This window comes from Pseudonocardia alaniniphila (assembly GCF_022524485.1).
Classification (GTDB): domain Bacteria; phylum Actinomycetota; class Actinomycetes; order Mycobacteriales; family Pseudonocardiaceae; genus Pseudonocardia; species Pseudonocardia alaniniphila.
Genome location: NZ_JAKXMK010000037.1, coordinates 57,672 through 114,118, shown reverse-complemented (window position 1 = coordinate 114,118; position 56,447 = coordinate 57,672). Strand labels below are relative to the sequence as shown.

Below are 56,447 nucleotides of genomic sequence, written 5' to 3'. Positions count from 1 at the left end.
GACCGTCCGCGCCGAGCGAGGGGCCGCCCGGGACGGTCCATCAGCGGTTCCTCGACCCTGCGGCCTCGAGAGCCCCACCCGGCCGGCCGCCCTCTGGCGGTCCCCGTCCCGCGGGCGAGGGCCGCAGCACAGGTGGTTGCGGCGACGCGCGCCGGGACCTGGACGGCCCGGGGGTGAAGGCCTGGTAGAACTGTCCGGCGGCGCGCGAGGGAGAGATGGGGCCTGTGGCGGATTCATTTGTTCACCTGCATGTGCACACCGAGTACTCGATGCTCGACGGCGCAGCGAAGGTAAATGCGCTGTTCGGCGAGGCCGAGCGGCTCGGCATGCCGGCGGTGGCGATGACCGATCATGGAAACATGTACGGGTCCGCGGAATTCTATCGCCGCGCGACGAAGAGCAGCGTCAAACCGATCATCGGTATCGAGGCGTATCTCGCACCGGCCAGCCGCCACATCAAGAAACCCATATTCTGGGGTCAGGCGTCGCAGCGCGGTTCCGACGAGTTCGGCGAGGGTGGCGACGTCTCGGGCGCGGGCGCGTACACGCACATGACGATGCTGGCTCGCAACGCCACGGGCCTGCGCAACCTGTTCAAGCTCTCCAGCCTTGCTTCGTTCGAGGGTTACTACCGCAAGCCGCGCATGGACCGCGAACTCGTCGCGGAACACGCCGAGGGGATCATCGCGACCACGGGCTGCCCGTCCGGGGAGGTACAGACCAGGCTGCGTCTCGGCCAGGAGGAAGCAGCGCTACAGGCGGCGAGCGACTACCGCGACATCTTCGGGGCCGAGAACTTCTTCCTCGAGCTCATGGACCACGGCCTCCCGATCGAGCGCTCCGTTCGTGAGGGTCTCCTCGGGGTCGCGAAGAAACTCAACCTGCCGCCGCTCGCCACGAATGACTCGCATTACGTCACACAGGATCAGGCCGAAGCGCATTCCGCTCTGCTGTGCGTGCAGTCGGGCAAGACCCTCGATGATCCGAACCGATTCAAGTTCGACGGCGACGGCTACTATCTCAAGAGCGCGGCGGACATGCGCGAATACTGGGACAAAGAAGTCCCTGGCGCGGCCGACAGTACGCTGCTGATCGCTGAACGCGTCGAATCGTACGCCGAGGTCTATGCCGAGATCGACCGGATGCCGAGATTCCCTCTTCAGCCCGGGGAGACGGAAGACGATCTGCTGCGCGCGGAGGTCGAGAAGTACACGCCGTCGCGGTTCCCTGACGGGTTGACCGCGGAGTACAAGGAACGTATCGAGATCGAACTGCGCGTGATCTCGAAGATGGGGTTCCCGGGCTACTTCCTGGTGGTCGGCGACCTGGTTCGCTGGGCCAAGTCACAGAAGATCGCCGTGGGACCGGGCCGCGGTTCGGCCACGGGCTCACTGGTCGCCTACATCCTGCACATCACCGACCTGGACCCGATCGAGCACAAGCTCATCTTCGAGCGATTCCTCAACCCGGAGCGGGTCAGCCCGCCCGACATCGACCTGGACTTCGACGAACGTCGGCGCGGTGAGGTGATGCGCTACACCGTCGACAAGTGGGGCGAGGAGAACGTCGCCCAGGTCATCACCTTCGGCACGATCAAGACCAAGGCCGCGCTCAAGGACTCCGCCCGAGTTCTGCACGGGCAACCCGGTTTCGCCATCGCCGACCGGATCTCGAAGGCACTGCCGCCGCCGATCGCGGCGAAGGACATCCCGCTGTCCGGCATCTTCGACCCGAGCCACGAGCGTTACGCCGAAGCCGCGGAGGTCCGAACCCTCTCCGAGACCGACCCCGAGGTCGGCAGGATCATGGGCACAGCACGCGGGCTGGAAGGCCTGGTCCGCAACGCCGGGGTGCACGCCTGCGCGGTGATCCTCTCCTCGGAGCCGCTGCTGGATGTCATCCCGCTGTGGAAGCGCGACGACGGATCGGTCATCACCGGATGGGACTTCCCATCGTGTGAGGACATCGGCCTGCTGAAGATGGACTTCCTCGGGCTGCGCACCCTCACCGTCGTCGACGACGCGGTGAAAGCGGTCGCCGCGAACCACGGCACCGAAATCGACCTGCCGACGCTCAAGCTGGACGACAAGAAGACCTACGAGCTCCTCTCCCGCGGTGACACGCTCGGGGTGTTCCAGCTCGACGGCGGTGGGATGCGGACGCTTCTCAAGGCCATGGCACCCACGCACTTCGGTGACATCGCCGCGGCGCTCGCGCTGTACCGGCCAGGCCCGATGGCCGCGAACGCGCACATGGACTACGCGGAGCGCTCGAACGGCCGGCAGAAGATCACCCCGATCCACCCGGAGCTCCAGGACGCGCTCGACCCGATCCTCGGCGAGACCTATCACCTGCTGGTCTACCAGGAGCAGGTGATGGCCATCGCCCAGCAGCTCGCCGGGTACAGCCTCGGCCAGGCCGACCTGCTGCGCCGCGCGATGGGCAAGAAGAAGAAGGAGATCATCGAGAAGGAGTTCGAGGGGTTCCGCGCCGGCATGACCGGCAAGAGCTTCTCGGAGGAGGCGTGCCAGACGCTCTGGGACGTCATGCTGCCCTTCGCCGGATACGCCTTCAACAAGTCCCACACCGCCGGCTACGGCCTGGTCGCGTACTGGACGGCCTATCTGAAGGCCAACTACCCGGTCGAGTTCATGGCCGCCCAGCTGACGTCGATCGGCGACAACAAGGACAAGTCGGCCGTCTACCTCGCCGAGTGCCGCCGGATGGGCATCAAGGTCCTCCCCCCGGACGTCAACGACTCCGACCTGTGGTTCTCCGCGGTCGGCGGCGACATCCGCTTCGGGCTCGGAGCGGTCCGCAACGTCGGCGCCAACGTCGTCGAAGCCATCATCGAGACCCGCAAGAACAAGGGCCGGTTCACCTCCTTCACCGACTTCCTCGAGAAGGTCAGCCTGGTCTGCTGCAACAAGCGCACCATCGAGTCGCTGATCAAAGCAGGAGCGTTCGACTCGTTCGGCCAGCCCCGCAAGTCGCTGCTCATGGTCCACGAGGACGCCGTCGACGCCGTCACCAACCTCAAGCGGCACGAGGAGCGCGGCCAGTTCGACCTCTTCGGCGGTATGGGTGACGAACCGGCGCCCGCCGAGCACTCACCGCTCGCGCACCTGAAGATCGACGACGAAGAGTGGCCGCGAAAGCAGATGCTCGCCTACGAGCGCGAGATGCTCGGGCTCTACGTCTCCGCGCATCCCCTCGACGGCACCGAACGGATCCTGCGCAAGCACGCCCCCCGGCCCATCGCCTCGATCCTCGACGACCCGCCCAAGGAGGGCGAGGTCGCGATCGCGGGCATGATCGTCTCCGTCGATCGCCGGGTGAACAAGAAGGGCGAGCCCTGGGCGATCGTCACGATCGAAGATCTCGACGCCGCCATCGAGGTGCTGTTCTTCCCGAAGTCGTACCTCGCGATGCACGAGGACCTCGTCGCCGACTCGGCCGTCGCGGTCAAGGGACGGGTGAACATCCGCGACGAGCAGCGCATGTCGATCTTCGCGTCGGGGATCATCACCCTCGACGTGGCCGCGGCGCAGGCGGGCATGGGAGAGCCACCGCTCGTGCTCAAGGCCGACGCGTTGAAGCTGGACCACGCGGTGGTGTCAGAGCTGAAGTCGGCACTCGTCGCACACGCAGGCAGCACTCCCCTCACGCTGGTGCTGTGTTACCGGAACCGGGAGACGCCACTGGCGATCGACGGATTCTCGGTGACGGTCTCCTCCGCCCTGCTGGGGGAGCTCAAACACATCCCGGGGATCGCGGTCGCGTCCTAGTGTCACCGGAGATCGAGGTCGACGCTGCCGGCGGGCGCTGCTGCCATCGCTGCGACGAGCCCTTGATGCTCGTCGCGCGCACATCGCATCCGCTGACACTCGCTGATGGCTCCCAGGTCGAGGGAACCCGCAGCGTGGGGCTCTGCGCCGGATGCGATCGCGACACCCCGGACGCACAAGGCTTGCTCGCCTTCTTCGCCGTCCACGAAACCGTCACCGACGAGACCGTGACCTCGGTGGCCGCGCTCCTCGCGGAGTGGGTCGACCGCGTCGCCGAGCACTCGATCCTGTGCGAGCAGGACGCCGGCGACGAGGTCGACACCTGACTCACGACGTGATCGTGTTCCGTGCCTCCGACGGGCCGTAGAGCGCGGCGATGTCCTGGGACTCGGCCCACCGGCTGTACGTGGGTCCCTGCGGCCAGCCTTCAGGCGAGTCCTGCCACACCTCCTGCCGTCCGTAGGGCAACAGATCGATCAACGCGAAGCTGTAGCTGAGCTGTTCGGTGCCACGACCGTTGGTGTGCCAGGTGCGATAAACAGTATCGCCGTCGCGGAGGAACACGTTGACAGCGAAATGGCCACCCGGAGGTGCGCCGACATCGGCGCCGAATGCACTGTTCGCCGTCGAATACCAGGTCATGGTGTTCCCGACCAGCCGCTTGTAGGCAAGTGCCTCGTCGATCGGGCCTTGGGTGACGATGACGAACCGGGCGTCGTAGTTGTTCAAGATGTCCAACCGAGCGTACTGCGAGGTCAACCCGGTGCAGCCCGAGCACTGCCATTTCTCACCCGGGAACCACATGTGGTTGTAGACGATCAGCTGCGACGCCGCGCCGAAGATCTCCGCCAGCCGGACCGGCCCGTCCTCCCCCTCCAGGGTGTAGTCCGGCATCGTGACCATCGGCATACGGCGGCGCTGCGCGGCGATCGCGTCGAGCTCGCGGGTCGCTGCCTTCTCCCGGGCGCGCAGCAAGTCGAGTTCGCGCTGCCACGTGTCGGCGTCGACGACCGGTGGTAATGCGTTGCTGGTCATGAGCTCCCTCACTGATCACGTCGTCTTCTCGGCTCGAGCTATGCCGGTACAGACCGTGCCCGCACGACGAACTCATCGGCCACTGCGTCAGGCGACCGACCAGATCCGGCGCGTCACGGCCCGACCCACCTTCCAGTACTGGAGTTGACGATCCAGAATCGGGGAGTTAGAAATGGAGCGAACGATCCAGTCATGACCGGAGGTAGGCAGTGGACGAGCTGTGAACGCCTACCGCTCACCATCCGTCGCGACCGTGATGCAGGCTGAATCCGGAGCCAGGAGCCGGCAGAGATCGGTGAGAGCCCGCACCAGCGAATCGTTCACGTACTCGCCGACCGCGCGCTCATCACGCCCGGGCGCTCCCCTTCGTCGCGCACCCGCGCTGCCCCGACGGCGGCCAGATCTGGAAGCTCCCTCGAAGGAGAAGTCATGACCCTGCTCAAGCCCGGCGACAAGTTCCCCTCACTGTCGGTGGAAGTCGCCGGTGGCGGCACGCTCCGGCTGCCCGACGCACTGAGCGGCCGCTACGGCGTCGTCCTCTTCTACCGCGGCTCCTGGTGCCGGTACTGCAACGCCCAGCTACGCGCCTTCGAACGCGCCCACGACAGTCTCGCCGAGGTCGACGCCGACGTCGTCGCGCTCTCGGTCGACGACGAGGCGACCACTCGCGCCCTCATCGACAAGCACCGGCTTCGTTTCCCGATCGGCCACAGCGCGGACGCTCACGCGATCGCCACGGCAACCGGGGCGTTCGTCAACGAGGAGCGCGGCCACCTCGAGTCCACCGGCTTCGTGCTCGACGAGACCGGCGCCGTCGTGGTCAGCGTCTATTCCAGCAACGCCATCGGACGGCTGGTCCCCGAGGACGTCGTCGGGCTTCTCCGCTATCGGCGGGAGCACGCAGGACGGCTGTGAGCCTCGGCCCGGCGGGACGGGCGATGTGCCGACCGCTTCCGTGCGCGTGCCGGGTCCAACCCCACATCCGACCAGCGTCGCGAGGACATTCGAGAGAGGACATCACACCACGTGGCCACCGTTGTCGCGTTCGACGTCAACGAGACCCTGCTCGACCTTCGAGCGCTCGACCCGCACTTCGAGCAACTGTTCGGGTCTGCGGCACTCCGCGCGCAGTGGTTCGCCCAGATGCTGCAGCTGTCCTTCGTCGGCGGCCTGACCGATCAGTACGTCGACTTCAGCACTGCACAACGGGCGGCCATGCGGATGCTGGCCCAGCGGCAGGGTGTCGCGGTCTCCGACGAGGACGTGCTGACGATGGTGGGCAGGATGGAGTCGCTGCCACCGCATCCCGAAGTGCCCGCGGCGCTGGCGAAGCTGCAGCCGTCCGGCCTGACCGCGGTCGCGCTGGTGAACTCCGTCGAGTCCGTCGGTGAGGCGCAGCTGACCAGTGCCGGCATCCGGGACTACTTCACGGCCGTGGTGTCCGCCGACAGCGTGCGCCGACTCAAGCCCGCCCGAGAGCCCTACAACGCCGTCGCGCGCCGGTTCGGCGTGCCGAACTCCGACGTGTGGCTCGTAGCCGCGCACTCCTGGGACATCTCCGGCGCGCTGGCCGCGCACTGCCGGGCAGCGTTCGTGGCGCGGCCCGGCATGGTCATGAGCCCGATCGGCGCGCAGCCGCAGATCGTCGGCAAGGACATCGCTGCGGTGGTGGACGAGATCCTCGCCGCCGAGGGTCGACCGGCATCGGAATAAGCCCGCCGTCCAGCACGAATGCGGCGAACAACGCCGCCATGGCCCTGCCGCACGGGCCACGGTCGAGCGAGTTGACGAACGCCGAGCCCGCCGACAGGGCTGACTCCAGCAGCGGGAACGAACGCACCGAGAGCGGGCTGGACGTCGGGCTTCAGTCGCGTGCGTCGTCCATCTCGTAGACGTCGGGGACGCCGCCGGCGGCGGTGTCGTGTTCCTCATCCGTACATATCCGGCGGTAGGGCCGGTTCCGCACCCGCAGCACGACAGTTGCCGGCAGCGCCGATCTTGACGTGGTCGTCGCGCTCGCTGCCGTCGCCGGCGACCACCCGGGGCCTTGACTAGGGAGGTCCCCGGCGCGAAGCGGGCCTGTCGGCGCGAAGGTGGCCGGGTGAGCCGAGAACCGGCTCCTGCACCCGAGCATCAGCAGCCGATGGGATGGAGAGTGGCATGACCCAGACGTTCGAGGATCGCAAGCTGATCGTCGTCGGGGGAAGCAGCGGAATGGGCCGGCAAACCGCGGCCGATGTCGTGGCCGGCGGCGGCAGCGCGGTCATCGTCGGCCGCGATCCGGAGCGGGTCGACGAGACCGTGACGACGCTATCGGCCACCGGCAAGGCCTGGGGTATCACCGCCGACCTCTCCGACCGGAACCAGGTCGCCCACGTGCAGCAGCGGCTCACCGACGAGCACGCTGACGCCACTCTCCTCGTCAACGCCGCCGGCATCTTCGTCCCCACGACGTTCCTCGACCACGACGGCGCCGCCTACGACTCCTACCTGGAACTGCTCCGCGCCACCTTCTTCCTCACGCAGACCGTGGTCCGTGGCATGGTCACGGCCGGCAGCAGCGGGTCGATCGTGAACATCGGCAGCATGTGGGCCCACCAGGCGATCGGTGCCACGCCGTCCAGCGCGTACTCGACGGCCAAGGCCGGCCTGCACGCCCTCACCCACAACCTGGCCATCGAGCTCGCCGGGCACAACATCCGCGTCAACGCCGTCGCACCCGCCGTGGTGGCCACACCCATCTACGAAAGCTTCGTCCCACCGGAGAAGATCGACGAAACGCTCCGGAGCTTCAACGGCTTCCACCCGCTCGGCCGCGTCGGGACCGCGCAGGACATCGCGTCGGCAATCACCTACCTGCTCTCCGACGATTCCAGCTGGGTCACCGGCACCATCCTCAACGTCGACGGCGGCGTCATGGCGGGACGCAACTGAGACCCCGCACACCGCGAGACCAGGCAGAAATGAACGCCACATCAATCCGGGAGATTCTGTGACACATCCGATCGCATGGGATCAGGTGATCCGAGCCGACGTGTTGCGCGCGATACAGGAGTACAACGCACTGGGACCGGTGCGCTTCTTCTCCGAACATGGTTTCGCCCCGGCCACGACGTACGAATTGATCTGGGACGACCGCAGCTACCCGCCGAAAGCGATCCTCGGCACCGCTTACGAGTTCGCGACGGGCAAGCGCCTCGCCTCCGGGGACTTCGAGGGCGGGAAGGTCGGTGCCGTCAAGGTGCTCGGGAAGCTGGGATTCACCGTCCAGCACGTTCGACGTCCAGCAGATCGAAGGTGAGCCATGGCGCACAAGGCCACTCCCCTGATGCGAGTGCGATCCGGAGACCACTCATGACGCCGCCAACACGAGGCTTCCTCGGCAGGCGGCCAACCGACGTCGACCCGGCCCGGATCCCGCCCGGGCAACACGTCACCGCAGGATTCCCGGTGCTCTCGGCGGGCCCGACACCGCACACGCCGCTGGACACGTGGACGTTCACCATCCGTGGCGCCGTGTCCCGGCCGGTGTCCTGGACGTGGGACGAGCTGTGCGCGCTGCCGAGCCGAACCGTCACAAGAGACATCCACTGCGTGACCAAGTGGTCGAAGCTCGACACGACGTGGACGGGAGTCTCGCTGGACACGGTGCTCGCCGCAGTGACCACGCGCGCACGTCACGCGCTGGCGTTCTGCGACGGCGGCTACACGACGAACCTCCCGATCGCGGACCTGACCGGCGGCAAGGCGTGGATCGCCTACAGCTTCGACAGCGCGCCGCTCGACCCGCAGCACGGCGGGCCGGCGCGGCTGCTGGTCCCGCATCTGTACTTCTGGAAGAGCGCCAAGTGGGTGCGCGGTCTCGAGCTGCTCGATGACGACGTGCCCGGCTTCTGGGAGCGCTACGGCTACCACAACTACGGAGACCCATGGAGAGAAGAGCGCTACTCCGGCGACTGACCTGGCAGACGGGCACCGTGGTCGAGCTCGTGACCGAGAACGCCCACACCCGGACCATCGCGCTGGACGTCCCCGGCTGGGTCGGACACCACGCGGGTCAGCACGTCGACGTGCGGCTGACCGCCGAGGACGGCTACCAGGCACAGCGCAGCTACTCGATCGCCTCCGCACCGGAGGAGGCACGTGTCGACCTCACCGTCGAACGGCTGCCCGACGGCGAAGTCTCGCCCTACCTCGTCGACGAACTGCGCAAGGGTGACGCTCTGGAGCTGCGCGGACCGATCGGCGGCTACTTCGTATGGCGGGAGCCGCTCGGTGGGCCGCTGCTGCTGATCGCAGGCGGGTCCGGGATCGTTCCGATACAGGCGATGCTGCGCCATCACCGGGCGATCTACAGCACGGTACCGATCCGGCTGGTGTATTCCGCCCGCAACCCCGGCGAATTCATCTATCGCAGTGAACTCATGATGTTCGCGGCCTCCGACGAGATCGACGTCAACCTCACGTTCACTCGCGAACAACCACCGGGATGGAACGGCTACGGCCGGCGGATCGACAGGGCGATGCTGATGGAAGCCGGCTGGAGCCCGGACGAGCGTCCGCTGGTCTACATCTGCGGGCCCACGGCATTCGTCGAGACTGCATCCGAGCTGTTGGTCGCCATCGGGCACGAACCGGGGCGCATTCGCACCGAACGCTTCGGCGGGACCGGACAGAGCTCATGAGCGCATATGACGGCAACGCGATCGCCGGCCTGATGCACACCGCGTTCGGACAGGACATGACCGCCGCATCGGGCACGTGCGCCGGCTGCGGCATACCCAGTTGGCTCGGGCAGGCGCCGGTGTACCGCGGAGCCGGGGTCCTCCTACGCTGCCCACACTGTGATGCCGTGATGCTGGTGATCATCGAGAACGGCGACGTACTGGCCGTCGACGTCCACGGGCTGGCGGAGCTCAGGCACACGACCACGTAGCACCGCGCGGCGTATCTCCGTCGGGGCTGTCGGCGGTGGTGTCGAGCACGAGATGCAGTTCGTTGCGCGAGGTGATGGCCAACTTCACGAAGACCTTGTGGAGGTGGTACTCCACCGTGCGGCGACTGACGAACAGGCGAGCACCGATCTCGGGATTGGTGAGCCCGTCGCGTGCCAAGCACGCGATCAGGGATTCCTGGGGAGTGAGGAGGCGGGAGTCCATGCTCGCCTTCTCACCGGTGGCCGCGAGCTCGCCGCGGGCGCGGCCGGCGAAGCCCTCGGCGCCGATGGTGGCGAACAGCTCCCGGGCTGCTCGCAACGGCTTGCGGGCGTCGGCGCGCCTGTTCCGGCTGCGCAGCCACTCGCCGTAGAGCAGCTGGACACGGCCGAGATGAAGTCGAACATCGGTCCGGGAGAGCCGGGTGATCGCTTCCTCGTACAGCGGCTCGGCGTCCGGTGCGTCAGCGAGCAGAGCTCGCGACGCCGCTCGGATCCCGGCTCCCCAGTCGGTGGCTGCCGCGGCGGTCCTGTCGGTGAGCCGCCCGAGGGCGTGGGCCGCGACGTCGGCTCGCCCGCATCGCACGGCCGCTTCGATCAGCTCCACCAGCACCCAACCGGACAGACCGAGCTGGTCGGACTCGGCAACGTCCTGCGCCGCGGCCAGGGCCTGCTCGTAGTCGCCAACGCTGTTGTACAGGACCGTCTCGGCGAGGCGCGTTCCCGTCAGCGCGAGGCCGTCGCCGCGACGCCGGGCGTCATGACGGGCCTCCGGTAGTCGATCGACGAGGATGCTGTGCCGGCCCTGCCAGGCGGCCAGCAGCAGGGACGGGTAAGCCAACGGCGCCGCGCCCGCGGCCACGGCACGCATGTCGGCCTCGGCGAGGGCGGCTCGAACGTTGTCGAACCGCCCCCGGTACAGATCGACGAGGGCCTGCTGCGCAAGCACGTGGGCAGGGGTCGACAGGTCGGTCTGGGCAGCAGCGTCGTGGTGCGCCTGTCGAGAGGAGAGCGATATCCATGCCCGCTCGTCCCACAGATCGGCGGCCACGCAGCCTGCGAGCCACGACCAGTCGCCGGTCACGGAGCCGTGGGTTCCGCCGCTGAACGCGGTGACCGCCCTGCGGAGAGGGACGACGGCGGCGGACCGTCCGTCGAGCACCCTCGTCGCCAGGGCGCCCACGAGCAGGTCGATCGCATCGGCTGAACCGGCAGCCGTGGCGGAGCGGGCGGCCAGCGCCACGTCACGGAGACTCGGCATGTCGGTGAGGTGACCGGAGACCATCGCGGCCGCCAGCACCTCGAGATACGCCGCCCCCGCCAGCGCCGGCAAGTGCCCCTCGACGCGCCGCGCAGCGTCGAGCAGCGGCCTCAGCGCGGTGTTGTCGCGGTGCACAGCGAACGCGATCCGGGCGCGCTGCAGCGCGGCCCAAGCTCGCCGCGCTTCGTCGAGGGGCCCGATCTCTGCGATCGTGAGCAGCCGCCGCGCGGCATCCTGGCCACCGGCGGCGTGTTGAGCAGCGGCGGCAGTCAGCGCGCGCCGCGCCCGGCACGCCGGGTCGGCGGTCAACAGCGTCGCTCTCTCCAGAAATGCGGCGAGTGCCGCGATGCCGCCTCGGGCCTGCGCGGTCGGGGCATACCGCTCCAGGCGGTCGGCGAGCCGATCGTCCGGCCCGCTCGTGGACAGGGCCAGATGCCACGCCCGGCGGTCGCCGTCCGCCTCGCCGTCGGTGGCGTCGGCCAGCGCCCGGTGGATCGCGCGGAGCTCGGCCGGCGCCGCGGCCGCGTAGACATCCGCGCGCAGCCGTGCGCACCCGAACACGATTCGCGGCCCGAAAACCAGCAGCCGCTGGGCCTCGAGCGCCTCGGCGGCGTCGGGTCCGATGCCGAGCGCTGCGGCCACACGCCACACGACGGTCGGGTCACCGGTGGGATCGGCCGCGGCCGCCAGCAGCAGACGCCGTGCCTCGCCGGGGAGGTGCCGCGCGCGCTGGACACAGTCGTGATCGACATCGGAGTGCCCGGGCCGCGGGGGAATCGTGTACCCGCCGGCCAGCTCGACCGCGCTGACACCGTCGAACGCCTCGATCAACTCTCGCGCATTGCCCCCCGTCTCGATCAGGACCCGCACGGTGACCGCGGCGTCGATCTTCCCCGGCGCAGCCGCGGCCAGTAGCGCTCGCGCATCCGCCAACGGCAACGTCTCGAGGTGCATCTCGGGCAGACCCTCGAGCTCGGTCCGGCTCCGGCCGTGGTCCGCGAACAAGATCACGAGGGCGCCACGCTCGACGCGCCGGGCCACGAACGCCAGGGTCAGCAGCGAGGCATGGTCGAGCCAGTGTGTGTCGTCGACGATGCAGCACACCGGCTGGGCCTCGGCGGCGTTGGTGAGCAGGTTCAACGTGGCGAGGCTGACGAGAAAGTGGTCCGGCGGCCCACCGGTCGTGAGCCCGACCGCAGTGGCGAGCGCCGCGCGCTGGCAGGGGGCCAGCACGTCCAGGTCGTCCAACAGCGGGGCGCACAACAGGTGCAACCCGGCGTATGGCAGCTCACGCTCTGCGGCAATACCGCGTAGCCGCATTATCCGGAAACCGTCAGCACGTCGGGCGGCATAATCCAGCATGGCGGTCTTTCCCGTGCCGCTGTCACCGACCACCCGCAAGGCAGCAGCGCGCCCGGTCGCCGCGTCCCGCAGAAGCTGTTCCAGACGCGCGCACTCGACCGTTCGCCCGGACAGCCACGACGAGTCGCCATCGGTGCCCGGCCGACGGTCACAGTTGCTCGGCGAAGTTGCCATGCCCGTACCGTGCCGCGGTAGAAGGCCATCGCCGCCAGCGTTCGGCACGGGTCCGCGGGAGCCGCGGTCCACCCGGGTCGATTGATGCCCAATCGTCGGAAAAGTCCCGTAGCTCCCGACATGACCGATGGACGACCATGCGTCGGTGCGATGGGCGAACCGCCGCGCGGCCGACGATCATTTCTCGATTCGTAAGAGGCTCCGTTCCCTCGAGCGTGGAACGCTCAATGGCAACAGGAATGGAGGGTGCGCTCCAATGCATGAGTCCACCCGGGCCTACCGGCGCGCGACGGGGGAACGAGCAGTCATGGGCGTCATCGCCGGGCTGGTCGCCGGTGGTGTCGTCGGGGCCGTGATGGCATCACAGCACATGCCCACCGGGTGGTGGGGAGGGGTTGCCTGGGCCGGCTACGCGGTCTACGCCGCCGCCGTCGGGGCAGTGCTCGCAGCGGCCGTCGGTGGCAGTCGTTTCCGAGCGCCGGTGGCCGTGACGGCATGCGGCGGCGTGCTCGTCGGGTGTGTGGGCTGGCTGTTGTATTCACTCACGCTCGTACCCCTCGTCGACGGACGGACGCCGACCTGGTCAGCCGCGGCGACCGCCGCGAGCTACCCGCAGCTCGTCGCCGATCTGCTACACGGCGGTCTCACGGGCGCCCTGGTGGTGGTGCTCCTCTCGGCGCGAGCCCGGCACGGCGGGAGGATGTCGGATGCGCCGCAGCGCAAGCTGACACGGATCGTGATCGTCGGTGGTGGCTTCGGCGGAGTCAGTGCCGGGCGAGCGTTCGAGCGGCTCGCCGTGCGGGGTGCACCGGTCGACGTGACGCTCGTCAGCGACTCCAACTACCTGTTGTTCACGCCGATGCTCGCCGAGGTCGCCTCCGGCGCGTTGGAGGCGAGGCACATCAGCGCGCCGGTGCGGGCCTCCGTTGCCCACACACGGTTCCGGCACGCCCGGGTCGAGCAGGTGGACACGGTCGCCCGCTGCGTTCACCTTGCCGAGGACGTGGACCCGATCCCGTACGACCATTTGCTGCTCGCCGTCGGCACCGTGCCCCACACGTTCGGGCTGCCGGGGATCGAGGAGCACGCGTGGACCCTCAAGAACCTGTCCGACGCGACGAGGTTGCGTGACCACGTGATCGCGCTTCTGGAGCGGAGCGAGCAGGAGCGCGATGCCGGCGAGCGGCGACGAATCCTCACGTTCGTCGTGGCCGGCGCGGGGTTCGCCGGCACGGAGACCATCGCCGAGCTCTACGACCTGGTGTACGGGGTGATCCAGTTCTACCCCGCGATCGGGATGGAGGACGCCCGATTCGTGCTCGTGCACCCCGGCGAGCGGGTCCTGCCCGAGTTCGGGTCCGAACTCGGCACGTACGCGCTGGAACGGCTGAAGGCCAGGGGAATCGAGTTCTACCCGGGTACGCGGGTGGCCGAGGCGACCGAAGACAGCGTGCGGCTGATGGACGGCGAGTGGATCCCGACGATGACGTTCGTCTGGACGGCGGGCAACCGGCCGGCCCCCCTCGTTGCGGATCTGCCCATCGCGGGAGGTCGACCACTGCCCACGGATCCGCAGATGCGAGTGGCGGGCCTCGACCGGGTGTGGGCGGTCGGCGACTGCGCGCGGATCCCGGACCCCGCCGCGGACGGCCGGCACTACCCGCCGACCGCCCAGCACGCGATCCGCCAGGGCAAAGTGGTCGCCGACAACATCGTGGCGACGATCGCCGGCAGGCAGCCGAAGGCCTTCGAGTTTCGCACCATCGGTGTGCTGGTGGCGTTGGGGCACCGCACGGCAGCGGGTGAGGTGCGCGGGTTCCGGTTCTCCGGGCTGACCGCGTGGTTCCTGTGGCGGGGCGTCTACCTCGCGAAGCTGCCCGGCGCCGAGAAGCGGATCCGGGTGCTGTTCGACTGGCTGCTCGACCTGGCCTTCCCGCGTGACATCGTGCTCACCGAACCGTCCAGGTCGGCCGGCGCCGTGAAGAGCCGGCGATGACGATCACCGCCGGTGCCAAGCAGGTCTCGCATACCCGGGCCGTGATCTCGGGCGGCGTCGCCGGTGTCGCCGGTGGTCTGATCTTCGGCGCATCCATGGCGGAGTTCGGAGCGCTGCCCACGATCGCCTCGATCGTGCACACCGACTCCGCGGTGGCGGGCTTCGTCGTGCACATGCTGTTCGCAGTGGTCATCGGAGCCGCGTTCGGGCTGCTCGTCGTCCGGCTCCGGATCCGCGTGCGGGAGATGCTGTTCTGGGGAATGGTCTACGGCACGATCTGGTGGTTCCTCGGAGCCCAGACGCTGCTGCCACTACTGCGGGGAATGCCCGTGGACTGGAGCGTCGGCGCGGCGGCCGCCCTGCTCCCGAGTCTGGTCGGCCACCTCTTCTACGGCGCGACGGTGGCCGCAGTCTTCGTCCTCATGCAGCGCGAAGGCGGCGTGACATGGCAGGCACCCTCGGCCGGCGCGGTGGGGCGGGGCGCCCTCGCAGGTGCGGCATCCGCCGCGGTGTGGGGCCAGGTGCCGGGTTCTCGGGACGGCTTCCCGCTGTGGCTGATCATCGGGCTCGCCGTCGGCGCCTGCTACCCGCTGATCTTCTCGGACCTTCCGGAGCGAACCGGGCCTGCGCTGACCCGCGGCACCGTCTACGGCTTCGGCGCCTGGGTGGTCGTGGACCTGACGCTGGAACCACTGGTCCGCGGCGCCGGCCTCGCCTGGTCCCGCACGGACGCGGCGTCCCTGGCAGGGCACCTGCCCGCCTACCTGCTCCTCGGTGCCGGCACCGCGGCCGGGTACACGTGGCTGGGTCAATGGATGCGCGGCCTGTTCCTCGACGACGTACGCAAGATCGAGGTCGAGCCGCCCGGTGCACGCGGCCCCCGGGCGACGGCCTACGGCGCGCTGGCCGGGTTGGTCGGAGGCGCGCTGTTCACCGTGGTGCTGACTCTCGTGGGCGCACTGCCGAGGGTGGCGAGGATCGTCGGTGCACACTCGTCCTCGGTCGGGCTCGTCGTCCATTTCGTCGTCGCAGCGGTGATCGGCGTGTCCTACGCAGTGCTGTTCCGTCGGCTGAGCTTCGACATCCTGTCCGGCGTCGGATGGGGCGTGTCATACGGCTTCTTCTGGTGGGTACTGGGCGACCTCACCCTCCTACCGCTGCTGAGCGGTGGGGCGCTGCATTGGGACGCAGGCGACCTGGCAACGGAGTTTCCGTCCCTCGTCGGGCATCTCGCGTACGGGGCCGCCCTGGGGGCCGTGTACTACCTGCTGGAGGCTGGGATCAACCCGTGGTGGCTGACCCGCAGCGACATCGAGGCGGCCCGCGTGGCGGCGCGCCGCGAGCAGGTGCTCGGCGGCGCGCCCGCCATGTGGGTGCTCATCGTCATGATCGCGCTCACCCTGCCGGTCCTGCTCGACGGTACGTTGCCGGCACCGTAATCGATTGGACCCGGTCACCCCACTCACCACACCGACCGGGGAAACCAGCCCGTCAGCTCTCCGTAACACTTTCAGGGACGGCGACAGAAATTATCCGCGTGCAGGCCCCGTTGGACAGTTCGAGTCGATCACCAATCACCCTGAAAGGAACCGATTCCATCATGGCTACCACGCTTTCGATCACGCCCATCGATCAGCGGATCAGCGTCATCGGATCCACAATCCTCCGCTACGGACTCGCCGTGGTGATCGCGTGGATCGGCGCCCTGAAATACACCAGCAACGAGGCAACGGCAATCATGCCACTCATCGCTCATAGCCCGTACCAGAGCTGGCTCTACGACATCCTCGACACCCAGACGCTCTCCGGAGCGCTCGGGACCGTCGAGATCGTGGCCGCGGTGCTGATCGCACTGCGCCCCTGGCTTCCTCGGGCTTCCGCGGTCGGCAGCGCCGTGGCGGTTCTGCTGTTCCTCGCCACCCTGAGCTTCCTGTTCAGCACCCCAGGGATCGATGCGCCGGCGCTGTCCATGACCGGTCAATTCCTCATCAAGGACCTGGTTCTGCTCGGCGCTTCCGTGTGGACCCTCGGCGAGGCCATCATGGCCGCGCGACACCGCACCGCCTGATCACGACGAGCCGTCGCACTTCTCTCGGAACTCCGAAATGACAAGTCAACGCCCGATCAGGCGGTTGCAGGACCGGGGCTGGTGAGATTCGAGAGCCAAGGCGACGACGTAGACGCCGCAGGTGATGTCGATTTCCGGGCAAGTCCGTTGCCGCGTTCGGCGCCGAAGTTGTACAGCAACGCCGTCACGGGCGGCACGTCCGAGGTAGCCGCCCGACAGATCCTCGTCGCGGCTCCGGCGAAGGTGCCGGGCCGGGTCGAGGACCCCTCGGCCTCGGCCCGGCGGGAAAGCGCCGCGGCCACTGGCAGCATCGCCGCTGGCGCGGCGGCGGCGCGGCCGGGAACAACGACGTGCGAACGCACCTATCCGCCGGCTATGTCGGCAACAGGGTAAAGGATGGGGGGAAGGCCACTGGGCCCTCCGACTACACCCTGAGGAAGCCCTCGCCAGACGGGCGCCTGATGGTCACGAGCGAAAGCGTTGACCCATGTATGGCGACGTGCCAGCATTCTGGAGGTGAATCCACATTCGAACAGTACAAATATTCCCACTGTCGTTCTGGTCCACGGGGCGTGGGCCGATGGGTCGAGCTGGAGTCGAGTTATTCATGATCTTCAGCAATCCGGAGTCGCGGTCACCGCAGCACCCATCCCGTTGACCTCGCTCGACGACGACGTGAACGCGGTTACGCGAGCCATCGACCGAACCGAAGGACCCGTCGTCCTTGCCGACCACGCCTACGCGGGCGGTGTCATCGGCGCAACGAGTCACCCGCGCGTTCAGGCACTGGTCTACGTCGCCGCCTTGGCTCCCGACGAGGGCGAAACCGTCGCCGACGTCTTCTACCGCGACCCCTCGCATCCGCAGGCACCAGAGCTCAAACCCGACGGCGACGGCTGGATCTGGCTTCCCACCAGCGCCTTTGCGGCGGCATTCGCACAGCATGCAACTGCCGAAGAACATGCCGTGCTGGCCGCGGTCCAGCGCCCCATCGCCGTCGCGTGCATCCAGGAGCCGGTTCCAAGACCCCGGTGGAAAGACGTGCCCACATGGTTCCTCATCGCCGATGACGACCGAATGATCAACCCCGACACCCAGAGGTTCATGGCCGAACGCAGTAACGCCAGCACCCGTATCCACAAGGTCGACCACGCACCACTGATCACCCGGCCGGACGTCGTCACCGAGATCCTCTCCGAGGCTGCCCAGAGCCTCGGGCACTGACGCGCCACCCGCAACGATCGTCCACAACCACGGCGCGAAGCAGCAGGCCCGACAGCCCCCTCGCCAACTACCGCCGAGCTCGATGAAAGACGATGCCGAGACCATGGCTCGCAAGGACCCCGACCTTCACCAGCGTTTCATCGCCGGCGTCGAGACGGACCGAATCCGCGGCTGCTGGGAGGCTTCCGAGGACGCCGGCAAGACATGGCGCAAGGACTTCGACCTCACCTTCGAGCGGACCTGAGCCAGCAAGGTGCGTGCCCCCGGGCCGCAACGACGGCAACCGCGACATCGGCCTACAGCTGCAACGCGTCGGCAACCGACTCCCGCACCGCGAAACCACACCCGAAGCCTCGCCGACAACCTGCCGCTGCCCGGCATTGCCACCGCGGCGACGCGCCAAGTCGGCGAAACCGGAGACCGAGCCGCCGCCGACCCGCCCGCCTCCCGGCCGACGTTGACGTCAGCCGCTGTACGACGGGGCGCGAGCCTCCACGGAGCGTCCCGCCGATCACGTCCTGGATGGCGACCCCATCCGCACGATGGTCGATATCGTGGAAGACCTGCCGGTCAGGGTCAGGGTGCGCGACCCCGGTCGACCTGAACGGCCTGCGCCGCTCGTCGCGTCGGACAGTCATCCCCGAAGGGCCAACCGTCCACGTCCGGCCGGCCGAGCCGCGGCGCCGCACCGAGGACGAGCCGCGCGTCCTCCGTGCAGTCGTACTCACAGACAAGAGTCCGTGTCGAAGCCCGCACGTCAACCTGCATGGCCCAGAAGTAACGAGGCCGGTACTCTCCGCATAACGCGAGGGGGCGCCTGCTATGAGGCTGAGAAGGTCGGCGCGGGCAACCGTTGCCGGACTGTTCTTGCTGGCTTGCATCGTGCTATTCGGAGTCGTCGCTTGCGGCGCTGCACCTTCATATCCGGCAGACCCCGATGCACGGCCGAGGTCGGATAGTCACGCACTGAGTGAATTCGTTGAGCAGTGCCAACAGAATGTCGACAGCTGGCAGAGAGGCCAGGCGCTCTATCCCGAGAAACTCAGTGTCGAGCTGGACGAATCTGTCAGCTATATCGCTGGAATTGATGTCAGCGGCGGATCTCAGCTTCGCGAGCGCCTCCCCGACGACGTGTCGTATTCCGACGTCCCGCTGGAGGTGCGATGCGGCCTCGGCGCACGGCTCGTGAGCACCACCAGCGCTGCAGAAGTCGACAAGAGCGACTGGCTGTTGCAGGAGTTCGATGAGACAGGCAAGCTTCAGTGGGCGTGGACGGTCACTGGGAAGAAGCCCGGCGACCACACCCTGAGGCTCGAGCTCCGGCCTGCAGTCGCGGTTGTTGGTGGCGGCTATGTCCTACCGGCAGGCGATTCACCCGCGTCCCAGGTAGTCATGCTCGAAACAGACCTCCAGGTCACCTCGACGTTCCTGCAGAACGTCTACCTGTGGTGGGACACCAACTGGGACAAGATCGCTCTGATCGCGGCGGGACTTGGGGGCGCGGTGCTTGCGGTGCGACGTTTCCTGAAGAACTTGCGCGATGGGTCCGAGGACACCTCCGCGCAGGACGGTTGAGACGCACATCTCGGTTCGCCTCAACTCATCGAAGTGAGCGGCGATCATCTCCGCGGTCACGCGGTCTGCGGCGAGCCGGCCTCGTCCAGTATTCGGGTTTGCCGGCGCCGGGTGAGGATCTGATAGCACAGGCATATCACCAGGAGCCCGAGCAGCACGGCGGACGCTCCGTACGTGCCGATGCCGAGGCCGCCCTGGTCCTGCGCTTTGCTCAGGGTGTTGCCGGCGTTGGCGCCGAGCGGGCGGGTGAGCACGTAGGCGACCCAGAAGATCAGGGTGCCGGAGATCGGCGTGAGGTAGTGGGCGCCGAGCAGTACCAGCAGCGCAGCGCTGATGATGACCGTGCTGGTGATGTACCCGGCACCAAGGCCGCTGTTGTCGTGGGCCAGGTAGTCGCCGGTCGAGGTGCCGAGGGTGTTGGAGATGAGGGTGGCGATCCAGTAGAGCGACTCATCCTTGCGGGACTCGATTCGCTCAACCTGCATCGTGTCGCCGACGAACCGCCACACCACCAGCACCACGACCAGGGCGGCGATCAGGATGAGCGCACCTGTGCCGTAACCGAGTCCGAGGGTGTCGTTGATGTAGTCGGAGATCTCGGTGCCGACCAGGCTGGTGGCCAGAATCACCGCCCAGAACAGGACCGGGTGGAAGGTGCGCACCCGCAGCTGGAGTGCCAGCACGATCACGAGGAAGCCGACGAAGATGCCGATGCCGGCCAGGTAGCCCAGGTCGAGGGTCTGTCCGATGACGTCGCCGCCGGTCTCACCGAGCGTGGTGGCCAGGATCTTCATCACCCAGAACAGGGCGGTGATGAGCGGCAGTTTCGCCACGAACGACTCCGGTTGACACACGTTGATACCCACGTATTACTCCCATGCTCACCCGTTCTCATTTTTTCGCCCACACGGAACATGACGGCACGGCGTGTTCACTCACCACGTCAGCGGGTCGGACAAGCGGTGGCCGAAGGAACTCGCCTCGCAAATGACGTCCGGAATCAGTGCGGGCCTGACCCGACTGCGATATCGAAGCTAGTGGCCCGACGTTAGGAGCGGGCAAGGCAACGGTATCGGCAGGCTAGATCCAGCACAATTACCCACCCGGCGGCCTGCGCCAGAAGTCACGACTATCGGCCCGGCCAAACGCGGGTAAGCACTGGGCAAGCAATTCGGTCGAGTTGCCGAGACGCCCGGTCCTGCGATTGCCGTGGTTAGGCTCGCTGTATGGCACGACTGCTTGTGGTGGAGGACGACGAGATGATCGGCCGGGCACTCCAGAGGAGCCTGACCGCGCACGCCCATGAGGTCAGCTTGATGCCGACCGGGAAAGGGGCGCTGCGCGAAGCCGGGCGGAGCAGCTTCGATCTCGTCCTGCTCGACCTGGGCCTACCGGACCTGGACGGCCTCGCGGTCTGCAGGGAACTGCGCACCGCGCAGGCCGACACCGTCATCGTCATGCTGACCGCGCGTGATGAGGAGATGGACGTGATCATCGGCCTCGAAGCCGGTGCCGACGACTACCTGACCAAACCCGTGCGGCTCGCCGAACTGCACGCCCGTATCCGCGCGCACCTGCGCCGCGGGGAGTCGATCGCGCACGCCGAAGTCAGCGGCCCGACCCGGCTGGGTGATCTCGTCGTCGACGCCGCCGGGCGCCGCGTCACCCTCGCCGGTCGCGACCTGCCGCTGCGCGCCAAGGAATTCGAGCTGCTCGCCAGGCTCACGGCCCAGCCGGGTGTCGCGGTGAGTCGGGACACGCTGATGTCCGACGTCTGGGACGAACATTGGGTGGGCTCCACCAAGACGCTCGACGTGCACATGGCGGCGCTGCGCCGCCACCTGTCCACTGCGCCCGAGGCCGCGAACGTCCCGATGATCGTGACGCTGCGCGGACACGGGTACCGGCTCGACGCGCCGCCCACGTCCTGATCCGGGAACGGCTCTGATTTTGCCGACTGCTTGCCTGCTTGGAGGGCGACCTGAACCTGCAGGCCAGTAGCGTCTCGTCAGTGCAGGTCATCGAGCTGTGCGCGATTGCGGCACCCACAACGGCGCAGCACGGCGAGTCCTCTCACCAGACCGGGGCGTGACGTGTCCGATCGAGCGGCCTACCTGCGCGCTGCCCTGCATATCGTGTTGTTCGCGGCTGCAGCCGCCGTGCTGCTGGTCGCCGCGCTGCACTCCGTCGACCCGCTGAGTCCTCACTGACCGGGTCCCGCAGGCCATATGCGCCACCCGAACACCCCCGGAGGCCGAACGCCCGTGCGGAAGCGGATCATCGTCCTCACCATCGCCGCAGCAGTACTCGCGATCGCGCTGTTCGGGTTGCCCCTGGCCGGGGTCGTCGTCAGCTACCTCGCCGACGATGAGCAGAGCGAGCTGGACCAGGTCGCCACCGTCGCCGCCCTCACCGTCGCCGTGGATCTCGCCCGCGGCAACGCTCCTCATCTACCGACCTCGTCGGAACAGGCGGACGTCGCTCTCTACGACCGATCCGGCCACCGCATCCTCGGCACCGGGCCCGCCGTCGCCGACAAGTCGGTCTCCGAAGCCCTCGCCGGCACGGGCGCTGACAACGACGACGGCACCGTAGCCATCCAGGTGATCGGCGACGACCCGCGCGCCGGAGCGATCCGGGTGTACAGCTCACCCGGCGAGGTCTACGGGCAGGTCGCGCTGGTGTGGGGAGCCATGCTCGCTCTCGCCGCGACCGCGGTGGCCACGGTGCGGGTGGTGGCGCATCGCCAGGCGGGACGTCTCGCAGGCCCGCTCGAACAGCTCTCCGAGGCCGCCCGCCGCCTGGGCGACGGGGACTTCACCGCACGCGCACCCCGCGTGGGCATTCAGGAGATCGACTCCGTCGGCGAGGACCTGGACACCACCGCCGACCGGCTCGGCAACCTCGTCGCGCGCGAACGCGCCTTCACCACCGACGCCTCACACCAGCTCCGCACCCCGCTCGCCGGGCTCCGGCTCACCCTCGAGTCCGCGCTCGACGACCCGCGCCAGGACTCCCGTGTCGCGATGACCGACGCCGTGAACGCGGCCGAGGGGCTCCAGCGCACGATCGAAGACCTTCTGGCGCTCGCCCGCGACACCAGGACCGACCGCGCCGAGCTCGACCCGGACCAGCTCCTCACCGACCTCGACCGGCACTGGCGGCCTGCGCTGGTCAACGCGGGCCGGGACATGCGGGTGAACGTCGAGCCGCAGGTACCGGTCGCCGCAGCGTCGGCCGCAGCGGTCCGCCAGGTTCTCACTGTGTTGATCGACAACGCCATGCGCCACGGCGACGGCGTGGTCTCGGTCGCCGTCCGCGACGCGGGTGGCGCGGTTGCCATCGACGTCTCCGACCAGGGCACGGGCATCGCGGTTCCGATCACCGAGCTGTTCGAGCGCTGCTCCGGCCGGGCGAGCGGGCACGGCATCGGGCTGGCGCTCGCCCGCAGCCTCGCCGAGGCCGAGGGCGGACGGCTCGCGCTCACCCAGCCCGCACCCCCGACCTTCACCCTCCTGCTACCCACCGCCGACCGCGATCCCGGAGCCCCGCAGTCCGCAGCCGAGCCGTCCTACCGCTGATCCGGCTCGTCACTCAGGCAGGGCGGGACGCGCTCCGCCTGCGTGCCTGCGCTCGGCGAGGACCAGCGACGTGACACAGACGGCGAGCCATGCCCCGCCCAGCAAGTAGCCGCTCAGGACGTCGGTCAGCCAGTGCACCCCGAGGTAGAGCCTGCTCACCCCGATCAGCAGCACGCCTGCCACCGCGGCTCCCACGACAGCAGCGCGCCGAGCCACGCCGGACACGAGCAGCACCACGACCGCCGCCAGCATCCCGAGCACCACCGCCGACCCGAGCGAGTGGCCGGACGGAAGAGCATAGGAACCGGTCACGACGAGCTGGTCGGCCACCGGCGGCCGGGCACGCGCGTACAAGACCTTGAACCAGTTGCCCAGTGCCTCCGAGCCACCCATCGCGACCACGACGATCAGCGCGTGGGCCCAGCGCCCCCACCACAGCAGCAGCCCCGCGGCAACCGCCGTGAGCACCGCCATTCCTTCCGAGCCGCCTGCCGAGCTGACGACCTCCATCAGCGTGCTGAGTGCTCCCGTCCGATGGGTCAGAAACCAGGAGTGCAGCGGTACGTCGAGCCTGGACACCTCGGATGCGTCCTCCACGGCGTCAACGACGGCGGCGTAGACGGCAAGCATGGCAACGGCGGCTCCACTTCCGAAGAGCACGGGCGCCAGGAGCCCACGCCGGGTCAACCATCCGTCCGTCCGCCGGCGGCCCGTCACCATGAACGCCGCGGCGATCACCCACAGCACGACGAGCACACCCGCAGCCGCAAGGCCGGGGTCAGCGGCCCACATGTCCGATCACCTCCAGGCGGAACGTGTCGTCGAGAGGTCGGCGGCATGAAAAGGAATGGTTCCGACGCTAGATCGGCGGTGGTTATCAGCGGCTTCGGCGCAGAGCAATGCAAGGCCAAAAGATCGGAGTGGACCTCTTGTGCTCCCGCGCCGACCCTGCGATGTCCGGCCCCCTTCATCCCGGCGGGACTCCCGATGAACACTGCTCCGGACCAACAAGATCTCACCGCTCGACGAATAGGCCCGTCACCGGGCGGAAGGCCGTGAGTCGTCCGTCCTGTCCTCAGCGTTCGTCACCCCGCACACCCGCTGCACCTTCTGTTCCCGGCCGCGGCGGGCCAGGCGCGCCACCACCCGGAGCGATCGGCGGGGTAGCTCGAGCAGGGTGACCAGGGAGCGGTAGAGGCCGCCCGGAACGCTGAGCGTCCGCTGCTTTCGCAGGTCGCTCAGGCAGCGGTCGACGACATCGGCCGGTTCCAACCACAGCGGTGATCTCGACGAACCCACCGGCCGTCCCGCTCGGAGGTGCCTGCCTGTGCGCATCCGGCCCGGACAGATCGCGATAGCCCGCACGCCCGTGCCGGGCAGCGATGCGGCGATGGAGTCGGTGAAGCTCAGCACCCACGCCTTGCTCGCGCTGTAGGCCGAGCCGGGTGCACCCAGGTAACCGGCGAAGCTGCCGACGTTGATGACGACACCGTGGCGGCGTCGAAGCATGCCGGGCAGCGCCGCACGTGTCAGCTGCAGCACCGCGGTGATGTTGAGATCGACCTCGGCCTGAAGATCCGCGGGAGACGCCTCGTCGAACAAGTCGTGAGTGCCTATGCCGGCGTTGTTGACGAGGATGTCCACCGGTTCGCCCATCGTGCCGTCGAGCCGCTGCTCGACGATCGCGCGCTCGGCAGGCACGGCGAGGTCGGCGGGCAGGACCTCCACCTCCACACCGTGCTCGACGCGGAGCCGCGTGGCCACCGCATTCAGCCGCTCCCGGTCCCGCGCGACGAGAACGAGGTTGTGACCCTGGGACGCCAGATGTTGTGCGAAGGCGGCGCCGAGTCCGGTGTTCCCACCCGTGACAATTGCAGTAGACATAACCGGGAACGCTATTGAGAACTCCTGAAACGACACTGAGAAACTGAAAACAAGCTGAAGATCAGGCGGCACACCCACAGAAATATGTCGAGACACCCACTCTCTCGGGAACGGTTAACCCTATCGAGCAGAAAATTCCGCTCGCCGGTCACGCCTCGGCAGGTCGACGGGCTACGCCGGTCGTGCCGCGATCACTTCCAGTGTGAGCACTTCGGAACCATAGTGTTGTCAGAGCCCACGCCCCAACAGCACTATGGCTCCACAATGCTGCGTCTGCCGGTTACGGCGAGCGCCGCAAGCTCGCGGCGGACGTCACATCCCGCATGGGCAACGACCCTACTGACGGGACCCCACTCTGCGACGCGGTCCGGTTGCAGATCGGCGATGTCGGCTCCTGCGGCGGAAGCGCAGTTCGATCCGATCGCGCCGACTCCACCGCCCTGCCGGTGGTCACATCAGACGATCTTGTGCTCGAGGAGGCTGCGCGCGCAGTCCACGACGACGTCCGCCGCCGGGCGTGGCTGCCAACCCAGGATCCGGTGGGCCTTCTCCGTCCTGTGCCGGTTGCGACGGCCGAGGCCCGGCATGATCGGTCGCAGCGACCGGTCCACCACCGCCGCGAGCCGGACGGCGACGTCGGGAAGCTGGCGGGTCGGCACCCCGGCCGCGGCGTCGCCGAGCCTGGCCCGCAACGCCGCGGCGATCTCCCGCATCCACATGAACTCGCCGGTCCCGAGGAACCGCTCGCCTGCCGCCGCGGGGGCGATCATGGCCCGTAGGTGGAGGGTGGCGACGTCACGGACGTCGACCACCTCCAGCCCGATCCGGGGCACTCCGGGCATGCGCCCCTGCAGGAGCCGTTTCACGATTCGGTGAAATGATCGCCACCCGCGCACCCGACGACGCGTTCGTCGCCTGGTTCGAGACCCTTGCCCACTACATCCGGCTCAAGCACGGCCTCGGAGAGGCCCTCCACAACGCAGCGATCCAGGACGCGATCAACGAGACCTATGCCCGGTCATCGCCGCGGTCGCCAAGCTCCTGGACGCCTGCGTCGCCGCCGGCACCGTGCGAGCCGGCTTCGACCCCGCCGACGTCCTGCTGATCATGGGCTTCCTGTGGCGCGCCGGCCCGGACAAGGACGGCGAGGAACAAGGCCGACGGCTCATCCGGATCGTCTTCGACGGCCTCCGCGGCCACGATCCGGCCTGAGACCCGCGACAGCACACCCCAGCTCCTACGGAGCCGACAGCCGGCGCTGGTGACACGTTCACCGACCTGCGCTCCGTTAACGTCGGGCCATGCCGATCGCCACGTACAGCCTCACCGCGCTCGACTGCCCGGACCCACGCGCGCTCGCCGAGTTCTACAGCCGGATCACCGGATGGCCGATCACCCCGCAGAAGCACACCCACTGGGCCCAGCTGGACGCGGGAGGCACCGGAGCAACGCTCGCGTTCCAGTTGATCGAGGAGGGCGAATACCGCCCGCCCGAGTGGCCCGGCCAGGATCACCCGCAGCGCGCCCATTTCGACTTCGACGTCCCCGACCTCGACGCCGGTGAGCGCGCCGTGCTGGAGATCGGCGCTCGCAAGCACGACCTGCAGCCGAGGACCAACTCGTTCCGCGTGTTCCTCGATCCCGTCGGCCATCCGTTCTGCCTGGTCAAGGTCTGACGACGGCCGGGAGTTCGTTCATCGCGTATGTACGTCGTCGACGACCAGCATGTCCGGGCGAATTGCCCACTGTCGCGGTAGCGCCGGGCAGGCCGCGGCGGAGACATGCGGAGATCTCTCCGGCTGGGCAACAGCGTGCCGGGGTTCTCCTGCCTGGGAGCTCGATCATGCCCACGATCCCGCGCGGGAACACGCACGCCTCCTCCGTCATGATCGGCGAGCACACCGACATAGGCCCGGCGGGCGAAGCTCACCGACGAAGCCGATCGCGCCGGCCTCCGGGCCGATGTCACCGCGGTTGCGTGTGGCGATCGCCATGACGAATCCTTTCGGCGGCGGCGACAATGTCGCCGCACGAGAGGAGTGGACGACGTGGCGGACGTTGCCGGGACCGCGGATCAGCTCGACACGAGACCCCGCAAGCGGGACTCGGCAGCGACCCGCCAGGCCATTCTGGAAGCCGCCCGTGAGGAGTTCGCCGCCTCCGGATGCGACGCGGCTGGCACGCGAGCGATCGCTGCCCGGGTGTCGACGCCCGGCGGATCGGACGCTACTTCGGTTCCAAGGAACAGCTGTTCACCGAGGTGGTCGAGCACGCCTACGCCGACCATCTCATGATGGCCCCGGAGAGTCGCCCGACGTCGTCCCGATCCCCGGCACTCGCCGTCTCGCCTTCTTCGAGGAGAACGCCCGAGCCGTCGAGCTCACGCTCACCGACGCGCAGATCGCGGAGCTCAACAGCATCACGGTGACCGGGGAGCGCGAGCGCGAGTCCGCGATGCAGGCCCGCAACTGGACCGACGGAGTCACCCCGCCACGGTGACCGCGAGCCGCAGGATCGGCGATCGCTTGCGGCCCTTCATCTGTGATTTCGCAGCTGCGAGCGGAGAACCCCTCGACACGCCCCGCTCGCAGCCTCGCTAGGTACCCGCTAATTGACTGACTCAATCAGACGAGGCTATCTTTCGGGCTACTCACGACTGGGCGCGTTCCATCACAGCAAGAAACGTTTCCAACTCGATATTGCGGCCACACAGTACGGCCGCCACCTTCTTGCCACGATATCGCGCGGCGGATTGGAGCATTCCGGCTACCGCTACCCCAGCCGAACCCTCGATGATCCACCGCTCACCTTCGGCCACCATCCGCATCGCGCGCGCAATTTCCTCCTCGCTGACGGTCACCGTCTCGTCGATCACCTCCTGGCAGACGGTAAAGGCCGTCGAACCAGGTTCCACGGCACCGGCTGAGCTCTCGGAAAGAGTTTCAGCCGCCGGGGTCTCGACGATGCGGCCGGCATTCAGCGAATCGAGCATCGACGTTGACGCTTTCGGCCAGACACCGACCACACGAGTTGCGGATCCGAGGGCCTTGAGTGCAGTCCCTACGCCACCGATGAGACCTCCACCGCCCACGGACATGAACACGGCGTCGAGGTCGGGAGCCTGCTCGACCAGTTCCACACCCAGAGTGCCTTGCCCGGCCATCGTGTCCAGATCATTGGACGGCGCGACGTACGGCTTGCCCTGGAGCTCCGACTGCCGGCGTGCTTCCTTCTCCGAGTCGAGCAGAGATCCGTCGACCACGACGAGCTCCGCCCCCAGCGACTCGATCGCGGCCATCTTCGACTTCGTGGCCGTGGTCGGAACGTAGACGGTGACGCCGACGCCTGCCAGGACGCCGGCGCGAGCAACCCCGAGCCCGTGATTGCCGGTGGAGGCCGTGATCACCCCTGACTGCCTCGCGGCTGCACCGAGCGTTCGGAGTTTGTTCGCAGAGCCGCGGACCTTGAACGAGCCCGTCGGCATCAGGTGCTCCGCCTTCAACCAGACGTCGCACCCCGACTCACGGGAGAGAAGTGTGCTCTGCACGAGCATCGTCACAGGGATATCGGGGCGAATACCGCGGTGGGCGTCCACGATTCTGCCGAAAAGGGTCACAGGGATCAAAACTCCTCCGAGTCGACGAACGGAGCGATCATGACGCTCGAGTAGGCGACCAGCTCTCACCACCCGAGCCACTGCCGGTCCTTGCGCCCACCGGCGTGGACCGGGGCGATGTTTCATGCGGGGTCGCATTCACGACCGTCCTCCACGATCCCCGCCCGGCTCAGCCCTCGGGAGAAATCGATTCGAGGGACAATCCCGTGGTGTCCGGACCGAGCGCTGCGATGTCTATGACCAGCAGGGTCATCGCCACGGCGACCACCAGGAACATCGCGGTGGCGCCATAGGCGTCCAGCACGGGAAGGAGCACGTACGGCATCGCGGCCGTCGCGAGCCGGGAGATCGAATAGGCCGAGCCGGCAGCGGTGGCACGCAGCGACGTGGGGAACAGTTCGGCTTGGTAGGTGTGGAACGTGTTGGCGAAGAAGTTGCTGACCGCGGTGTAGCAGAAGCCGAAGACCACGATCCCGGCCTCTGTTGACGAGTAGCCGAACGCGAGGCCGAACACCGCCATTCCGACAGCGCTTCCGATGATGAGCCGGGGTCGCTGAAAGCGTTCCATCACGGGCAATGACAGCGCCGAACCCACCGGGTAACCCAGGAACGTCAGCGCCGTGAACGTCAGCGACTGGGCCAGGTCGAATCCCTTGGCTGTGAGCACGATCGGGACCAGGGATCCGAAACCGTAGTAGCCGAAGGACTGCAGGATGTGGAACACGTACAGCATGACGGTCCGGGTGCGCCAGGGTCGGCTCAGGAGCGCGCCGACCCTGGTTCGCTCGGGGCGATCCGTCCGACGTTCCTCGTGCACGTCGTCGCGTTCCGGTTCGTGCACGCCGGCCGATCGTTCGAACCGGCGAACGACATTCTCGGCCTCGGCACGACTACCCCGTTCGCTGAGCCAACGTGGCGACTCGGGCAGCCCGGTGCGCAGAATCCACACCGCCAAGGAGCCGATCGCGCCCACGAGGAACAACCACCGCCATCCTTCGAAGCCCAGCAGGGTACGGCCCACCAGGCCGCGGGCAAGGAAGCCGGCTATCGGGACGCCACAGAAGCCGATGGTGAACGCCCACGCAGTGGCGCGGCCGCGGACACTCGGCGGCACCAGATCCGCGATATAGGCATCCACGAGTGGCAGCTCGGCACCGATACCCACTCCGGCGAGGAAGCGGCAGACCACCAGCATCCAGATATCCGTGCTGAATGCGCCCACGAGCGAGAAGACCGAGTAGAAGCCCAGCGACACCAGCAATGCCTGTCGCCGACCGATTCGGTCGCCGAGGCGCCCGATCGTCAGCGCACCGATGGACGCGCCGACGAACGCTGAGGCGATCAGTGGTTTCAGCTCGCTCGCGGAGGCGCCGAAGTCCGTGACGAGGACCAAACTCACAGTGCTGGCGAGAAAGAGGTCATAGAGGTCGAAAAACGTCGCTACACCAACCACCGCAATGACGTACCTGTGATACGAGGTGACCGGGAGCCGATCGAGACGGTTGGCAACGTCGCTACCGGCGACTGTCATGAACAAAACTCCCTGACTGAGACTTCCCTATGACTTCGAACGCGTGTCTCCGCACATAGCAGCGCTCGGACGACGCGCTCCGCGATGGATCGGTGCGGCGGATCCCGTGATGAAACTGATCAGCGTGGGTGGTGTTCCACCGGCCGCGGACCAGCAGTAAGCGCGCCGCTCGCCCGTGACGAACTCGCGGCCGGAGCCGAGACACCGGCGCGAATCAGTTCGGCTCCGCGTTCCGCGATCATGATTGTCGGGACGTTGGTGTTCACCGAGACGATGCGGGGCATGACCGACGCGTCCACGACCCGGAGATTCTCGACACCTCGCACCCGCAGGTCCGGGGTGACCACGGCATCGTCTCCAGAACCCATCGCGCAGGTGCCTACCGGATGGCAGTACGTGCCCGTGGCGCGTCGGACGAACTGCTCGAGGTCATCAGCACCCGTCGTCTCCCCACCGGGATACAGCTCGGCTCCCCGCCACCCGTCGAAGGCGCCGTCGGCAACGATCGCACGAGCCATCTCGACCCCTTGGACGAGACGAGTGCGGTCATCAACCTCGGTCAGGTACCGCGGGTCGATGAGCGGCGACGCGGCAGGGTCGGCGTTGCGCAGCCGGATCGTGCCACGACTCGTCGGCACCGTCGCAACCCCGAGCGTGAAACTGTTCGGGGGTGCCTGCATACCGGGCTGCAGAAACGGGACATGAACGAACTGCATCTGCAAATCCGGACCGGGCAACGCATCATCGCTACGCCACAACAGCGAGGCCTCCGACAGGTTCGACGCGCCCGGCGGGATCTCCCGGCTCGCCTCATAGACGACCGAGGTCAGCGGATGGTCGTGCAGGTTGCGACCGACACCCGGCAGATCCTGCACCACCCTGACCCCGGCATCACCCAGTTCGTCGGCCGGGCCGATCCCGGACAACAACAGCAGCCGGGGCGAGTCGATGGCGCCGCAGGAGACGACGACCTCCCGGGTGGCCAGCACGTCGATGATTGCGCCGGCCCGTCCAACCCGCACCCCCTTGCAGCGGCCACCGCGCACGATCAACGTGAGCGCTCGGCTCTCGGTGTGGACGGTGAGGTTCGAGCGTCCGAGAACGCTCGGAGTCAGGTAGGCGTCGGCCACGCTCTGCCGCTGCCCGCCGCTGATCGAGAGATCCTGCCACCCCGCACCCACTTGATGCTCGCCGTTGAAATCCGGCGTCATCGGATGACCGACCGCCGCCGCCGCGACGAGAAACACCGCAGACAGCGGATTGGGATCGTGCGCCGGCCCAGGTCGCATGGGTCCTGTGGTCCCGCGGAAGCGCGGATCACCGCTCGGTACCGACTCCATCCGCCGGAAATACGGCAGCACCTCGTGAAACGCCCATCCCGTGGCGCCTTGCCGCGCCCACGTGTCGTAGTCGTCGCGGTGCCCACGCAGGTAGACCATCGCATTGATCGCACTACAGCCGCCAACGGCGCGTCCACGCGGCCAGACGACCCGAGCTTCATACATCTCTTGTTGCGGGATCGTGCGATACCCGTAGTCGAGATCGCTGCCCACCAGCGTCGGCCAGGCGGGAGGTGTGCAAACCTCGCGGCGAACGTCACGTGATCCGTCCTCGATGAGGAGAACGCTCACATCCGGCTCCTCGGACAGCCGAGAGGCAAGAACACATCCCGCCGACCCGGCGCCGACAATGACGTAATCGAAGACCAAGGCCATCAGAACTCCTGAATCGATGATCACTGCGGCCGGCCCACGGCGAGGCTCGTGAACACTGGCTCCTCACGAGACACGGATTTCCCCGGTAGGCCCTACCGAGGCGGGGGGCGCTTAGGCGAGAACCACTACTTTCCGGGTCACGTCAACCAGTCGCTCGGCAATGACGCCGACGGCCAGGTTGATATTCGAGAAACCCGGCAGTGAGGGCATCCAGGATGGATACGGACAGCAGCGCGGCGCAGACGCCCAGCCGGCCCCCGGCGTGCTGGACCCCGACGATCTTCACAATCCCATGCTGTTGCCGCCCCTAACACCGCGAATCTGCGATCACGACCGATACGCGCACGATGAGGGGCACGGGCTTTCGACGTCCATGCAGGCTGAGAACGTGTCACCCTGCAAACGCTATGAGGTCACTTCGCATGCGGCCAACGAGAGTTCGGAATTGCTGGTATGCGTTGTCGTCATGGACTTCGGCAACGTCTCGCTGGTCGCGGTGCGGGTGTTTCGCGAGGTGGCCGAGCGGCGCACGCTCACCGCAGCGGCAGCAGCTCTGGGGTACACCCAGTCGGCCGTGTCGCGGCAGATCGCCTCGCTCGAGCGGGCCGCGGGCACGGTATTGCTCGAGCGGGGCCACGACGGGGTGCGGCTGACCGGGGCGGGGTACGTCGTGCTTCGTCGGGCCGCTGCCGTGCTCGACGAGATCGACGCGACAGCGCGTGAACTGTCCGGCCTGCCCCAGGAGGGAGGCACGGTGCGGCTGGGGTGGTTCCCCAGCGCTGGTCTGATCCTGGTGCCCCGGGCGCTCGCCGCCTTGCGTCGCACGCACCCCGCCATCTCGGTGACCAGCCGGGAAGCCAGCACACCCGACCTGGTCCGCGCGGTGCGGGCGGGCAGCATCGATCTCGCCGTCGTGGGCTCGCGTCCGCCGTTTCGGCCGCTTGACACCGAGTCACCCCAGCTGGAGGTCGAGACGCTGACCGAACGCTGCCTGTATCTCGCGGTTCCCGCTACGCATCCGCTCGCCGCGGCTGAGGTCGTGGACATCGGTGAGCTGCGCGGGCAACGCTGGATCGCAAGCCCGTCCACCAACGACCAGCCACGTCTGGGCGTGTGGCCCGGCCTGGACGAGCGGCCCGAGATCGCCCACAGCGTCCGCGACTGGATGGCCAAGCTGAACCTCGTGGCTGCCGGGTGCGGTGTGACGACCCTGCCCCGCTCGCTCCTCGAGGCCGTACCGCCGGGGGTGCGGGTGCTCACGGTCCGCGGTGGCCCGCACGAGCAACGCCGCATCCTGCTGACGCGCCTGCCCCGCCCACTCACCGAACCCGCGGCCCGGCTCGCCGACGCCCTACGAGCCGCAATAGCCGAGGCCGGCCCGTCGTTCCGACCGAGCTGATCGACGTCCCAGGGACCCGGCCGAATGCGCCTCCAGCGCCGCTGCCGTGATGTCACGCGAGCACGCACCCATCATTACGCGCACCTTCTGACGACTTGCCGTATCTGCCCCTCCCGACATGGACACCGCGGTACCACCGGCCGTTTCGGTGATCAACCCGGCAGCACCTCACGAACCTCCTCCCGCAGCTCCTCGAGTGCCCGCTCCGGAATGAGCGGCAACGCACGTCGGACCGCTGCGATCCCTACCGTGGCGAGCACGCCGGCCGCGATGGCGAAAACGACCGTCGCGACCGTGGCCGCCACCGTCGGAGGGAGAACCTTCTCCAGCATGCGCAGGATCACCACAGTGGACGTGCCGGCAGCCAACCCACCGAGCACGACGGCGACACCGAGCACCAGCGCCCCCTCGGACGCCACGCGGAACTTGCCGGCCAGCTCCTCCTGCGCGACGTGAAGCTCCTCTTCGATTATGTCCCGCACGTCCTCGACGAAGTCGCGGATCGCTTCGGCACCGGAGCTCTCCGTGCTGTGGCTCCGAGGTCGACCGGAACCTCCGGCACGGGTGCCCATCGATCCGCGTGACGTCGTCATGGAAATCTCCTCGCTTCATGCTGCGGGTCGCTCCCGGCGGAGCTGCTCTTGCCGCGCATCTGGAGTGCCCGCGTTTGTGGTCGACGAACCTGAATGGGCTGCTCGATCCTGTGGTGCTCAGCGGCGCGGCAGCAGCTCGGCCTGGCGGGAACGCACCTCGGTTCGGATGGCCGCCAAGACGGAAGCCGCCGCAGGTCGGCGCAGCCGCCACCCGGCCAAGCAGGCGTGGTAGGTGGGACGAGACGCCTGCGCCCTTCAGCGTGATCGTCTGCGCGGTTGCGCTCGCGCCGGCGGACAGGTGGGCAGCAGCGCACACCTCAGGGCTCGGCGAACGGACGACGGCGATCCCGTCGACCGCCGAGCGCGACCCGACCGCCGACATCGCGTTGCTGCGGTGGACGCCGCCGCGGCGCGGTCATCGTGGTGAACCAAGGCGGGTGACAGCGAGACGCCGCAACGCCGTAGGGCCGGCAGCGCTCGGGTTGCGCGGTGTAGCAGCGTTGGTGACTTCGGCCCTACTTCCAGTACATCGGCTGTTTCCAGGGATGATCCAGACGGAGCAAAATGGCTACGGGCAATGGCCCGACTGCATCACCGGGTGATCGGCACCCGATGAGCCGAATTTCCGGAGACATCGACAATCCACATCGGCGAGCATCAATGAGCCGTGACCGAAATTAGATCCTCCGGATTTCCTTGGTCGCGGCGAGAAGGTAAGGGATATTGCGTGGTCATGAGCGGTCAGGCCTCGCTCTGGCGTTGGTCTCGGCCGTCGGGTTCGGCCTGTCAGGTTCCCTGGGGAAGGCGCTGACGGACGCGGGCTGGTCGGCCAGCGGTGCGGTGTTCGTCCGGCTCAGCGGAGGAGCCGTCGTCCTGCTCGGGATTCTGGCGTTCGTCCGCCCTGGTGTGGTGGCGGCGATCCGCGCCGACGGCGGGGCACTCGCCGTGTACGGGTTGCTCGCCGCGGCTGGAGTGCAAGTGACCTTCTACAACGCCCTGATCTACCTGCCTGTGACGATCGCACTGCTGCTGCAGTACCTCGGTTCGATTCTCGTGATCGCGTGGGTGTGGGTGGTCAGGCGGCAGCCACCGGGCAGCCGCACGGTGCTGGGCGCGGCAGTGGCGCTGATCGGCCTGGCGCTGGTGATGCAGGTCTGGAACAGCGTCGGGCTTCCCTGGGAAGGGGTCGTGTGGGGTCTCGCCTCCGCCGTGTGCCAGGCGGCCTACTTCCTGGTCGCCGACCGTCCGGGGAACCGGACTCCGCCGCTGGTGCTTGCCGGCATCGGCATGACGATAGGCACGGTCGCGGTCGGCCTGCTCGGGATCGCCGGGTTGCTCCGGGTCGTGATCGACACATCCGCGATGGGCGTAACGCTGGGCAGCGTCGACATCGGGTGGCCGGTTGCCGCAACGCTGCTCGTGGTCGTGACCTCGGTGATCCCCTACCTCACGGGAGTGGCGGCGATCGCTCGTATCGGTGCTGCGCGCGGTTCCCTCGTGGGGTTGCTGGAAGTGGTGACGTCCGCTGTGGCCTCGTGGCTGTTGCTCCGCCAGGTCCCGACCGCCGTGGAGATCCTCGGTGGCGTACTGATCCTCGCCGGGGTGGCACTCACCAACACCGCGCGGTCCGCGGGTGTGGCCGAGCCGGAGCCCGGCGCGCGCTGAGGAGGAGGGCTCCTTACCGGTCAGAGCCCGTCGCCGGGCCGATTCCTGGGCGGGTCAGAGGATGATCGCCACGTCGTTGGCGGGGCGAAGAGCCGTGAGGTCGAGCTCAACGCGCTTGTGGCGGATCATCAACCGGTTCCCCGCGACGACGAGGCGGTAGCGGTAGCGGCCGACGTAGTGCACGGCCTGCCGGTTGCGGTAGCGGAACACGGCGAACGCAGCGGTGACCAGGAGCTCGTCGCCCTCGATCGCGCGCAGCCGGATGTTGCTGACCAGGTGGCGGGTGTTGGAGTGGGGGTACTCGCGGTGGGCCTTGCGGCTCTTGAGTCGCTCCACCCGCGAGCGCAGCCGCAGCCCGTCGTCATCGATCAGCATCAGGTTGTGGTCAGGGTCGCCATCGCGGTCATCGGTGGCGGGGACGACGTAGCGCGCGTCCGGGGTGTAGAGGCCCGCCCACTCGTCGAGAGCCCAGTCGTCGAGCAGCTCCGCCTCCAGTACCAGCAGGTCCTCGACGTCGGCGCGGGTCGTCTCGGCGAGCGACGCCACCGCAGGCGCCTCGTCGGGCGAGATCACGAGCGGACTCATCGTGCACCCACCGGTGCCCCACGGCGCTCGACCTGCCTGCTCCATTGCCGCCAGAACGCCCTCATCTGTTCCTCGTCGGTCAGTTGCGCATCGCGGGCCATGCCCCGTGAGATGTCGTTCCACTCCACGCCACCGCTGGCGAAGCCCTGCTGGCAGGACTCGAGGGCCTCGATGTCGTCGGGCGTCGCGAACCCACCCGGACCCAGGAACGTCAGGAAGCTGTCCAGACGACGTCGGCGCAGGTCGGGGTGCTCGTTCAGCGGGGCCAGCTGCCATGCGGTGATCTCGGTGCGGTCCGATGCCGTCGGCATGAACGTCCGCACGGTGACCGCCATGATGTCGTTGACGATCAGGTTCGGGTAGATGAGCAGGTTCCGGCTGGTGTCGGCCATCCGGCGGGCGCGCTCGGCACCGTGGCGCGCGGTGAGGTCGGCCCTGATGCGCTCGATCACGTCCTTCGTCTGTTCCCCGAAGATCGGTTCCCAGCGGGCCGTCGGGCGTCCCCACGGCGCCTCGCCCTCGACCACCGCATGGCCGTTGCCCAGGTCGCGTGCCCGGCCGGAGTCGGTGAGCCGGGGCTCGCTGCCGAGCTCGGCGAGGTACTTGAAGTAGGTGTCGTGCACGGGGGCCGCGTGGTAGCCGTCGATGCTGTTCTCCACCAGCAGCTTCCAGTTGGCGTCCATGCCGTACTCGTGCGTGCCGGTGATGATCTCGACCCCGTCGGCGGCCGCGTCGATGACCAGGTCGAGGTAGTCGGCAGCCTCACCGAGGTACGTGCGCAGATCGACGGCGTCAGGGTCGTAGCAGAGGAACAGGAATCCCCGGTAGCTCTCCAGCCGTGCGACGTGCGCCAGCCCGAGCGCGTCGAAGTCGAGGCCGCCGCCGTAGGCCTCCCGGTCCGGCACCCCGACCAGCTTCCCGTCCGTGTCGAAGGACCAGGCGTGGTAGAAGCACTGGAACACCTTCGAGTTGCCCCGCTCACGCCGGCAGACCACCGCGCCTCGGTGCGTGCAGGTGTTGTGGAAGGCGTGGATCTCCCCGGTTCTCGCCGAGCGCACCACGAAAACCGGCCTTCCGCCCACGGAGCGCCGCACGTAGTCGCCCGGCTCGCGGATCTCCGACTCGTGCCCCAGGTAGAGCCAACAACGACCGAACACCCGCTCGAGCTCGGCGGACAGGACCGCGGGCGAGGTCATCGTGGAACGGTGCACCCGGAAACGGCTCCGGCCGAGGTCCTCATCGATCAGCACGTTCGGCGATGAGGACCCGAACTCCGCGGTGGAATCACTGGGCAGCGGCATGGCGGGCCTCTTCGAGCGAGCAAGCGAAACAGCCATGTCCGTTCATATACGGGATGGCGGTGCACTCTCGCCGATGCCGCGACCCCTCGCGCTTGCTCATCGCCATCTCCTAACCCATTTATCCCGCAGGGTGCTCAACCAGCGACGAAAGCACGTACGACGGGATTCAGCGTCCCCATTCAGCGTCTAGGGTAAGAGTCGACGCCGAGGCCTGCAAGCTCAGCGGACCCCTTCTCTGCGAAATCCAGAAATACGGGGTCAATTCTCGACGCAAGGGCGCCGATCTCCGGCACGAGTGACGTGCGGCCCGTTCGGGAGAATCCGCTCGATTCATCTCCGGGTCAAAGAAGTGTTCGAGGCCTGCTACACGGAATCGCTGATGCCCTCGTCGACCTGACGGAAGATGGAGCGCTGGTACCGGCCCGGGGTCTGGCCGACGAGCGTGGCGAAGATGTCGATGAACGCGCTCGGGTTGGCCCAGCCGCAGGCCACGGCGGTGTCGATGACCGGGACGCCGTCGGCGAGGAGCAAGAGGGCGCGGTGAATACGCAGCTGCGTGCGCCACTGGGGAAAGCTCATGCCGGTCTCGGCCTGGAACAGGCGACTGAGCGTCCGTTCGCTCGCGCCGACGCGGTGGCCGAGTTCGGCGAGCGTCGCGGGGCTGGACATGTCGTGCGCGACGAGGTGTGCCACGGCCCGCAGGCGGTCGTCGGCAGGTTCGGGCAGATGAAGGGGCTGTTCAGGTGCGGCGACGATGTCGTCGATCACCACGCGTCGCAGCCGCGCCCGTGCGCCGGCCGGACGCGAGACGGGGCCGGTGAGGCTCAGAACCGCTTGCCGCGCGAGGGGGGTCATCACCAGCACGGCCGGGTGGGCGGGCAGCAACGCGACCAGGCCGGGGGCCATGAAGACGACGCGCATGTCCGTCGCGCCGTGAGCGCGGTGCTGGTGCGCGAATCCTGGGGGAATCCACACGCTGCGGTTCGGCGGCGCGATCCACGAGCCCGATTTCGTCACGAGCGACAGCACTCCGGTCGCCGGGTAGACGAGGTGTCCGCGCGTGTGCGTGTGCAGCGGCGTGCGCTCGGCATGCCCGAGCTGGTGGACCTGTTCGGGCTGCGTGAGTTCGTGGCGGGTTTTGGGCATCGAACGTCAGATTAGCAGTTGTTGGCCACCGGGGCGGGCGAGTGAACTCGATGGGGAACCGGCCGACGTCCGAGGTGGACAACGGAGTGATCGCGGTCACGGCCGTTCGTCCTACCTCGAAAGGAAACCCTGCATGTCGGACCTCGTCCGCCCATCGCTCGGGCGGCCGGTCGCCGGAGACGGCGCGAGGAACCGGTCGTCCGGTCTCGCCTCCGCGGTGCTCGCGACCGGACTGCTCGTGATCGCGCTCAACCTCCGCATCGGCGTCGCCTCGGTCGGCCCGGTGCTCTCGGACATCCGCGCCGGCCTCGGGCTCTCACCGACCGTCGCCAGCCTGCTCACCACCATCCCCGTGTTCGCGTTCGGCGCCTTCGCGTTCCTCACCCCGGGACTCACCCGCCGGCTGGGGATGCACCGGCTGCTGGGCCTGACGATGCTCGCCCTCGCCGCCGGCGTCGTGCTGCGCCTCGAACCAGGACTCACGAGCCTGTTCGCGGGCACGGTCGTCGTCGGGGCCGCGATCGCGGTCGCGAACGTCGTGATGCCTGCGGCGATCAAGCACGGTTTCACGCACCGCGCCGGGCCGATGATGGGCCTGTACTCCACGGCGTTGTTCCTCGGCGCCGCCCTCGCGTCCGGGCTCACGGTGCCGCTGCTCGCCGTGGGCGGGACCTGGCGGCCGACGCTCGCGCTCTGGGCGATCCCGGCCGCGCTCGCGTTCGCGGTCTGGCTCCCGCAGTTCGTGCGGGCACCGGTCCGCACGCAAGTGCCGCACCAGGCCGCCGACACGCCGTGCGAAGCCGGCGAAACGCCGTTCCGCGCGGTGCTCACGGACCCGATCGCACTCGCGGTCACCGCGCTGATGGGCGTGCAGAGCATGAGCTACTACACGACCCTGACGTGGGTCCCCGCACTCCTGGAGGACCACGGGATGCCCGCACCGGAGGCGGGATGGCTGCTGTCCTATTCGGCGTTCCCCGGCATCGTGGCCTCGCTGATCGCGCCGGTGCTGGCCAAGCGGATCCGCCCGACGTGGCTCCCGATCGCCGCATCCGCAGTCCTCACCGGCAGCGCCTACCTCGGCCTGGCCGTGAGCCCCGTTTCCGGGGCGTACGCGTGGATGACGCTGCTCGGCCTCGGGCAGGGCACCTCGCTCAGCCTCTCGCTGAGCTACATCGTGTGGCGCTCGCCGGACGCGCACCACACCGGCCACGTCTCGACCATGGCCCAGGGGTTCGGGTACCTGCTCGCGGGCCTCGGCCCGATCGGGCTCGGCGCCGTGTACGCCGCCACCGGCGGGTGGACCATCCCGCTAGCCGCACTCGGCGGGCTGCTCGTGGTGCAGGTGGCGACCGGGGTCGCCGCGAGCCGCGAGCGCCACGTCCTCGCCGGCCGGCGCCGGATCGAGGTCGGCTGAGCCGTCTGCCGGGCGACGGCCGGACCGCTTGCCCGTCGCCTCTGCAAGCGCGGGCACGCTCCCATCGGGCTCCGTCCGCGCACAGGATCGCGGCCCGGACGCGATATCAGTCCTCGCGCAGCCGGATCCCCGGGCGCCATCCGAGCTGCCGGGAAATTCCCAGTCCGCTGGTCACGACCGATGGGAGCGCCGCCTGGTGCGTCACCGAGCCTGTACGCACCACCACGGACAGGGCCGCCACAACGCGGCCCTCCCCGTCGACGATGCGGGTGGCGACCGAGTCGGCGTCCTCGGTCAGCTCGCCTCGGACCGTGGCCGTGCCGGTCCGCCGGCAAGCGGCCATCTGCGAGCGGAGCAGGTCGGGGTCCACCACCGTCCGAGAGGTCTGTCGAGGGAGACGGCCGCCGAGCACGTTCTCGATCAGGTCGGCTCCACCATGGCTGAGCAGGACCTTGCCCACTCCGGAGCAGTGCAAGGGCAGCCGGCCGCCGACCTGCGAGACGAGTCCCACCGCCTTCGGTGCCGACAGCCTCTCGATGACCACAGCCTGCTGACCTTCGAGGACTGCCAGCTGAACGTGCTGTCGCAGGGCGGTGTAGAGGTCGTCCATGAACGGCTGTGCCAGCGTCCGCAGCGACTCGGTCAGCGGGGCCAGGGTCCCGAGTTGCCACAGGCGCAGCCCGACGGTGTACCGCCCGTCGCTCCTGCGCTCGAGCGCACCTGCGCCCACGAGTTCCAGCACCAGCCGGCGCACGGTGGCGAGCGGGATCCCGGTCTCGCGGGCGAGCTCGGTCAGGCTGAGGTCGCTCTGCTCGGCCCGGAACGCGAAGAGGATCTCCAGGAGGCGGGAGCTCACGCTCCGACCGGGCTCATTGGTGCGGGGCATGGCGCGCCTCCCTCTCTCACCGGCGATGTTCATTGAATGACAACAACCGCTCCGGCGCTCGACGGCCCCGGCACGATGGCGCGTCGGTCGTGCCCAGGAAACCCGCGGCCGGGAGTGGAGTACGGACAGATGGTCGCTTCGGCAGCCGAGACACCGGAGATCGCGATCGTCGGCGGCGGGATCGGCGGGCTCGCAGCGGCCGCCTTCCTGCACCGCGCCGGGCTCCCGAGCACCGTGTACGAACAGGCCTCCGAGCTGACGCCGGTGGGCGCGGGCGTGGTGGTGGCCCCCAACGCCGTTCGCCTGCTGCGCCGCCTCGGCGTCCTGGACACCTTCCTGGAACGGGCCGTGCAGCTCCAGGTCGGCTGGGAGTTCCGGCGATGGCAGACCGGAACGGTCTTGTCGGCCGAGAACCTCGAGGCCGCCTGCGAGCGGCTCTACGGCGAGCACACCTACACCGCACACCGCGCCGACCTGCTCGACGCGATCGGCTCTGCCGTACCGGCCGGAACGGTCCGCCTGGGCCGACGCTGCGTCGGACTCGACGCCGCCGGCCCGCGTCCGGTACTGCGGTTCGCGGACGGCGAGGTGGTCGAGCCGGACGTTCTGATCGGCGCGGATGGCATCCACTCCGTGGTGCGGAGCACGCTCGCCGAGCCCTCCCCCGCGACCTACTCGGGTCTCTGCGCGTTCCGAGCGCTGGTGCCGGCCGAGCGCGCGCCGTCCTTCGCCCGCCGGCCGGCCCAGACGCTGTGGATCGGCCCGGATCACCACCTGGTGCATTACCCGATCTCGGCCGGCCGGCTGGTGAACCTGGTGGCCTTCGCACCCGCCGGTGACTACTCGATCGAGTCGTGGACGGCCGCCGCCACGGTCGAGGAGTTCCTCACCGAGTTCGCGGGGTGGGATCCGCGGCTGATCGATCTGATCCGAGCGGCCGGAACACCCGGGCGCTGGGCCCTCCTGGACCGCGCCCCGTTGCGACGGTGGAGTGTCGGGCGCACGACGCTCCTCGGGGACGCCGCGCATCCGATGTTCCCGTTCTTCGCGCAGGGCGCGGCGCAGGCGATCGAGGATGCCGCCGTCCTGGCCGCCTGCCTGGCCGGGGACCGAGCAGACCCGGCGCGCGGCCTCCACCGCTACGAGGAGTTGCGCCGTCCGCGCACGAGCCGCCTGCAGGAGGTGAGCCACGCACGCTCGTTCGTCAACCACCTCCCCGACGGGCCCGAGCAGGAGGTGCGCGACGCGTCCTTCCGCGACGCCGACCCTCTGGTCGCGAACAGCTGGATCTACAAGTACGACCCCGACGCGGCGATCGCCGAGGCAGTGACGGGGGCAGGCGGGTGATGATGCGGCGCCTCACCGGTGAGCACTCGCGGCCCCGGACCCCGAGTGCACTGTTCTCCCCCTGCTCGGTTCGGCTTACACCACCGGGATGATGCCGCCGTCGACGCGGAACTCGGCTCCCGTGAGCCACTTCGCGCGGCCGGACGCGAGGAACGCGATCATCTCTGCCACGTCCTCGGGATCGCCGGGCCGGCCCATCGGCACCTTCAAGTGATCCACGAGCTGCTGCCGCACCTCCTCGATGCCGACGCCCTGCCGATCGGCCATCTGCCGGAGGTGCTCGACGGCGCCCTCGGTGACCACGAAGCCCGGCAGGACACACACCACGCGCACCCCGTGCTCACCCACCTCGGTGGCCAGCTCGCGGCTGTAGACATTGAGCGCCGCCTTCGCCGCCGCGTAGGACGCCTCGGTGCGCTGCGGGAACCGGCTCGCAATCGACGAGACGTGCACAACCACGCCAGAGCCCCGCTCCACCATCCCCGGAACCAGGGCCCGGTCGAGGCGGACCGCACCGAGCAGGTTCACGTCCAGGTCCGCACGCCACGACTCGTCGGATCGCTTCAGCGTCGGCACCGGGGCGCTCGCGGCACCCGCATTGTTGACCAGGACATCCACCCCGCCGACGCTGTCGATGACCCGTCGGCCGAGCTCCTCCACTCCGTGAATCGTCCCGAGGTCCGCGGGGATGAAGGTGGCCGGCAGATCCTCCGGAGGCGCGCTGCGTGAGGCGGTCAGCACCGTCGCGCCTGCAGCGGCGAATCGACGCACAGTCGCCTCACCCAGTCCACGGCTGCCACCGGTGACCAGCACGCGAAGGCCGCCGAGCCCCTCTTCCGAGAACGTCATGGGAGCACTCCTCCACTAATATGAACCAGACTCCGGAAACTCTAACTAATATGAACCAGACTCACGTTATGGAGGCGCTGTTGCAGTCGTCACGTCCACTGCGCGCTGACGCGCGGCGCAACCGCGAGGCACTCCTGGCCGCGGCACGGGAGGCGTTCCTCACCGGCGAGGCCGACGCTCACGTAGAAGAGATCGCCCGGCGGGCCGGAGTGGCGGTCGGGACGATCTACCGCCACTTCGAGACACGCGAAGCCCTCATCGAGGAGGTCTACCGCCAGGAGGTCGACGACCTGTGCGCCGCACCCACAGAGCTCCTGAACCGGCATGCGCCGGACGAGGCGTTGCGACGCTTCCTGCTGTTGCTCGTGGAGCACTCAGCCGTGAGCAAGGGAATGGCCGTCGCGCTGGAGAGCATCATGGCGACGGATTCACCGGTCTTCGATGACGCCCGCACGCAGATGGCACAGGCTCTCGATCGGCTGCTCGAAGCGGGCGCGGCAGCCGGCGCCATCCGTGGCGGCGTCAGCGGGCGCACACTGCTGCGCGCACTGGGAGGCATCTGCGGAATGCGTGCCACGGAAGGCTGGCGGGACGAAGCCGTGCGCATCACCGCGATCCTTTTCGACGGCCTGCGTTTCGGCGCACAGAAGGCAGGCTGAGCCGCTCGGCCGTCACCCCGTTTGCGCCCGGGACATACGTTCTTGCCTGTGACGCAAAGTGATGGCGACCTGGACAGCCTCGTACGCAAACGCATCCGCGCCGTGCGCGTGGCACAGGGCTGGTCTCTTGAGGAACTGGCCTCCCGCGCCAACCTCAGCCAGTCCACGCTCTCGCGCATCGAGAACGGGCGGCGCCGCCTCGCTCTGGATCAGCTGGTCATCCTTGCCCGCGCCCTGGACACGACCCTGGATCAGCTGGTCGAGACCGCCACCGACGACGTCGTCACCAGCCCGATGATCGATGCCCGGCACGGGCTGATGCGCTGGCCGATCAAGGGTGTTCCGGGCATGAGCGTCGTGCGTCAGCGGATGACCGAGCCGCCGGACGATCCCGTACGGATGCGCGCGCACCCCGGTCGCGAGTGGCTCGTCGTCCTGTCCGGCACCGCGATTCTCGCGCTCGGCCACCGACGCTTCCGCGTCGAGACGAACCAGGCCGCCGAGTTCCCCACCATGCTCCCGCACGCCATCGGCACCGAGACCGGCCCGTGCGAGATCCTCGGCATCTTCGACCGTGACGCTCGCCGCGGCCATCAGCTCGACGGTCGCAACAAGGGCGCCGGTGAGCCGGACAGCCCCGGCACGTGACCTCCCGCCGCGGCACGCGCTTGCGCAGGCGGCACACCAGACAGCCACCGCCTTGCCGATTCGGAAAGAGATCGTGCCGCACGCGCATCGCCGCCATAGCGTGCGCACATGACCCACGCACACCCGCACGCCGCCCGTCACGGCGCGCACCACGGCCTCCAGCACGCGGCCGGGTCCGGCAGCCAGGCGGAGATCCTCGACCTGGACGCGGAAGTCCTCGCCGAGCACATCGCCGCCATCACCGCATGGCTGCCCATTGAGTCCGCCCCACACGAGATCGTGGACCTGGGGTGCGGGACCGGCGCCGGCACCTTCGCCCTCATCGCCCGCTTCCCCGACGCACGCGTCACCGCCGTCGACTCCTCGGCCGAGCACCTTCACCGCCTGCGAGAAAAGGCGTACGCGGAGGGGGTGCAGGAGCGCGTGCGCACCGTGCAGGCCGACCTCGACGCCGCCGACTGGCCCGACCTCGGCACGCCGGACCTGGTGTGGGCGTCTGCGTCGATGCACCACTTGGCCGACCCCCACCGCGCCCTGCGCACCGTCCACGACATCCTCACGCCCGGCGGCCTGTTCGCGGTGGTCGAGCTGGCCGGCTTCCCCCGCTTCCTGCCCGAGAACGCCCCGGAGGACCGGCCCGGCCTGGAAGAACGCTGCCACGCCGCCGGCGAGCGCTACCACGCCGAACACGTGCCCCACCGGGGCGCCGACTGGGGACCCATGCTGACCGCCGCCGGATTCGCCGTCGACGGCGAACGCACGGTTACCGTCAACATCCCGGGCGACCGCAGCGCGGCCGTCGGCCGCTACGCACTCGGCGCCCTGCAGCGCCTGCGTCACCGTGCGGCTGACGCACTGTCGACCGACGACCTCGCGGCGCTCGACGGACTACTCGACACCGACAGCCCTCGCAGCATCCTGCGCCGCGGTGACCTCGCGGTCCGCACCGAGCGCACCATCTGGGCCGCGCGCCGCAACGGCTGAGCACTGGCTACGTGGGTGTCTGCAGGGACGCCTCCCTTGTTTGCGGGCCGGTCCCTTCCTGCTCCTTCTCGCGACGGATGATCAGCCCGAGCACCGGAACCAGCGCGAGGCCGACCAGGGATGCGACCGCGATCGTGTAGTACGGCGCCAACAGACTGCCGGTGGCGCTCTCGATAAGGCCGTAGACAAATGGGCCGACGAACCCGCCGACGATCCCGATCATGTTGATGAACGCGAGACCGGCCGCCGCCATCAGGCCCGACATGCGCGACATGGCGACCACCCAGAACAGCGGCAGGGTGCCCAGGGCGAAGAAGTTGGCGACATAGATCAGGGTCACGCTCAACCCCACGCTCGTGGAGAGGATGAAGGTCACCAAGATGAGCAGTCCGGCGCCGGCGCACACGCCGATGAGGGCGATCTCGCGGCCGATTCGCCGTTGTAGCCACGGGAAGAACAGCACCCCCGCCAGCCCGGCGATGCCACCGCCACCGGCCACGACCCCGATGAGAAAGGGGCTCTGGATGCCGAGCGACTGCACCAGGGCCGGGAAATTGAAGCCGATGCCGGAGCTGATCGCCTGATTGATGAAGTAGATCGCGGCCAGGACGATCACGACCGGGCGACCGAACGCGAAGCGCAGGTTCCCGCGCAGATGCGTCCGCGTCGGTGCCTCATGTCCCACCGCCCGCGCCGTGAGCACGGCGGCCTCATCTTTTGTGAGCCACCTGGCGTCCGCGGGCCGTCCAGGCAGGAGGAACCAGACCAACACACCGACCAGGATCGTGATGATCCCCTCGACGAGGAACATCCACTGCCACCCGTGCAGGCCACCGACGCCGTCCAGCTCCATCAGCGCCCCGCCCATGGGCGAGCCGATGAAGATCGCGATGCAGGGCGCGGTATAGATCAGGCCCACCACCATGCCGCGGTGCTTCTGCGAGAACCACAGGGTGACCATGTACATCATGGCCGGGAACAGGCCCGCCTCGGCGGCGCCGAGGAGCACGCGCAGGACGTAGAACGACAGCTCGTTCTGCACGAACATCATCGCGGCGGAGACCGCGCCCCATGTGACTGCGATGCGAGTGATCCACAACCGCGCCCCGATCCGGTACAGGACAAGGTTGCTCGGTACCTCGAGCAGGGCGTAGCTCACGAAGAACAGGCCTGCGCCCAACCCGTAGGCAGCCGCGCTGAGCCCGATGTCGGCCTCGAGGGCGGTCTTCGCGAGGGCGACGTTCGTCCGGTCGACGTAGGACATGAAGTACGCGACGGCGAGTACCGGCAGCAGCCGCGCCATCGCTTTCCTCGTCGCGAGTTCGTGCAGCAGGTCCGTCGCGCTCGTCATCTGGTGGCTCCGGCTTCGACGTCGATGTGGGATCCGGGGGCGCACTTCCAGTGCTGCCGGCGCGGCCGTCGCACGATATGGCCTACCACCAGCAATACTACTGAGTATCACGGTAAGATCGTGATCACGTAGTGTCAACCGCAGCGACAGCGGCATGCGGGGATGCACCCCAGGTGCGGGCAGCAAGGAGGAGCCGGTGGGCACGAGCCCCGAGGTCGAAGCCAGCGCGCGGAGCAGGATCCTCGACTCAGCGGCGGAGGCGTTCATGCGCAGTGGGTTCGCCGCTACGACGATCGATGACATCGCCCACGAGGTGGGGGCCACGAAGGGCCTCGTCTATTACCACTTCCGGTCGAAGTTCGACATCTTCCTCGCTGTGTACGGGGAGGGCATGCGACGCGTCCGGGATCGGGTCGAGCCGCACGCCGAGGGCTCCGGCGCCGGGCGCGACCGACTCGTCGCCATGTCGATCGCCCACCTGCTCAACCTGATGGAGGACCTCGCCTACCACCACGTCGTCCATCAGGCGGTGCGGGGCGAGGCGTCGACTGCGCTCAAGGCCCGTCAGCGCGACGCCTTGCTGGCCCTGAATCGGCTCCGCAAGGACTACGAGCAGATGTTCAACCGGGTCGTGACCGAGGGGATCGACGACGGCTCATTGCGCAGGGTGGACTCGACGCTCGCCACCAGGACCCTGCTGAGCAACCTCAACGCCGTCGACATGTGGTACCGCCGGATCGAGGGCCAGACCGGCGACGAGCTGCACGACCTGGCCGGCCGGATCGTCGACCTGCTCATCGTCGGCCTCGCGAGCTGAACGTCGACCGCTGCCTCGATGCGTGCAGGGCAGGCCACGGCTCACGCCCAGCAGTCACGGAGCCAACCGCGACTGGTCCACCGACAGGTATCCATGCTTGTCGCTGCCGTCGTCGGGGATGTCGTCGATCGCGTTGAACTGATGCAGCCACGAGATGTGCGCGCTGTCGAGGTTGCCCTCGATCGCTTGCACCCAATTGCACGGAGAGAAGGTCTTTCCGAGCTCGGGATGCCGAGCGCCGCAGCGGCGACCCGGATGTTCAGAACATCTGTGGCGACGCCTACACGCGCAACGGTGCGCGCGGCGCCGGGACCGGCCTGCCTCGCTCGTACAGGTCGGTCACGATCGCGACACGCAGCCGTTCGAGGCGGGTCAGTGCCTCGAACGGCGTGCGCCCCTCGGCGACGCATCCGGGCAGCTCGTCGTAGCCGACCCGGCACATCCACTCGCCGTCCTCGCGCTGGACCGCCCGGACGTCGAGCACGTACGGGATCGCGAGCAGCTCATCCAGGCTCGCGGTCGTGGTGCTCACGCTCCGCCCGCCATGCTGGGGTCTAGATCGGGGTGCTCGACGCCGGTCTTGCGCAGCTCGGCGGTGGCTTCCATCCAGTCTGCGTCCGCCGGAAGCACGATCCCGCCGGAACGCTGCTGGTAGGCCTGCGGCACGTCGACCGCAGGCGGGACGGTGCCGGCCGCGGCCAGCGCGCGGGCGGCGGCCAGCAGCCGGCGACGGACCCGGATGACCATGACGTCCGAGCTACCCAGGTGCTCGCGCGTTCGATCGAAGATCGGTCCCATGCTCTCGGTGATGGCCTGATCCTCGATGATCACCCCCGCCAGGCCGGTGTAGCTCCGCCCACTGCGCTGCAGTGCGCGATCGATGAGGTGGTCGTTCTCGACGCGCGCGGTGATCCGGAACCGCCCGAACCAGTCACTGGTGTTGGGCAGGAACTCCGTCGCCGTCGCCTCACGTTCGGTGATGCCCACCTTCTGCGAGGCCGGAGCCGTGTACCGGCGTGCACCCGGCGCGGAATGGAACGCCATGGTGTGCGTGTCGTCCATCGGAACCCACGCCCGCAACTGCGACTTCGTCCCGAGCACCCCGGTCGGAACCATGGTGTAGAAGGGGAACAGAAAATGCGCGAAGCGCCAGTACAAGCTGTCTTCGGAACCGGCCGGACGGTATGCGCCATACGTCGCACCGAACTCGGTGTCCAGCACTTTGTAACGTGGAGCGCGGTCTTCGATCGTGTAGCGCAGGAACGACCCCTCCGGAGCGTCCTCGGGATCCGCGTGACCGACGTGCATGAAACCGAAATGGCTCGTGTCGATGTCCCCCTCCAGCGCCTGCAGCCAGTTGCACTCGCGCTGGAACGCCCAGGCCACGCTCGCGCCCTCGGGGTTGTCGAACCACTCGAAGGACGGCATCGGCGGCGGGGTATGGCGCGGGCCGATGTAAGCCCAGATCAGCCCGCCGGCCTCCGTCACGGGGTAGGTCGGGAGCCGCACCTTGTCCTTGAAGTTGCTGCCCACCGGCTCGTTCGGCATGTCGACGCACGCGCCGGTCCCGTCGAACTTCCACCCGTGGTAGACGCAGCGAATACCCTCGTTCTCGTTGCGCCCGTACCACATCGAGGCACCGCGGTGAGGGCACACCTCGTCCATCAGAACGGGCGTGCCGGAGGTCGTCCTGATGGCCAAGAATCGCTCGCCCAACAACATGATCCGGAGCGGGTCACAGTCCGGTTCCAGCTCGCTCCCGAGTGCGAACGGCAGCCAGTACTCACGCATCAGGTCACCCATCGGCGTGCCCTTGGCCACTCGGCAGATCGTCTCGTTGTCGGCATGACTCAGCATCGGGTCCTCCGCGGTAGACCGGTTCATCGACCGTCATTGCCGCCAAAGCACGTGAAGCCACGCTTGGTCAGCGCGCTTCATCGCGCGAGTTCGAGCCGAACGCCTGCCGGCGCTCCGTGGTGGGAAATTGGGCGGCAGTGTCTTCAATCTTGAAGCGGAGATCCAGTCGTGTCAATAGAGGGCCGCGGCGATCGGGGCGTTTCCCCTTCGATGATCGAGCTGGGCTCGCGCTACCCGGCGACGCGCCGCTCGTCCGCCCCGGAGGGCATCACGTGGCCCCCGACAGCCACCCCGGATCGTCCACGCAGCGTCGGCCGCAGGAGCAGTTCCCGCAGCCGGGGCAGATCCCTGGCCCGGAGGACATCCACGATCACGTGCAGACGCTGGCCCGACCGACCGGGGTCGGCGCTGACATCGACGCTCAGCGAGCGGTACGCAGCCGTTCGGATCCAGAGCCGCTTCACTTCCTCGACGATCAGCTTCTTGGGTGACAGCTCGTAGATCCCCAGATAGAACTCGGCGAGCTCCTGAAGGGCGATGTCCGGACGGCCCGATCGAGCGTGTTGTTCGATGTCATCGGCGACGTTCTCGAGCTCCGCGAGCTGGGCGTCGGTCGGCCACTCGATCTCCTCGAGAGCCTCCCGCTCCAGAAGCAGGCGCATCGTGTAGAGCTGCTCCATCTCGTCCCGGTTGAACTTCGCGACGAAGTAGCCTTGATTGAGCCCGTGGACGAGCAGGCCCTCGTTGGTGAGGATCTCGAGCGCCTCTCGTAGCGGCGGCCGGCTGACCCCGGTGCGGTCGGCCCACACCTGTTGCCTGATCTGCTCGCCAGGGCTCAGCTCACCGCTCAGAATGGCGGCACGCACCGTCGAGAGCACCAGGGCCGTGGCCCGGCCGGCCGGCTTCGTCACTGAAACCCGCGACATCCCCGCTCCCTTCGATCGTGCGGTCCGCCGCACGTGCGCCACACGGCCCGACCGCCCGCCCGGCGCGGCCCCGCACCCGCCGAGACCCCGCCTCGATCGTCCAGGGGGTGCCCCACATCTGTCCTCGCTGCGCGGACTGCATCACGATACCGTCGGCCTCGTCACGCGTGATCGCGTGATCATCCGTCCTTTCGGCTGGTTGCTCCCGGCGTCGCAGCGCTGTCGTGGGGCATCACCCATCCCCGGGCGCCTCAGTGCGTGGGTGTGTCGACGTTGTCGGTGATTTCTCTCCACGAATCGAGTTCGCTGAGCCGGAATTCGAGCGCAGCTTGCATGTCCTGGGCAGCGGTTGAGCCGGTTGCCAGACGCAGCGGGGGCCGGTCGGAGTCGACAGCGGCCATGATGGCGGTAACGACTCTGTCCGGCGCGTTGAAGGCTTCGGGCGGCAGGGTACCGATCGAGGTCTGGACTTTGCGGACGGTGTGGTCGTAAGCAGGATTGGGCTCGGCCACGTCGATATTGGCCAAGAAGGCGGTGGCGGTGAGGCCCGGCTGGACGAGCGTGACCTTGATTCCGAACGGAGCGACTTCGTCGACAAGGGCGTCCGCGATTCCTTCGACGGCGTATTTGGTGGCAGCAAGCAGGCCGACACCGGCAAAGGCGGTCTGCCCCAAGTACGACGAGCTCTGAAGGATGTGCCCGGAATGTTGTTCGCGCAGAACCGGAAGAGTGGAGCGCAACACGTTGAGGACGCCGAACACATTCGTGTCGAAGACTGCGCGCGCCTCTGCGTCAGTAGCCTCCTCGACCGCTCCGAACAGCCCGAAACCGGCGTTGTTGGCGACGACGTCGATGCGACCGTAACGCTCGACGGTCCGTTCGACCGCCGCACGCACCGATTGCTCGTCGCGAACATCGGTCTCGACAATCAGCACCTGATCGGGACGCCGTTGCGCGAGTTCACGGGCCTGGTCGCCGCTGTTCCGCGCAAGCATCGCAACATTGTCACCGCGCTCCAGGGCGGCAATGGCGAGAGATCGGCCGATCCCGGATGTAGCGCCGGTGATGAGCCATGTACGCCGCGTGGGCGGCTGGTTGATCGCAGAAGTCACGGTTGACTCCTTTCTGTGTGTTCACGATCCGCGCTCGACGACGGTCTCGACCAACCCTGTGGTGACGTCGTAGACAAGGCCGGAGACGTGGACACCGGCGAGGCGGGTTTCGGCCCGCAGCGCGGCGACGTCGTGGGCGACGGCGGCCCGCGGGTCACCGAGGGACACGCCGGGGAGGTCCTGCTGGTCGATCTGGAAGTACCGGCTGAGCAGGTCCGGCTGGTCCTGGATCAGGGTGATGCCGCACTGTGTGTGCTGCAAGACGGCGATCTCCCAACCGGGGCCGATGTCGGTGCCGTTGGCCTGCGCCACGTGGCGGAGCATGACCAGTTCCATCAGTGTGTGCGGGGTGATGCGCCCACCGACGTTGCGGATCACGGCTATCTGGCCCTGCTCCGCGCCGAGGACGACGGCCGGGTCGACGCGCGGGTCGAGGCAGCTGATGACGATCGTGGCGAAGCTCGGCCGCATCTCGAGGCTGTCGAGGAACTGGGTCTCGGCGAACCTCCGGTTGCGGTCGATGAGGGTGTCCACAATGCCCATGCGGATGCTGCTCCTTCAGGTCAGAGGCGCTGCTCGCCTATCGCGATGCGAGAGCCGGGTACAGGGCGGTGACGGGCTGGGAGAGCGCAGCGTGCACACGCTTGGTCGTCTCGTCGACGAGCACCTCGTGTTGCCCGGCTTCGAGTGCGTCGAAGACAGCGGCGACGACGTCGGCCGGCTTGTTCATGCCTGTCGCGTTGCTGCCCGCTTGCATCGGCGTGTCGGTCGGGCCGAGGTAGGCCCCGAGCACCTGGACCCCGTCGGGCGACAGCTCGAGCCGGAAGGCGTTCGTCGCCATCCACAGTGCCGCCTTGGAGACGCTGTGCGCCTTCCCGACGGCGAACCAACTGAGTACGGAGCCCACGTTGACCAGCGCGCCCTCGGCTGAGCGAAGCGCGGGTGCGAAGGCGCGGGTCAGCCGGATCGGACCGATCAGGTTGGTCTCGATGTTCGCCGTGATGTCGTCGAGCGGGGCGGTCAGCAGATCCCCGCGCGGGAAGATGGCCGCGTTGTTCACCAGGATCGTGGTGTCGCCGGCCCGTTCCCGGGCCCGATCGATCGCGTCGGGGTCGGTCACGTCCAGTTGCAGCGGCACGACGCGGTTGTCGCCCCACCCCTTGGGGTCGCGTGCCGCCGCGTAGACAAGGCGGGCGCCCCGCGCCACCGCGGTCGTGACGAACTCGGCGCCGAGCCCGCCGTTGGCGCCCGTCACGAGAACGGTCGCGTCCTTCAGGGATGTCATCCTCTGTTCCTTTCGCGTGCTTCTTCGCCGGTGGTTCCGTGACCGGGTCAGGTCAGGGTCACGGAGTGGATGTTCAGGGTGATGAGCTGCCCGCCCGAGGTGGTGTTGTCGGGTTCGCGGCGGAGGACGTATCGCCGGGTGGGAAAGGCGAATCCGTCGAACGTGCGGTAGTCGGTGGTGTAGTGGGCCGTCAACGGGTTCCCGAGGACGTCGGGGCTGTAGTCGTGCCTGCGCAGCAGGTGGTCCCCGGCGCCGAAATAGAGGGTCTGTACGGAGCTGTGCGTGGTGATGTGGCCGGGGAACTCGACGCGCAGTCGTCGCCAGGTCTCGCCGTTCTCCGGCCACGGCTCGATCTCCTCGACCCGAACGCCGTCCCAGTCGAGAAGGAAGGGAATGGTGAGGTAGCCCCAGAATGCGTACCCGGCGAAGTACGCGGCCTGCAGTTCGTCCCAGCGTTGGTCCGGCGGGTGGCCGTCGAACGCGCGACGGGGCTCGTCCCGCGCGGCGAGCACGTGGCCCTCGGAATCGAGGATCTCGACGTGGTCGGGGGTGTAGGAACCCCGGCGATCCGGCATGCCGAACGGTTCGATCGTGACGCGTTGCCTTCGTGGGTCGAGCGTGGCGCCGGTGTGTGCCAGGAAGTCCGCACGGGGCCATGGCAGGATTCCGCCGGCCGAGCCGGTGAACCGCACCTGCGTGAGCTGATGCCACCGTTCCAACCGGCCGTGCGCGTCATACACGCGATCGAGCAGGTCCGTCATCACCGCACCCCGTTCAGCAGGTCGGCATGCGCGCGGGCGAATTCGCCCACGGTCATCGACCGCCGGCCGGTGAGCTTCTCGATGTTGTCGTCGGCGCCCGACATGCGCCCGTTCTGATAGTCGATCAGGGCGCCGCCGATGTGCTGGACGCCGTACGGGGGGACTCCGACCTTCACCAGGTAGGCGACGAACTCCTCCACCGACGGGCTCTCGTAGACGATCTTGCGGCCCAGGGCCTCGGACAGCTCGGCCGCCATCTGCTCCTGACCCAGCTCGACCGGGCCGGACAGCGGGATGGTCGTGCCGATGTGCTCGTCCGGGTGCGCCAGCAGGGCTGCGATCGCCCGCCCCTGGTCCTCGGCGCCGACGATCGAAGAGGTGCCCTTGCCGGTGGCGACCCACAGGCGGCCCTGCTGGATGTTGGGCAGCATCCAGGGGTAGGTGAACCACTCCAGGAACATGGTCGGGCGCAGATGGATGACGTCCAGGCCGGACCAGTTGAACACCTGCTCGGAGACATAGGTGTCCCGAGTGGAGTCGCTGGTGGATTCGCGGTTCGCGGAGCGCTGCGAGAGGTTGAGGACGACGTTGCCGCCGGTTTCTCTGGCGGCCTGGGCGAAGTTGACGGTTGCGGGGATCAGGCCCGGCTGGATCGGGTAGACGAAGTACGCCGCGTCGGTGCCCTCGATGGCCGGGCGGACGGTGTTGATGTCCAACAGGTCACCGACGACGACCTCGGCGCCCGACTCGGCCAGGGCCCGCGACCGGGCGTCGATGCTGTGCACCAAAGCCCGCACGGTGAGGCCGAGGGCGAGGGACTCCCGGACCGCGGCGCGCCCGGTGTCGCCGGTAGCGCCCGTGATGAGGACGGTCCGATTTCCGTCCGAAGAGGACATGCGTGGCTCCATGATCAGGAAGGGGTGATGGCCTGGATGTCGAGGGAGACGAGCACCGGGCCATCAGGGGTGGTGTTGTCGGGATTGCGGGGCACGACCCAGCGGCGGGTGGGGAAGGTGATCCCGGCGAAGTTCCGGTAGTCGACGCTGTAGTGCGCGGTGGGCTGGCCGCCGAGCACCTCGGCGTCGTAGTCGTGCCTGCGCAGCAGGTGGTCCCCGGAGCCGAAGTAGAACGTCTGCACCGCGGCGTGCGTCGTGATGTGGTCCGGGAACTCGACGCGCAGCCGCCGCCAGGTCTGGCCGTTCTCCGGCCACGGCTCGATCTCCTCGGCCCGGAAACCGTTCTGGGCCAACAGGAACGGCAAGCTCACGTAGTTCCACAGCGCATAGCCGGCGAAGTACGCCTTGTGCAACCGGTCCCACGAACCGGCCTGTTCGTGCCCGGCGAACGCTCGCCGCGGATCGTTGCGCTGCGCGAGCACGGCGCCATCGGTGTCGACGATCTCGACATGGCCGGGCGTGTACAGCGCGCGGTGACCCGGCCCGCCGAACGGGTCGAAGTACGTGCGCTGGGCTCGGGTGTCCACCGTGGCCACGCTGCGCGCCAGCACACCGTCACTGGGCCAGGTGGTGCCGCCGACCGAGCACTCCACGCGGAGCTGCGTGAGTCGTCGCCAGCGATCCAGCCCACCGTGCGCGGCGAGTGCGAGGTCGAGCAGATCTGTCATCGGCGGTTCCTCGGTCGGGCTCCACTGCCGGCTCTGCTCGGTCATGGCATGGACCCTAACCAGCGAGCTTCATCATTGCAAGCGCACTTCGCTCATCGAAGCTCACATCAAGGACGTAAGTTTGCTACGTTAAATGCGTGAAGCGACGTGAGTTCGGCCAGTACTGCGGTCTCGCCCGAGCGCTCGAGCTGGTCGGCGAGCGCTGGGCCCTGCTGATCGTCCGCGATCTCACGGTGCGCCCGCGCCGCTACACCGATCTGCTCGACGGCCTGCCGGGCATCCCCACCAACGTGCTCTCCACCCGGCTGAAGGAACTCGAACAGGCGGGCATCGTCGAACGCCAGGTCGCGCCGGCGCCGCAGCGCGGGGTCCTTTACACCCTGACCGCCGCCGGCCATGAGCTCGAACCCGCCATCCTCACCCTCGGACGATGGGGCGCCACCCAGCTGGGCGAACCCCGGCCGGGCGAGATCGTCACCCCCGAGTCGGTGACCATGACCTTGCGGGCGGTGTTCAACCAGGAAGCGGCGGCCGGGCTCACGGCTTCCTGGGAGATCCGCGCCCCCGGCATGGTGCTGCACGCCGTCGTCACCGACGGCAAGCTCGACGCCGGCCCCGGCCCCGCCCCGGACGACGCCGACCTCGTCATCACCATCCCGTTGACCGACGAGCTGGCCTCGTACCAGAACCTCATGCAGGCAATGAAATGTGGACTGGTCGAGCTGGCCGGGCAGCGCAAGCTGTTGGACACCTTCACGCGCCTGTTCGCCCCGCAGGCCGCGTAGCCCGAACCGGCACCCGACTTCTCGGCGGGCGTTATGCGTACTTCGCGCGCATGCGCGGGTCCTCCCCCGGTGCGAGGTCGGCGTCGGGCATACCCATCAGCAGGGGGCCGCGCAGTTCGGTCAGCACCAGTACATGACGGTGGGTGGCCGTGATGCGTCGAGCGGGCCTCGTCGCGACGCTGAATTCCTGAGGCGGCAGCGCCACGCCCGAGTCGGGGCGCCGCGTCGCTCGACGGCCGCGACATTCAGCCGGGAAGGAGTCGCACCATGACCACCACGCTCAACCCATCGTTCGACCACCGCGCCGACGAGCGCGGAAACGTCATCAGGGTCACCACGCTCAATCCACCGTTCGACCACCGCCGTCACCAGTACGGAAGCGGCACCGGCACCGTGCCCGCCACGCTCAATCCGGCGATCACGACCTCACAGCCACAGCCGGCAGAGCACGCGACCCCACCTGCCGACCGCGCTGCATAACCGATGCCAGGGGCGACGCCCTCACCGGCTGCTGTCACCGCCTGGAACGCGATCATGAACAGCGACCAGGCTCGGCCACACCACGATCGGCGGCATCTGTCTGATCCACGGTTCCACGGGTAGAAACATTGATGGGCGGCTCCCCCGACGCGGGGAACCGCCCATCGTGCTGTCGGGACGACAGGATGTGAAGCCGCAGTACGCACGGATCGACCTCGCATCGCTCG

At 68.3% G+C, this 56,447-nt stretch carries 55 protein-coding genes; 29 read left to right on the top strand and 26 right to left on the bottom strand.

Annotated elements, in window-relative coordinates:
• The first annotated feature begins 224 nt into the window (after positions 1-224).
• Both dnaE and MMF94_RS34915 read left to right on the top strand, forming a co-directional pair.
• On the top strand, positions 225-3,788 hold the full coding sequence (dnaE, locus tag MMF94_RS34920) for a DNA polymerase III subunit alpha (RefSeq protein WP_277398885.1): 3,564 nt from the start codon (positions 225-227) through the stop codon (positions 3,786-3,788).
• Complete coding sequence (locus tag MMF94_RS34915) at positions 3,677-4,114, top strand: DUF6300 family protein (protein WP_338104400.1); 438 nt, start codon at positions 3,677-3,679, stop codon at positions 4,112-4,114. The genes dnaE and MMF94_RS34915 overlap by 112 nt, the downstream gene beginning before the upstream one ends.
• Before the next feature lies 1 nt (position 4,115).
• Here MMF94_RS34915 and MMF94_RS34910 read toward each other — a convergent pair whose 3' ends face one another.
• Positions 4,116-4,823: a DUF899 domain-containing protein gene (locus MMF94_RS34910; RefSeq protein ID WP_241041727.1), complete on the bottom strand. Its 708-nt coding sequence runs from the start codon at positions 4,821-4,823 to the stop codon at positions 4,116-4,118.
• A 429-nt stretch (positions 4,824-5,252) separates the two neighbouring features.
• On the opposite strand from MMF94_RS34910, the gene MMF94_RS34905 reads away from it, so the two are divergent.
• The 7 genes from MMF94_RS34905 (at position 5,253) to MMF94_RS34875 (ending at position 9,759) form a co-directional block, all read left to right on the top strand.
• A complete protein-coding gene (locus MMF94_RS34905; RefSeq protein ID WP_241041726.1) occupies positions 5,253-5,738 on the top strand; it encodes a peroxiredoxin family protein in 486 nt (161 codons plus the stop codon).
• A 111-nt stretch (positions 5,739-5,849) separates the two neighbouring features.
• Entirely contained in the window at positions 5,850-6,536 is a 687-nt protein-coding gene (locus MMF94_RS34900) for a haloacid dehalogenase type II (RefSeq protein ID WP_241041725.1), read from the top strand.
• A 447-nt stretch (positions 6,537-6,983) separates the two neighbouring features.
• The gene (locus MMF94_RS34895) at positions 6,984-7,757 is read left to right on the top strand and encodes an SDR family NAD(P)-dependent oxidoreductase (RefSeq protein ID WP_241041724.1); all 774 of its coding nucleotides are present in this window, start codon (positions 6,984-6,986) and stop codon (positions 7,755-7,757) included.
• Positions 7,758-7,815: 58 nt separating this feature from the next.
• Complete coding sequence (locus MMF94_RS34890; protein WP_241041723.1) at positions 7,816-8,124, top strand: ScoMcrA-related endonuclease; 309 nt, start codon at positions 7,816-7,818, stop codon at positions 8,122-8,124.
• A 53-nt stretch (positions 8,125-8,177) separates the two neighbouring features.
• Positions 8,178-8,783 carry a sulfite oxidase-like oxidoreductase gene (locus MMF94_RS34885; RefSeq protein ID WP_241041722.1) on the top strand — a complete coding sequence of 202 codons (606 nt, stop codon included), beginning with the start codon at positions 8,178-8,180 and terminating at the stop codon, positions 8,781-8,783.
• Positions 8,753-9,508, top strand: a complete 756-nt coding sequence (locus MMF94_RS34880; protein WP_241041721.1) for a ferredoxin reductase — start codon at positions 8,753-8,755, stop codon at positions 9,506-9,508. The genes MMF94_RS34885 and MMF94_RS34880 overlap by 31 nt, the downstream gene beginning before the upstream one ends.
• On the top strand, positions 9,505-9,759 hold the full coding sequence (locus tag MMF94_RS34875) for a DUF6510 family protein (protein ID WP_241041720.1): 255 nt from the start codon (positions 9,505-9,507) through the stop codon (positions 9,757-9,759). The genes MMF94_RS34880 and MMF94_RS34875 overlap by 4 nt, the downstream gene beginning before the upstream one ends.
• On the opposite strand, the gene MMF94_RS34870 is transcribed toward MMF94_RS34875, so the two are convergent.
• Positions 9,740-12,553 (bottom strand): helix-turn-helix transcriptional regulator, encoded by a 2,814-nt coding sequence (locus tag MMF94_RS34870; RefSeq protein ID WP_241041719.1) that lies wholly within the window; start codon positions 12,551-12,553, stop codon positions 9,740-9,742. The two genes, MMF94_RS34875 and MMF94_RS34870, sit on opposite strands and share 20 nt — an antisense overlap.
• 256 nt (positions 12,554-12,809) lie before the next feature.
• On the opposite strand from MMF94_RS34870, the gene MMF94_RS34865 reads away from it, so the two are divergent.
• The 6 genes from MMF94_RS34865 (at position 12,810) to MMF94_RS34840 (ending at position 19,416) form a co-directional block, all read left to right on the top strand.
• Complete coding sequence (locus MMF94_RS34865; RefSeq protein WP_241041718.1) at positions 12,810-14,549, top strand: NAD(P)/FAD-dependent oxidoreductase; 1,740 nt, start codon at positions 12,810-12,812, stop codon at positions 14,547-14,549.
• Entirely contained in the window at positions 14,546-15,988 is a 1,443-nt protein-coding gene (locus tag MMF94_RS34860; RefSeq protein ID WP_241041717.1) for a hypothetical protein, read from the top strand. Before MMF94_RS34865 ends, MMF94_RS34860 begins: the two co-directional genes overlap by 4 nt.
• Before the next feature lie 98 nt (positions 15,989-16,086).
• A complete protein-coding gene (locus tag MMF94_RS34855; protein WP_241041716.1) occupies positions 16,087-16,617 on the top strand; it encodes a YkgB family protein in 531 nt (176 codons plus the stop codon).
• Between the two features lie 516 nt (positions 16,618-17,133).
• Complete coding sequence (locus MMF94_RS34850; protein ID WP_241041715.1) at positions 17,134-17,841, top strand: alpha/beta fold hydrolase; 708 nt, start codon at positions 17,134-17,136, stop codon at positions 17,839-17,841.
• A gap of 82 nt (positions 17,842-17,923) precedes the next feature.
• Positions 17,924-18,085, top strand: coding sequence for a hypothetical protein (locus MMF94_RS34845; protein ID WP_241041714.1), 162 nt, complete (start codon positions 17,924-17,926; stop codon positions 18,083-18,085).
• 638 nt (positions 18,086-18,723) lie between these two features.
• Positions 18,724-19,416 carry a hypothetical protein gene (locus tag MMF94_RS34840; RefSeq protein ID WP_241041713.1) on the top strand — a complete coding sequence of 231 codons (693 nt, stop codon included), beginning with the start codon at positions 18,724-18,726 and terminating at the stop codon, positions 19,414-19,416.
• A 56-nt stretch (positions 19,417-19,472) separates the two neighbouring features.
• Here MMF94_RS34840 and MMF94_RS34835 read toward each other — a convergent pair whose 3' ends face one another.
• Complete coding sequence (locus tag MMF94_RS34835) at positions 19,473-20,249, bottom strand: COG4705 family protein (RefSeq protein ID WP_241041712.1); 777 nt, start codon at positions 20,247-20,249, stop codon at positions 19,473-19,475.
• Between the two features lie 393 nt (positions 20,250-20,642).
• Here MMF94_RS34835 and MMF94_RS34830 point away from each other — a divergent pair, with 393 nt between their 5' ends.
• On the top strand, positions 20,643-21,347 hold the full coding sequence (locus MMF94_RS34830; protein WP_241041711.1) for a response regulator transcription factor: 705 nt from the start codon (positions 20,643-20,645) through the stop codon (positions 21,345-21,347).
• A 333-nt stretch (positions 21,348-21,680) separates the two neighbouring features.
• A complete protein-coding gene (locus MMF94_RS34825; RefSeq protein ID WP_241041710.1) occupies positions 21,681-22,997 on the top strand; it encodes a sensor histidine kinase in 1,317 nt (438 codons plus the stop codon).
• 9 nt (positions 22,998-23,006) lie between these two features.
• Here the strand turns inward: MMF94_RS34825 and MMF94_RS34820 are convergent, their stop codons facing one another.
• The 3 genes from MMF94_RS34820 to MMF94_RS34810 form a co-directional block, all read right to left on the bottom strand.
• A complete protein-coding gene (locus MMF94_RS34820) occupies positions 23,007-23,789 on the bottom strand; it encodes a phosphatase PAP2 family protein (RefSeq protein WP_241041709.1) in 783 nt (260 codons plus the stop codon).
• 246 nt (positions 23,790-24,035) lie between these two features.
• Positions 24,036-24,881 (bottom strand): SDR family NAD(P)-dependent oxidoreductase, encoded by an 846-nt coding sequence (locus tag MMF94_RS34815; protein ID WP_241041708.1) that lies wholly within the window; start codon positions 24,879-24,881, stop codon positions 24,036-24,038.
• 455 nt (positions 24,882-25,336) lie between these two features.
• A complete protein-coding gene (locus MMF94_RS34810) occupies positions 25,337-25,747 on the bottom strand; it encodes a hypothetical protein (protein ID WP_241041707.1) in 411 nt (136 codons plus the stop codon).
• A 202-nt stretch (positions 25,748-25,949) separates the two neighbouring features.
• On the opposite strand from MMF94_RS34810, the gene MMF94_RS43625 reads away from it, so the two are divergent.
• A complete protein-coding gene (locus tag MMF94_RS43625) occupies positions 25,950-26,093 on the top strand; it encodes a hypothetical protein (RefSeq protein WP_338104399.1) in 144 nt (47 codons plus the stop codon).
• 89 nt (positions 26,094-26,182) lie between these two features.
• Entirely contained in the window at positions 26,183-26,557 is a 375-nt protein-coding gene (locus tag MMF94_RS34800; protein WP_241041705.1) for a VOC family protein, read from the top strand.
• A 974-nt stretch (positions 26,558-27,531) separates the two neighbouring features.
• Here MMF94_RS34800 and MMF94_RS34795 read toward each other — a convergent pair.
• The 3 genes from MMF94_RS34795 to MMF94_RS34785 form a co-directional block, all read right to left on the bottom strand.
• Entirely contained in the window at positions 27,532-28,497 is a 966-nt protein-coding gene (locus tag MMF94_RS34795) for a threonine/serine dehydratase (RefSeq protein ID WP_241041704.1), read from the bottom strand.
• A 169-nt stretch (positions 28,498-28,666) separates the two neighbouring features.
• Positions 28,667-30,028 (bottom strand): MFS transporter, encoded by a 1,362-nt coding sequence (locus tag MMF94_RS34790; protein WP_241041703.1) that lies wholly within the window; start codon positions 30,026-30,028, stop codon positions 28,667-28,669.
• 119 nt (positions 30,029-30,147) lie between these two features.
• Positions 30,148-31,743, bottom strand: coding sequence for a GMC family oxidoreductase (locus tag MMF94_RS34785; protein ID WP_241041702.1), 1,596 nt, complete (start codon positions 31,741-31,743; stop codon positions 30,148-30,150).
• 466 nt (positions 31,744-32,209) lie between these two features.
• Here MMF94_RS34785 and MMF94_RS34780 point away from each other — a divergent pair, with 466 nt between their 5' ends.
• Entirely contained in the window at positions 32,210-33,142 is a 933-nt protein-coding gene (locus MMF94_RS34780; protein WP_241041736.1) for a LysR family transcriptional regulator, read from the top strand.
• Between the two features lie 152 nt (positions 33,143-33,294).
• On the opposite strand, the gene MMF94_RS34775 is transcribed toward MMF94_RS34780, so the two are convergent.
• The gene (locus MMF94_RS34775; protein WP_241041701.1) at positions 33,295-33,735 is read right to left on the bottom strand and encodes a phage holin family protein; all 441 of its coding nucleotides are present in this window, start codon (positions 33,733-33,735) and stop codon (positions 33,295-33,297) included.
• A 723-nt stretch (positions 33,736-34,458) separates the two neighbouring features.
• Here MMF94_RS34775 and MMF94_RS34770 point away from each other — a divergent pair.
• Positions 34,459-35,400 (top strand): EamA family transporter, encoded by a 942-nt coding sequence (locus MMF94_RS34770; protein WP_241041700.1) that lies wholly within the window; start codon positions 34,459-34,461, stop codon positions 35,398-35,400.
• A gap of 54 nt (positions 35,401-35,454) precedes the next feature.
• Here MMF94_RS34770 and MMF94_RS34765 read toward each other — a convergent pair whose 3' ends face one another.
• The 3 genes from MMF94_RS34765 to MMF94_RS34755 form a co-directional block, all read right to left on the bottom strand.
• Complete coding sequence (locus tag MMF94_RS34765; RefSeq protein WP_241041699.1) at positions 35,455-35,985, bottom strand: aromatic-ring-hydroxylating dioxygenase subunit beta; 531 nt, start codon at positions 35,983-35,985, stop codon at positions 35,455-35,457.
• Positions 35,982-37,181 (bottom strand): aromatic ring-hydroxylating oxygenase subunit alpha, encoded by a 1,200-nt coding sequence (locus MMF94_RS34760; protein ID WP_241041698.1) that lies wholly within the window; start codon positions 37,179-37,181, stop codon positions 35,982-35,984. Before MMF94_RS34760 ends, MMF94_RS34765 begins: the two co-directional genes overlap by 4 nt.
• A 468-nt stretch (positions 37,182-37,649) precedes the next feature.
• Positions 37,650-38,432 (bottom strand): AraC family transcriptional regulator, encoded by a 783-nt coding sequence (locus MMF94_RS34755; protein WP_241041697.1) that lies wholly within the window; start codon positions 38,430-38,432, stop codon positions 37,650-37,652.
• A 133-nt stretch (positions 38,433-38,565) separates the two neighbouring features.
• Here MMF94_RS34755 and MMF94_RS34750 point away from each other — a divergent pair, with 133 nt between their 5' ends.
• Positions 38,566-39,849: an MFS transporter gene (locus MMF94_RS34750; protein ID WP_241041696.1), complete on the top strand. Its 1,284-nt coding sequence runs from the start codon at positions 38,566-38,568 to the stop codon at positions 39,847-39,849.
• A gap of 106 nt (positions 39,850-39,955) precedes the next feature.
• On the opposite strand, the gene MMF94_RS34745 is transcribed toward MMF94_RS34750, so the two are convergent.
• Positions 39,956-40,735, bottom strand: coding sequence for an IclR family transcriptional regulator (locus MMF94_RS34745; RefSeq protein ID WP_241041695.1), 780 nt, complete (start codon positions 40,733-40,735; stop codon positions 39,956-39,958).
• 129 nt (positions 40,736-40,864) lie between these two features.
• Here MMF94_RS34745 and MMF94_RS34740 point away from each other — a divergent pair, with 129 nt between their 5' ends.
• Complete coding sequence (locus MMF94_RS34740; RefSeq protein WP_241041694.1) at positions 40,865-42,082, top strand: FAD-dependent monooxygenase; 1,218 nt, start codon at positions 40,865-40,867, stop codon at positions 42,080-42,082.
• Positions 42,083-42,157: 75 nt separating this feature from the next.
• Here MMF94_RS34740 and MMF94_RS34735 read toward each other — a convergent pair whose 3' ends face one another.
• Positions 42,158-42,931 (bottom strand): oxidoreductase, encoded by a 774-nt coding sequence (locus MMF94_RS34735; RefSeq protein WP_241041693.1) that lies wholly within the window; start codon positions 42,929-42,931, stop codon positions 42,158-42,160.
• 68 nt (positions 42,932-42,999) lie between these two features.
• On the opposite strand from MMF94_RS34735, the gene MMF94_RS34730 reads away from it, so the two are divergent.
• The 3 genes from MMF94_RS34730 to MMF94_RS34720 all read left to right on the top strand — a co-directional run bounded on the left by MMF94_RS34730 (position 43,000) and on the right by MMF94_RS34720 (position 45,222).
• Complete coding sequence (locus MMF94_RS34730) at positions 43,000-43,590, top strand: TetR/AcrR family transcriptional regulator (RefSeq protein ID WP_241041692.1); 591 nt, start codon at positions 43,000-43,002, stop codon at positions 43,588-43,590.
• 48 nt (positions 43,591-43,638) lie between these two features.
• The gene (locus MMF94_RS34725; RefSeq protein WP_241041691.1) at positions 43,639-44,238 is read left to right on the top strand and encodes a helix-turn-helix transcriptional regulator; all 600 of its coding nucleotides are present in this window, start codon (positions 43,639-43,641) and stop codon (positions 44,236-44,238) included.
• A 108-nt stretch (positions 44,239-44,346) separates the two neighbouring features.
• On the top strand, positions 44,347-45,222 hold the full coding sequence (locus MMF94_RS34720) for a class I SAM-dependent methyltransferase (RefSeq protein ID WP_241041690.1): 876 nt from the start codon (positions 44,347-44,349) through the stop codon (positions 45,220-45,222).
• Between the two features lie 7 nt (positions 45,223-45,229).
• Here the strand turns inward: MMF94_RS34720 and MMF94_RS34715 are convergent, their stop codons facing one another.
• Positions 45,230-46,729 (bottom strand): MFS transporter, encoded by a 1,500-nt coding sequence (locus MMF94_RS34715; protein ID WP_241041689.1) that lies wholly within the window; start codon positions 46,727-46,729, stop codon positions 45,230-45,232.
• Between the two features lie 40 nt (positions 46,730-46,769).
• Here MMF94_RS34715 and MMF94_RS34710 point away from each other — a divergent pair, with 40 nt between their 5' ends.
• Entirely contained in the window at positions 46,770-47,390 is a 621-nt protein-coding gene (locus tag MMF94_RS34710; RefSeq protein ID WP_241041688.1) for a TetR/AcrR family transcriptional regulator, read from the top strand.
• A 54-nt stretch (positions 47,391-47,444) separates the two neighbouring features.
• Here MMF94_RS34710 and MMF94_RS34705 read toward each other — a convergent pair whose 3' ends face one another.
• From MMF94_RS34705 to MMF94_RS34660, 10 genes are all read right to left on the bottom strand, one after another.
• Positions 47,445-47,582, bottom strand: a complete 138-nt coding sequence (locus MMF94_RS34705) for a hypothetical protein (protein ID WP_241041687.1) — start codon at positions 47,580-47,582, stop codon at positions 47,445-47,447.
• Positions 47,583-47,670: 88 nt separating this feature from the next.
• The gene (locus MMF94_RS34700; RefSeq protein ID WP_241041686.1) at positions 47,671-47,922 is read right to left on the bottom strand and encodes a type II toxin-antitoxin system HicB family antitoxin; all 252 of its coding nucleotides are present in this window, start codon (positions 47,920-47,922) and stop codon (positions 47,671-47,673) included.
• A complete protein-coding gene (locus MMF94_RS34695; protein WP_241041685.1) occupies positions 47,919-49,274 on the bottom strand; it encodes a Rieske 2Fe-2S domain-containing protein in 1,356 nt (451 codons plus the stop codon). Before MMF94_RS34695 ends, MMF94_RS34700 begins: the two co-directional genes overlap by 4 nt.
• Positions 49,275-49,477: 203 nt before the next feature.
• Complete coding sequence (locus MMF94_RS34690; protein ID WP_241041684.1) at positions 49,478-50,173, bottom strand: GntR family transcriptional regulator; 696 nt, start codon at positions 50,171-50,173, stop codon at positions 49,478-49,480.
• Positions 50,174-50,424: 251 nt separating this feature from the next.
• A complete protein-coding gene (locus tag MMF94_RS34685; RefSeq protein ID WP_241041683.1) occupies positions 50,425-51,285 on the bottom strand; it encodes an SDR family NAD(P)-dependent oxidoreductase in 861 nt (286 codons plus the stop codon).
• Positions 51,286-51,306: 21 nt separating this feature from the next.
• On the bottom strand, positions 51,307-51,828 hold the full coding sequence (locus MMF94_RS34680; protein ID WP_241041682.1) for a carbonic anhydrase: 522 nt from the start codon (positions 51,826-51,828) through the stop codon (positions 51,307-51,309).
• Positions 51,829-51,865: 37 nt separating this feature from the next.
• A complete protein-coding gene (locus MMF94_RS34675) occupies positions 51,866-52,570 on the bottom strand; it encodes an SDR family oxidoreductase (protein WP_241041681.1) in 705 nt (234 codons plus the stop codon).
• Positions 52,571-52,617: 47 nt separating this feature from the next.
• Positions 52,618-53,331, bottom strand: a complete 714-nt coding sequence (locus tag MMF94_RS34670) for a hypothetical protein (protein WP_241041680.1) — start codon at positions 53,329-53,331, stop codon at positions 52,618-52,620.
• On the bottom strand, positions 53,331-54,227 hold the full coding sequence (locus MMF94_RS34665; RefSeq protein ID WP_241041679.1) for an NmrA family NAD(P)-binding protein: 897 nt from the start codon (positions 54,225-54,227) through the stop codon (positions 53,331-53,333). Before MMF94_RS34665 ends, MMF94_RS34670 begins: the two co-directional genes overlap by 1 nt.
• 14 nt (positions 54,228-54,241) lie before the next feature.
• Positions 54,242-55,000: a hypothetical protein gene (locus MMF94_RS34660; RefSeq protein ID WP_241041678.1), complete on the bottom strand. Its 759-nt coding sequence runs from the start codon at positions 54,998-55,000 to the stop codon at positions 54,242-54,244.
• A gap of 92 nt (positions 55,001-55,092) precedes the next feature.
• On the opposite strand from MMF94_RS34660, the gene MMF94_RS34655 reads away from it, so the two are divergent.
• Both MMF94_RS34655 and MMF94_RS34650 read left to right on the top strand, forming a co-directional pair.
• Positions 55,093-55,740 (top strand): winged helix-turn-helix transcriptional regulator, encoded by a 648-nt coding sequence (locus tag MMF94_RS34655; protein WP_241041677.1) that lies wholly within the window; start codon positions 55,093-55,095, stop codon positions 55,738-55,740.
• A 267-nt stretch (positions 55,741-56,007) separates the two neighbouring features.
• Positions 56,008-56,220 carry a hypothetical protein gene (locus MMF94_RS34650; RefSeq protein WP_241041676.1) on the top strand — a complete coding sequence of 71 codons (213 nt, stop codon included), beginning with the start codon at positions 56,008-56,010 and terminating at the stop codon, positions 56,218-56,220.
• Positions 56,221-56,447 lie beyond the last annotated feature (227 nt).

What these genes read in the sequence shown, in the direction of transcription:
- MMF94_RS34870 (WP_241041719.1), bottom strand. Translation starts at nt 12,553, where the DNA reads ATGGCAACTTCGCCGAGCAACTGTGACCGTCGGCCGGGCACCGATGGC.
- MMF94_RS34785 (WP_241041702.1), bottom strand. Translation starts at nt 31,743, where the DNA reads ATGGCCTTGGTCTTCGATTACGTCATTGTCGGCGCCGGGTCGGCGGGA.
- MMF94_RS34830 (WP_241041711.1), top strand. Translation starts at nt 20,643, where the DNA reads ATGGCACGACTGCTTGTGGTGGAGGACGACGAGATGATCGGCCGGGCA.
- MMF94_RS34650 (WP_241041676.1), top strand. Translation starts at nt 56,008, where the DNA reads ATGACCACCACGCTCAACCCATCGTTCGACCACCGCGCCGACGAGCGC.
- MMF94_RS34745 (WP_241041695.1), bottom strand. Translation starts at nt 40,735, where the DNA reads ATGCCCCGCACCAATGAGCCCGGTCGGAGCGTGAGCTCCCGCCTCCTG.
- MMF94_RS34660 (WP_241041678.1), bottom strand. Translation starts at nt 55,000, where the DNA reads ATGACCGAGCAGAGCCGGCAGTGGAGCCCGACCGAGGAACCGCCGATG.
- MMF94_RS34720 (WP_241041690.1), top strand. Translation starts at nt 44,347, where the DNA reads ATGACCCACGCACACCCGCACGCCGCCCGTCACGGCGCGCACCACGGC.
- MMF94_RS34740 (WP_241041694.1), top strand. Translation starts at nt 40,865, where the DNA reads ATGGTCGCTTCGGCAGCCGAGACACCGGAGATCGCGATCGTCGGCGGC.
- MMF94_RS34755 (WP_241041697.1), bottom strand. Translation starts at nt 38,432, where the DNA reads ATGCCCAAAACCCGCCACGAACTCACGCAGCCCGAACAGGTCCACCAG.
- MMF94_RS34875 (WP_241041720.1), top strand. Translation starts at nt 9,505, where the DNA reads ATGAGCGCATATGACGGCAACGCGATCGCCGGCCTGATGCACACCGCG.
- MMF94_RS34880 (WP_241041721.1), top strand. Translation starts at nt 8,753, where the DNA reads ATGGAGAGAAGAGCGCTACTCCGGCGACTGACCTGGCAGACGGGCACC.
- MMF94_RS34680 (WP_241041682.1), bottom strand. Translation starts at nt 51,828, where the DNA reads ATGGGCATTGTGGACACCCTCATCGACCGCAACCGGAGGTTCGCCGAG.
- MMF94_RS34675 (WP_241041681.1), bottom strand. Translation starts at nt 52,570, where the DNA reads ATGACATCCCTGAAGGACGCGACCGTTCTCGTGACGGGCGCCAACGGC.
- MMF94_RS34865 (WP_241041718.1), top strand. Translation starts at nt 12,810, where the DNA reads ATGCATGAGTCCACCCGGGCCTACCGGCGCGCGACGGGGGAACGAGCA.
- MMF94_RS34845 (WP_241041714.1), top strand. Translation starts at nt 17,924, where the DNA reads ATGAAAGACGATGCCGAGACCATGGCTCGCAAGGACCCCGACCTTCAC.
- MMF94_RS34910 (WP_241041727.1), bottom strand. Translation starts at nt 4,823, where the DNA reads ATGACCAGCAACGCATTACCACCGGTCGTCGACGCCGACACGTGGCAG.
- MMF94_RS34820 (WP_241041709.1), bottom strand. Translation starts at nt 23,789, where the DNA reads ATGTGGGCCGCTGACCCCGGCCTTGCGGCTGCGGGTGTGCTCGTCGTG.
- MMF94_RS34775 (WP_241041701.1), bottom strand. Translation starts at nt 33,735, where the DNA reads ATGACGACGTCACGCGGATCGATGGGCACCCGTGCCGGAGGTTCCGGT.
- MMF94_RS34800 (WP_241041705.1), top strand. Translation starts at nt 26,183, where the DNA reads ATGCCGATCGCCACGTACAGCCTCACCGCGCTCGACTGCCCGGACCCA.
- MMF94_RS34735 (WP_241041693.1), bottom strand. Translation starts at nt 42,931, where the DNA reads ATGACGTTCTCGGAAGAGGGGCTCGGCGGCCTTCGCGTGCTGGTCACC.
- MMF94_RS34780 (WP_241041736.1), top strand. Translation starts at nt 32,210, where the DNA reads ATGGACTTCGGCAACGTCTCGCTGGTCGCGGTGCGGGTGTTTCGCGAG.
- MMF94_RS34690 (WP_241041684.1), bottom strand. Translation starts at nt 50,173, where the DNA reads ATGTCGCGGGTTTCAGTGACGAAGCCGGCCGGCCGGGCCACGGCCCTG.
- MMF94_RS34860 (WP_241041717.1), top strand. Translation starts at nt 14,546, where the DNA reads ATGACGATCACCGCCGGTGCCAAGCAGGTCTCGCATACCCGGGCCGTG.
- MMF94_RS34790 (WP_241041703.1), bottom strand. Translation starts at nt 30,028, where the DNA reads ATGACAGTCGCCGGTAGCGACGTTGCCAACCGTCTCGATCGGCTCCCG.
- MMF94_RS34715 (WP_241041689.1), bottom strand. Translation starts at nt 46,729, where the DNA reads ATGCCGCTGTCGCTGCGGTTGACACTACGTGATCACGATCTTACCGTG.
- MMF94_RS34665 (WP_241041679.1), bottom strand. Translation starts at nt 54,227, where the DNA reads ATGTCCTCTTCGGACGGAAATCGGACCGTCCTCATCACGGGCGCTACC.
- MMF94_RS34815 (WP_241041708.1), bottom strand. Translation starts at nt 24,881, where the DNA reads ATGTCTACTGCAATTGTCACGGGTGGGAACACCGGACTCGGCGCCGCC.
- MMF94_RS34760 (WP_241041698.1), bottom strand. Translation starts at nt 37,181, where the DNA reads ATGACCTCGCCCGCGGTCCTGTCCGCCGAGCTCGAGCGGGTGTTCGGT.
- MMF94_RS34905 (WP_241041726.1), top strand. Translation starts at nt 5,253, where the DNA reads ATGACCCTGCTCAAGCCCGGCGACAAGTTCCCCTCACTGTCGGTGGAA.
- MMF94_RS34885 (WP_241041722.1), top strand. Translation starts at nt 8,178, where the DNA reads ATGACGCCGCCAACACGAGGCTTCCTCGGCAGGCGGCCAACCGACGTC.
- MMF94_RS34895 (WP_241041724.1), top strand. Translation starts at nt 6,984, where the DNA reads ATGACCCAGACGTTCGAGGATCGCAAGCTGATCGTCGTCGGGGGAAGC.
- MMF94_RS34730 (WP_241041692.1), top strand. Translation starts at nt 43,000, where the DNA reads ATGGAGGCGCTGTTGCAGTCGTCACGTCCACTGCGCGCTGACGCGCGG.
- MMF94_RS34695 (WP_241041685.1), bottom strand. Translation starts at nt 49,274, where the DNA reads ATGAACCGGTCTACCGCGGAGGACCCGATGCTGAGTCATGCCGACAAC.
- MMF94_RS34670 (WP_241041680.1), bottom strand. Translation starts at nt 53,331, where the DNA reads ATGACGGACCTGCTCGATCGCGTGTATGACGCGCACGGCCGGTTGGAA.
- MMF94_RS34765 (WP_241041699.1), bottom strand. Translation starts at nt 35,985, where the DNA reads ATGAGTCCGCTCGTGATCTCGCCCGACGAGGCGCCTGCGGTGGCGTCG.
- MMF94_RS34750 (WP_241041696.1), top strand. Translation starts at nt 38,566, where the DNA reads ATGTCGGACCTCGTCCGCCCATCGCTCGGGCGGCCGGTCGCCGGAGAC.